The sequence below is a fragment of the Intrasporangium mesophilum genome (assembly GCF_054783095.1).
Genome location: NZ_BAAGRF010000005.1, coordinates 223261 through 279377, shown reverse-complemented (window position 1 = coordinate 279377; position 56117 = coordinate 223261). Strand labels below are relative to the sequence as shown.

At 70.1% G+C, this 56117-nt stretch carries 55 protein-coding genes (2 of these 55 only partly in view); 13 read left to right on the top strand and 42 right to left on the bottom strand.

The features are described from left to right. Together pepN and htpX are read right to left on the bottom strand one after the other, a co-directional pair. Positions 1-122: the beginning of an aminopeptidase N gene (gene pepN / locus ACYVLP_RS07125; protein WP_460626636.1), read on the bottom strand. 2377 nt of this gene lie to the left of the window's left edge; only the first 122 of its 2499 coding nucleotides appear in the window; it begins with the start codon at positions 120-122; the stop codon falls past the left edge of the window. 72 nt (positions 123-194) lie between these two features. Further along, positions 195-1070, bottom strand: a complete 876-nt coding sequence (htpX, locus tag ACYVLP_RS07120; RefSeq protein ID WP_460626635.1) for a zinc metalloprotease HtpX — start codon at positions 1068-1070, stop codon at positions 195-197. A 187-nt stretch (positions 1071-1257) separates the two neighbouring features. Between htpX and ACYVLP_RS07115 the strand changes: the two genes are divergently transcribed. Next, on the top strand, positions 1258-1854 hold the full coding sequence (locus tag ACYVLP_RS07115; protein ID WP_460626634.1) for a hypothetical protein: 597 nt from the start codon (positions 1258-1260) through the stop codon (positions 1852-1854). Between the two features lie 179 nt (positions 1855-2033). Here ACYVLP_RS07115 and ACYVLP_RS07110 read toward each other — a convergent pair whose 3' ends face one another. Genes ACYVLP_RS07110 through ACYVLP_RS07065 form a run of 10 tightly spaced genes read right to left on the bottom strand, consistent with a single transcriptional unit; the run spans position 2034 to position 11367 of the window. Beyond that, positions 2034-3644: an NADH-quinone oxidoreductase subunit N gene (locus ACYVLP_RS07110; protein ID WP_460626633.1), complete on the bottom strand. Its 1611-nt coding sequence runs from the start codon at positions 3642-3644 to the stop codon at positions 2034-2036. Then, the gene (locus tag ACYVLP_RS07105; protein WP_460626632.1) at positions 3641-5143 is read right to left on the bottom strand and encodes a complex I subunit 4 family protein; all 1503 of its coding nucleotides are present in this window, start codon (positions 5141-5143) and stop codon (positions 3641-3643) included. Before ACYVLP_RS07105 ends, ACYVLP_RS07110 begins: the two co-directional genes overlap by 4 nt. Beyond that, entirely contained in the window at positions 5134-7128 is a 1995-nt protein-coding gene (locus tag ACYVLP_RS07100) for an NADH-quinone oxidoreductase subunit 5 family protein (protein ID WP_460626631.1), read from the bottom strand. Before ACYVLP_RS07100 ends, ACYVLP_RS07105 begins: the two co-directional genes overlap by 10 nt. Then, complete coding sequence (gene nuoK, locus ACYVLP_RS07095; RefSeq protein ID WP_460626630.1) at positions 7125-7538, bottom strand: NADH-quinone oxidoreductase subunit NuoK; 414 nt, start codon at positions 7536-7538, stop codon at positions 7125-7127. Before nuoK (ACYVLP_RS07095) ends, ACYVLP_RS07100 begins: the two co-directional genes overlap by 4 nt. Next, on the bottom strand, positions 7535-8143 hold the full coding sequence (locus ACYVLP_RS07090) for an NADH-quinone oxidoreductase subunit J family protein (RefSeq protein WP_460626629.1): 609 nt from the start codon (positions 8141-8143) through the stop codon (positions 7535-7537). The genes nuoK (ACYVLP_RS07095) and ACYVLP_RS07090 overlap by 4 nt, the downstream gene beginning before the upstream one ends. Continuing rightward, positions 8140-8865, bottom strand: coding sequence for a NuoI/complex I 23 kDa subunit family protein (locus ACYVLP_RS07085; RefSeq protein WP_460626628.1), 726 nt, complete (start codon positions 8863-8865; stop codon positions 8140-8142). The genes ACYVLP_RS07090 and ACYVLP_RS07085 overlap by 4 nt, the downstream gene beginning before the upstream one ends. Positions 8866-8883: 18 nt before the next feature. Beyond that, complete coding sequence (locus tag ACYVLP_RS07080) at positions 8884-9855, bottom strand: complex I subunit 1/NuoH family protein (RefSeq protein ID WP_460626627.1); 972 nt, start codon at positions 9853-9855, stop codon at positions 8884-8886. Continuing rightward, on the bottom strand, positions 9852-10376 hold the full coding sequence (locus ACYVLP_RS07075) for an NADH-quinone oxidoreductase subunit C (protein ID WP_460626626.1): 525 nt from the start codon (positions 10374-10376) through the stop codon (positions 9852-9854). The genes ACYVLP_RS07080 and ACYVLP_RS07075 overlap by 4 nt, the downstream gene beginning before the upstream one ends. Then, on the bottom strand, positions 10373-11008 hold the full coding sequence (locus ACYVLP_RS07070) for an NADH-quinone oxidoreductase subunit B (protein ID WP_460626625.1): 636 nt from the start codon (positions 11006-11008) through the stop codon (positions 10373-10375). Before ACYVLP_RS07070 ends, ACYVLP_RS07075 begins: the two co-directional genes overlap by 4 nt. Next, positions 11008-11367, bottom strand: coding sequence for an NADH-quinone oxidoreductase subunit A (locus ACYVLP_RS07065; RefSeq protein WP_452270610.1), 360 nt, complete (start codon positions 11365-11367; stop codon positions 11008-11010). Before ACYVLP_RS07065 ends, ACYVLP_RS07070 begins: the two co-directional genes overlap by 1 nt. 220 nt (positions 11368-11587) lie before the next feature. On the opposite strand from ACYVLP_RS07065, the gene ACYVLP_RS07060 reads away from it, so the two are divergent. The 4 genes from ACYVLP_RS07060 (at position 11588) to ACYVLP_RS07045 (ending at position 17207) form a co-directional block, all read left to right on the top strand. Continuing rightward, positions 11588-13489: a 2-oxoacid:acceptor oxidoreductase subunit alpha gene (locus ACYVLP_RS07060; protein ID WP_460626624.1), complete on the top strand. Its 1902-nt coding sequence runs from the start codon at positions 11588-11590 to the stop codon at positions 13487-13489. Continuing rightward, positions 13486-14580, top strand: coding sequence for a 2-oxoacid:ferredoxin oxidoreductase subunit beta (locus ACYVLP_RS07055; protein WP_460626623.1), 1095 nt, complete (start codon positions 13486-13488; stop codon positions 14578-14580). Before ACYVLP_RS07060 ends, ACYVLP_RS07055 begins: the two co-directional genes overlap by 4 nt. A 140-nt stretch (positions 14581-14720) precedes the next feature. Then, complete coding sequence (gene rarD / locus ACYVLP_RS07050) at positions 14721-15617, top strand: EamA family transporter RarD (protein WP_460626680.1); 897 nt, start codon at positions 14721-14723, stop codon at positions 15615-15617. Between the two features lie 66 nt (positions 15618-15683). After that, positions 15684-17207 (top strand): MFS transporter, encoded by a 1524-nt coding sequence (locus ACYVLP_RS07045; protein WP_460626622.1) that lies wholly within the window; start codon positions 15684-15686, stop codon positions 17205-17207. A gap of 132 nt (positions 17208-17339) precedes the next feature. Here the strand turns inward: ACYVLP_RS07045 and ACYVLP_RS07040 are convergent, their stop codons facing one another. Beyond that, the gene (locus tag ACYVLP_RS07040; protein WP_460626621.1) at positions 17340-19082 is read right to left on the bottom strand and encodes a hypothetical protein; all 1743 of its coding nucleotides are present in this window, start codon (positions 19080-19082) and stop codon (positions 17340-17342) included. A gap of 96 nt (positions 19083-19178) precedes the next feature. On the opposite strand from ACYVLP_RS07040, the gene ACYVLP_RS07035 reads away from it, so the two are divergent. After that, positions 19179-20579, top strand: a complete 1401-nt coding sequence (locus ACYVLP_RS07035) for a class II fumarate hydratase (protein WP_460626620.1) — start codon at positions 19179-19181, stop codon at positions 20577-20579. 23 nt (positions 20580-20602) lie between these two features. Here ACYVLP_RS07035 and ACYVLP_RS07030 read toward each other — a convergent pair whose 3' ends face one another. The 6 genes from ACYVLP_RS07030 to ACYVLP_RS07005 form a co-directional block, all read right to left on the bottom strand. Beyond that, entirely contained in the window at positions 20603-21445 is an 843-nt protein-coding gene (locus ACYVLP_RS07030) for a VOC family protein (protein ID WP_460626619.1), read from the bottom strand. A 60-nt stretch (positions 21446-21505) separates the two neighbouring features. After that, on the bottom strand, positions 21506-21853 hold the full coding sequence (locus ACYVLP_RS07025; RefSeq protein WP_460626618.1) for a hypothetical protein: 348 nt from the start codon (positions 21851-21853) through the stop codon (positions 21506-21508). Between the two features lie 26 nt (positions 21854-21879). Further along, on the bottom strand, positions 21880-22401 hold the full coding sequence (locus tag ACYVLP_RS07020; protein WP_460626617.1) for a hypothetical protein: 522 nt from the start codon (positions 22399-22401) through the stop codon (positions 21880-21882). A gap of 110 nt (positions 22402-22511) precedes the next feature. Further along, positions 22512-23741, bottom strand: a complete 1230-nt coding sequence (locus ACYVLP_RS07015; protein WP_460626616.1) for a hypothetical protein — start codon at positions 23739-23741, stop codon at positions 22512-22514. An 86-nt stretch (positions 23742-23827) separates the two neighbouring features. Next, positions 23828-24508 (bottom strand): ABC transporter ATP-binding protein, encoded by a 681-nt coding sequence (locus ACYVLP_RS07010; protein ID WP_460626615.1) that lies wholly within the window; start codon positions 24506-24508, stop codon positions 23828-23830. Positions 24509-24575: 67 nt separating this feature from the next. Beyond that, the gene (locus tag ACYVLP_RS07005) at positions 24576-24935 is read right to left on the bottom strand and encodes a hypothetical protein (protein ID WP_460626614.1); all 360 of its coding nucleotides are present in this window, start codon (positions 24933-24935) and stop codon (positions 24576-24578) included. Between the two features lie 298 nt (positions 24936-25233). Here ACYVLP_RS07005 and ACYVLP_RS07000 point away from each other — a divergent pair, with 298 nt between their 5' ends. Continuing rightward, a complete protein-coding gene (locus ACYVLP_RS07000) occupies positions 25234-25539 on the top strand; it encodes a hypothetical protein (RefSeq protein WP_460626613.1) in 306 nt (101 codons plus the stop codon). Between the two features lie 24 nt (positions 25540-25563). Here ACYVLP_RS07000 and ACYVLP_RS06995 read toward each other — a convergent pair whose 3' ends face one another. The 19 genes from ACYVLP_RS06995 to ACYVLP_RS06905 form a co-directional block, all read right to left on the bottom strand. Next, on the bottom strand, positions 25564-26907 hold the full coding sequence (locus ACYVLP_RS06995; RefSeq protein WP_460626612.1) for a D-arabinono-1,4-lactone oxidase: 1344 nt from the start codon (positions 26905-26907) through the stop codon (positions 25564-25566). Then, positions 26900-28081, bottom strand: a complete 1182-nt coding sequence (locus ACYVLP_RS06990; RefSeq protein ID WP_460626611.1) for an alanine racemase — start codon at positions 28079-28081, stop codon at positions 26900-26902. Before ACYVLP_RS06990 ends, ACYVLP_RS06995 begins: the two co-directional genes overlap by 8 nt. Positions 28082-28238: 157 nt before the next feature. Next, positions 28239-29249 (bottom strand): polyprenyl synthetase family protein, encoded by a 1011-nt coding sequence (locus ACYVLP_RS06985; protein WP_460626610.1) that lies wholly within the window; start codon positions 29247-29249, stop codon positions 28239-28241. A gap of 31 nt (positions 29250-29280) precedes the next feature. Next, the gene (nuoN, locus tag ACYVLP_RS06980) at positions 29281-30864 is read right to left on the bottom strand and encodes an NADH-quinone oxidoreductase subunit NuoN (protein ID WP_460626679.1); all 1584 of its coding nucleotides are present in this window, start codon (positions 30862-30864) and stop codon (positions 29281-29283) included. Positions 30865-30878: 14 nt separating this feature from the next. Beyond that, positions 30879-32480, bottom strand: a complete 1602-nt coding sequence (locus ACYVLP_RS06975; protein ID WP_460626678.1) for an NADH-quinone oxidoreductase subunit M — start codon at positions 32478-32480, stop codon at positions 30879-30881. An 8-nt stretch (positions 32481-32488) separates the two neighbouring features. Beyond that, positions 32489-34465, bottom strand: a complete 1977-nt coding sequence (gene nuoL, locus ACYVLP_RS06970; RefSeq protein WP_460626609.1) for an NADH-quinone oxidoreductase subunit L — start codon at positions 34463-34465, stop codon at positions 32489-32491. Between the two features lie 16 nt (positions 34466-34481). Next, entirely contained in the window at positions 34482-34781 is a 300-nt protein-coding gene (gene nuoK, locus ACYVLP_RS06965; protein ID WP_460626608.1) for an NADH-quinone oxidoreductase subunit NuoK, read from the bottom strand. Beyond that, entirely contained in the window at positions 34778-35566 is a 789-nt protein-coding gene (locus ACYVLP_RS06960; protein WP_452270628.1) for an NADH-quinone oxidoreductase subunit J, read from the bottom strand. The genes nuoK (ACYVLP_RS06965) and ACYVLP_RS06960 overlap by 4 nt, the downstream gene beginning before the upstream one ends. Next, positions 35563-36369: an NADH-quinone oxidoreductase subunit NuoI gene (gene nuoI / locus ACYVLP_RS06955; RefSeq protein ID WP_460626607.1), complete on the bottom strand. Its 807-nt coding sequence runs from the start codon at positions 36367-36369 to the stop codon at positions 35563-35565. Before nuoI ends, ACYVLP_RS06960 begins: the two co-directional genes overlap by 4 nt. Next, a complete protein-coding gene (nuoH, locus tag ACYVLP_RS06950; RefSeq protein WP_460626606.1) occupies positions 36362-37774 on the bottom strand; it encodes an NADH-quinone oxidoreductase subunit NuoH in 1413 nt (470 codons plus the stop codon). The genes nuoI and nuoH overlap by 8 nt, the downstream gene beginning before the upstream one ends. Further along, on the bottom strand, positions 37771-40215 hold the full coding sequence (locus ACYVLP_RS06945; RefSeq protein ID WP_460626605.1) for an NADH-quinone oxidoreductase subunit G: 2445 nt from the start codon (positions 40213-40215) through the stop codon (positions 37771-37773). Before ACYVLP_RS06945 ends, nuoH begins: the two co-directional genes overlap by 4 nt. Beyond that, the gene (gene nuoF / locus ACYVLP_RS06940) at positions 40212-41543 is read right to left on the bottom strand and encodes an NADH-quinone oxidoreductase subunit NuoF (protein ID WP_460626604.1); all 1332 of its coding nucleotides are present in this window, start codon (positions 41541-41543) and stop codon (positions 40212-40214) included. The genes ACYVLP_RS06945 and nuoF overlap by 4 nt, the downstream gene beginning before the upstream one ends. Continuing rightward, positions 41540-42343 (bottom strand): NADH-quinone oxidoreductase subunit NuoE, encoded by an 804-nt coding sequence (gene nuoE, locus ACYVLP_RS06935; protein ID WP_460626603.1) that lies wholly within the window; start codon positions 42341-42343, stop codon positions 41540-41542. The genes nuoF and nuoE overlap by 4 nt, the downstream gene beginning before the upstream one ends. Continuing rightward, complete coding sequence (locus ACYVLP_RS06930) at positions 42343-43731, bottom strand: NADH-quinone oxidoreductase subunit D (protein WP_460626602.1); 1389 nt, start codon at positions 43729-43731, stop codon at positions 42343-42345. The genes nuoE and ACYVLP_RS06930 overlap by 1 nt, the downstream gene beginning before the upstream one ends. After that, positions 43731-44522 (bottom strand): NADH-quinone oxidoreductase subunit C, encoded by a 792-nt coding sequence (locus ACYVLP_RS06925; protein WP_460626601.1) that lies wholly within the window; start codon positions 44520-44522, stop codon positions 43731-43733. The genes ACYVLP_RS06930 and ACYVLP_RS06925 overlap by 1 nt, the downstream gene beginning before the upstream one ends. Further along, complete coding sequence (locus ACYVLP_RS06920) at positions 44519-45073, bottom strand: NuoB/complex I 20 kDa subunit family protein (protein WP_452270636.1); 555 nt, start codon at positions 45071-45073, stop codon at positions 44519-44521. Before ACYVLP_RS06920 ends, ACYVLP_RS06925 begins: the two co-directional genes overlap by 4 nt. A 17-nt stretch (positions 45074-45090) precedes the next feature. Further along, positions 45091-45450 (bottom strand): NADH-quinone oxidoreductase subunit A, encoded by a 360-nt coding sequence (locus tag ACYVLP_RS06915; protein WP_460626600.1) that lies wholly within the window; start codon positions 45448-45450, stop codon positions 45091-45093. A 124-nt stretch (positions 45451-45574) separates the two neighbouring features. Next, positions 45575-46894: a geranylgeranyl reductase family protein gene (locus ACYVLP_RS06910; protein ID WP_460626599.1), complete on the bottom strand. Its 1320-nt coding sequence runs from the start codon at positions 46892-46894 to the stop codon at positions 45575-45577. A 132-nt stretch (positions 46895-47026) separates the two neighbouring features. After that, complete coding sequence (locus tag ACYVLP_RS06905; protein WP_460626598.1) at positions 47027-47719, bottom strand: demethylmenaquinone methyltransferase; 693 nt, start codon at positions 47717-47719, stop codon at positions 47027-47029. 107 nt (positions 47720-47826) lie between these two features. Here ACYVLP_RS06905 and ACYVLP_RS06900 point away from each other — a divergent pair, with 107 nt between their 5' ends. Beyond that, positions 47827-49122 carry an isochorismate synthase gene (locus tag ACYVLP_RS06900; protein WP_460626597.1) on the top strand — a complete coding sequence of 432 codons (1296 nt, stop codon included), beginning with the start codon at positions 47827-47829 and terminating at the stop codon, positions 49120-49122. A gap of 10 nt (positions 49123-49132) precedes the next feature. Then, a complete protein-coding gene (gene menD / locus ACYVLP_RS06895) occupies positions 49133-50872 on the top strand; it encodes a 2-succinyl-5-enolpyruvyl-6-hydroxy-3-cyclohexene-1-carboxylic-acid synthase (RefSeq protein WP_460626596.1) in 1740 nt (579 codons plus the stop codon). Positions 50873-50882: 10 nt separating this feature from the next. Here the strand turns inward: menD and ACYVLP_RS06890 are convergent, their stop codons facing one another. The 4 genes from ACYVLP_RS06890 to ACYVLP_RS06875 form a co-directional block, all read right to left on the bottom strand. Further along, a complete protein-coding gene (locus tag ACYVLP_RS06890) occupies positions 50883-51644 on the bottom strand; it encodes a 3-keto-5-aminohexanoate cleavage protein (RefSeq protein ID WP_460626595.1) in 762 nt (253 codons plus the stop codon). Beyond that, a complete protein-coding gene (locus ACYVLP_RS06885) occupies positions 51641-52651 on the bottom strand; it encodes an o-succinylbenzoate synthase (RefSeq protein ID WP_460626594.1) in 1011 nt (336 codons plus the stop codon). Before ACYVLP_RS06885 ends, ACYVLP_RS06890 begins: the two co-directional genes overlap by 4 nt. Positions 52652-52721: 70 nt before the next feature. Next, entirely contained in the window at positions 52722-53033 is a 312-nt protein-coding gene (locus tag ACYVLP_RS06880; protein ID WP_460626593.1) for a hypothetical protein, read from the bottom strand. 160 nt (positions 53034-53193) lie between these two features. Next, positions 53194-53673 carry an NUDIX hydrolase gene (locus ACYVLP_RS06875; RefSeq protein WP_460626592.1) on the bottom strand — a complete coding sequence of 160 codons (480 nt, stop codon included), beginning with the start codon at positions 53671-53673 and terminating at the stop codon, positions 53194-53196. A 33-nt stretch (positions 53674-53706) separates the two neighbouring features. Between ACYVLP_RS06875 and ACYVLP_RS06870 the strand changes: the two genes are divergently transcribed. The 4 genes from ACYVLP_RS06870 to ACYVLP_RS06855 all read left to right on the top strand — a co-directional run. Continuing rightward, a complete protein-coding gene (locus ACYVLP_RS06870) occupies positions 53707-54654 on the top strand; it encodes a 1,4-dihydroxy-2-naphthoyl-CoA synthase (protein WP_460626591.1) in 948 nt (315 codons plus the stop codon). Positions 54655-54755: 101 nt separating this feature from the next. Further along, positions 54756-55298, top strand: a complete 543-nt coding sequence (locus ACYVLP_RS06865; protein WP_460626590.1) for a type IV toxin-antitoxin system AbiEi family antitoxin domain-containing protein — start codon at positions 54756-54758, stop codon at positions 55296-55298. 32 nt (positions 55299-55330) lie between these two features. After that, positions 55331-55588, top strand: a complete 258-nt coding sequence (locus tag ACYVLP_RS06860) for a hypothetical protein (RefSeq protein WP_460626589.1) — start codon at positions 55331-55333, stop codon at positions 55586-55588. 47 nt (positions 55589-55635) lie between these two features. Continuing rightward, on the top strand, positions 55636-56117 hold the 5' portion of the coding sequence (locus ACYVLP_RS06855) for a nucleotidyl transferase AbiEii/AbiGii toxin family protein (RefSeq protein WP_460626588.1). 7 nt of this gene lie beyond the right edge of the window; only the first 482 of its 489 coding nucleotides appear in the window; the start codon lies at positions 55636-55638; its stop codon lies beyond the right edge, outside the window.

Genomic DNA, 56117 nt, shown 5'->3' with positions numbered 1-56117 from the left:
CGCACCCTCGAGACCGAGCCGAAGACCTCCGCGCCCTGGTCGAGGTCGAGCTCGACGGCATACGAGGACACAGACACCAGCGAGGATCGCTCGCTGGCTTCGGCAAGGGTGAGACTGCGCATGCAGGCGAGCCTGCCAGATCGGCGGGCGCGGCGTCGCCGTCCTCCCCAGAGTCCCGGACCGCGGCAGGCGGGTCAGTAGTGGACCGGGCCTCCGGCCATGCTCTCCAGGCGGGCGATGCGCTGGTCCATCGGCGGGTGCGTCGACAGGAACCGCGTCACGTCCTTGGCCCGGAACGGGTTGGCGATCATCATGTGGCTCGCGTTGACGATGTCCTGCTGGGGCGGGAGCGGGGCCCGCGCGACGCCCGACTCGAGCTTGCGCAGGGCGGATGCCAGGGCGAGGGGGTCGCCGGTGAGGCGTGCGCCGTCCTCGTCGGCGTCGTACTCGCGGGTGCGGCTGATCGCGAGCTGGATCATCATCGCGGCCATCGGTGCGAGGAAGCTCATGGCCAGCAGGGCGATCGGGTTGGGGCGGTCGTCGTCGGACGAGCCGCCGCCGAACATGCTGGTGAACATCAGCATCTGGCCGATGGAGGTGATGACACCGGCGATGGCGGCGGCCACCGAGCTGGTGAGGATGTCACGGTTGTAGACGTGCATCAGCTCGTGGCCGAGCACGCCGCGCAGCTCCCGCTCGTCGAGCAGCTGCAGGATGCCCTCGGTGCAGCACACCGCGGCGTTCTTCGGGTTGCGACCGGTGGCGAAGGCGTTGGGCGCCTGCGTGGGCGAGATGTAGAGGCGCGGCATGGGCTTGCCGGCGGCTGTCGAGAGCTCGCGGACGATGCGGTACATCACCGGGGCCTGAGCCTCGGAGACCGGGTAGGCGTGCATGGCGCGGATCGCGAGCTTGTCGCTGTTCCAGTAGCCGTAGGCCGTCGTCGCCACGCCGATGAGTGCGAACAGCCAGATGTACCTGCCGTTCCCGATGAGCGCACCGAGCCCGAGCAGGAGGGCCCAGATGCCGCCGAAGAGGGCAGCGGTCTTGAGCCCGTTGAAGTGGTTGTGCATGCCGGGAGAACGCACAGCCCGGATCCAGCGTTCCCCCGCGGCCGGCGGCCGCCCGCGCGCCTGGGGGGAACGTGACGCGTTGCACAGTTCGTGGATTGGTCAACTACTACGAGTAGTAGTAGTTTCGTCTTTGTCAGGGAAACAAGGACCGGGGCAAGCATCCCGGGATCATCAGGGAGACAAAGACATGCGTAAGACCGTCGACAAGCTCATCTCGTGGACCGGCATCATCATGGCCGCAATCCTCCTTACTGCGGGAGGTTTGATGACCTACGCGAGCAACTTCATCGACAACCAGGTCTCGGAGCAGCTGACCCAGCAGGACATCACGATGCCCGCGGCCGCCGCCCTGCAGACCCAGGAGCAGAAGGACGCCCTCCTCCAGTACGCCGGCCAGAAGATGACCACTGGCGACCAGGCCAAGGCCTTCGCGGACCACTACATCCTCGTGCACATGAACGCCGCGTCGAACAACCGGACGTACGAAGAGGTCTCGGGTGAGTACCTGACGATGTCCAAGGACGCGAACGCCGACCAGGCCAAGGTCCAGGAGCTCGGCCAGCTGCGCCAGACGCTGTTCATGGGCAACACGCTGCGCGGCCTGCTCCTCAACGCCTACGCGTTCGGCACCATGGGCACCGTCGCCGGTATCGCCGCGGTCGTCGCCTACGTCGGCGCAGGCATCCTGTTCGTCCTCGGCTTCCTCGGCCTGCGGCACTCGAAGAACGCGACCGACGCGGTCGCCTCGGCCGCCACGTCCGAGCCAGTGCCCGCCCGCAGCTGACGCCCTACCCCCCAGCGCGCCCCGTCGTCCTCCCGGACCGGCGGGGCGCCCGGCTGTCCCTGGCCCCGCTCTCAGTTCCTGCCACCACCCCTGCAACACACCCGGAAATCGTCAACCGGCCATAGTTGCAACTGCGATGGCCAGTCGGTTTCCGGGTGTGTTGCGGTGGCTTGAGGACCTCAGCCGAGGAGCTGGAGGATCAGGTCGGGCTGGACGCAGACCGCGACGAGCACCGCCGCCGACAGGGCAAGACCGAAGACCATCACCGCGCGTCGACCGCCACGGACCTGCGCAGGCCGGCGACCGGTGCCCGCGACGCCCACGACCTCGGCCCCGCCTGCCTCGCCTTCGCCGGCCTCGACCAGCTGGCCGGTGGCGCCCGCCTCGGTCATGACCGGACGGACCCAGCGCAGGTAGACGGCGACACCCAGCACCGCGTTCGCGGCAGCGACGGCCGCCAGCCACACCCAGCCCTCGGCGACGACGGGACGCAGCGCGGCGATCTTGCCGACGAGGCCGAGGATGCCCGGCGGCAGGCCCGCGAGCGAGGTGAGCGCGAGCACGAGAGCGCCGGCGCGCCACGGGCTGCGCCTCCAGAGCCCTTCGTATGCCGTGAGGCTGCGGCCGTCGGCAGGGCGGTCGTTCAGCGTCACGGCCACGACTGCGAAGGCCACCAGGGTGGCCACGACGTAGGTCAGCAGGTAGGTGGCGCTTGCGTTGACCCCGAGGGCCGAGATCGACACGAGCGGCATGACGACCCAGCCGGCCTGGGACACGGTCGACCAGGCCAGCAGGCGCACGACGTCGTCCTGGCGCAGCGCCATGATGTTGCCGAGCGTCATCGACAGAACCGCCAGCAGGGCGATGGCCACGAGGGCAGGGGTGCCGAGCGCCGACACGGCGCGCAGGACCACGAGCAGAGCGGCGAGCGCCGCGATCTTGGAGACGGTCGCCAGGAAGGTGGCCACGGGGGTCGAGGCACCGGCATACGCGGTCGGGGTCCACGCGTGGAACGGCACGAGTGACAGCTTGAAGCCGACGCCCGCGAGGAACATGACGGTGGCGAGCGAGACGACGGCCGCGGAGACCGAGGAGTATGCGACGCCGCCGCCGGCGCCACCGGAGGACAGCACGGCGTCGGGGGTCAGGAAAGGGCTCCCGGTCGCCGCGAACCACAGGGCGACAGCGAGGACGAGCAGCGAGAAGGACACGAGCGAGGTCACGAGCAGCTGAGTTGCTCCAGCGACCGCGCTCCGGCGGCCCGACAGCGCGACGAGGGCGATGACGGGCAGGGTCGCGAGCTCGAGAGCGATGAGCCAGGTGCCGACGTCGCGGCTGGCCGCCACCACGATCGTGCCTGCCAGCGCGGTGAGCAGCAGCACGACCTCGACCGGCTCGCTGGTGCTGTCGGCCGGCCGCCGCCCGAGCACCCGGGGCCAGGCGAGGGTCACACACACGAACGCGGCGGCAGCAGCTGCCAGCTGGAGCGTGCTGCCCAGCGCGTCAGCCTGCCAGAAGCAGGTCTGGGGAAGTCCCTCCACCGCGGGCGGCGCGCCCGCCGGCTGGGCGGCGGCCTGCGTGAGGCACAGCGTCTCGCGGATGCCTCCTCCGCCAGGCGCAAGACCCGGCACGGTGGCCGCCGCGGCTCCGAGGGACGCGATGCCCGCAACGACCCACGGCGCGCGACGCAGACGTGGCGCGACAAGGTCGACGACGAGCACCAGGACCATGCCGGCGATCGGGATGAGGGCCGGCGCCAGGACGACGACATCGAGGGTCAGGTTGCTCACGGCGCCCCCAGACCCGAGATCAGCTCGGCCGCCGCCGCGTTGGAGACGCCGAGCAGCAGCTGGGGCAGCACCCCGAAGACGACCATCGCGACGACGAGCGAGACGACGACGACCCAGCGGGCTCCGCGCGAGTCACGCACCGGCTCCGCCGCAGCCCCGGTGGCGTTCTCGCTGCCCTCCCCCGCCCACACGATACGGGCGACGCGCAGGGCGTATGCCGCCGCGAGCGCGAGCCCGACCGCGCCGACCACGACGCAGGCTCGCATCAGCATCGCGGGCCGGTCCGGTGCCGGGGACCACGCGGCATACAGCGCGAGGAACTCGCCCCAGAAGCTGATCAGGCCAGGCAGCCCGAGGGCCGCAGCGAGACCGAACACGAGCGCCGCGCCGAACCGGGGTGCCTTGTCGCGCAGGGCAGCCCGGGCGACGCGGAGGTCGGATGACCCCCACTGCTCCTTGAGGTCGCCCACGACGAAGAAGAGCAGCGCCGCGACAACCCCGTGGGCGATGTTGCCGAAGAGCGCGGCCTGCAGGCCGGTGTCACTGCCCGAGGCGATGGCGAGCGCGACGAAGCCCATGTGCGCGACCGAGCTGTAGGCGATGAGGCGCTTGAGGTCGCGCTCGACGAGACAGGCAAGACCTCCCCAGATCACGCCGATCACCCCGACGATGGCCAGCAGCGGGCTGATGGCGGCGACGCCCTGCGGGACGGTGCCGACGGCGAGCCGCACGATGCCGTACGTCCCCATCTTGAGCAGGACCGCCGCCAGCAGAACCGAGCCTGCGGTCGGAGCGATGGTGTGGGCGGGTGGGAGCCACGTGTGCACCGGCCACAGCGGCACCTTGATGCCGAGGGCGACCAGCAGCGTCGCGGCGATCGCGATCTCGAGGGGCCGCGACAGCCCCTCGCCGTGCATCCGGGCGAGCGCCACGAGGTCCGACGTCCCCTGGTGGAAGACGAGAAAGAGGATCCCGACGAGCATCAGCGTGGAGCCGAGGACGGTGAACAGCACGAAGCGGCCGGCGGCATCGGCCTTGGTCTCGTCGGGCACGTGGTCGTCGCCGAACCGGCGGATCAGCACCCACATCGGCACGAGCACGACCTCGAACGCGACGAAGAACAGCACGGCGTCGCGGGCCAGGAACGTCGCGAGCGCCCCCGTCTCGACGACGAGGATGCAGCCGAGGAACGTCGACGCAGTGCCGCCCTTGGGGATCGGCCCCGCCAACGCGTGCGCGACCACGGCGACCGCGAGGAGCGCGGTGAGCAGCACGAGAGCGGCCGAGATGCCGTCGACCCCGAAGTGCCACCGGATGCCGAGCGCGCGGATCCAGGGCACGTCGACCTCGGCGCTCGTCGCGACCACGACGACCGCGAGCGCGGCGGTGACCAGCGTGGCCCCGAGCGCGATGTAGCGCTCGATGCGGGTGTCGCCGGGGATCGCGATCAGCGCGATGGCGGCGAGCAGCGGGACGAGCAGCATCACGGTCAGCGCCATGCGGCCACCCCCAGGACAGCGACGACGACGACACCGGTGAGCAGGGCTACGAGAGACAGCGACGGGACCGCGCGATGGCTGCGCTGCCCGGCGCGCCCCGCGGCCCGGGTGACCGCTGCGGCCGCGCGCGGGTAGGCGTCGACGACGTCACGGTCGAGCACGACCACCAGGCGTGCCACCGCGGTCACCGCGCGCCCCACCGCGACGTATGCCGTGTCGACGCCGAAGCCACGGACGGCGGCGTCACGCACCCGGACCGGGACCGGCTCGACCGCGTCTCGGCGGCCGCGGTTGCTGACGGTCCAGACGGCATACGCGGCTCCGACGATGAGCAGGACCGACAGCAGCGCGCTCAGCAGCCCGATGTGGATGCCGCCGCGCAGGCCGGTGAGGAACAGGGTGCCGACCACGCACAGCGCCGCGAGGGCGGCGACGACGAGGGCCGCCGGCAGGGTGATCGGCGTGTGGCCGTGCTCGCGGACCCGCTCGACCTCGGCGTCGTCGGCGGAGACGAGGACGGCGGCCGGCTCGACCTCGGGCGGGACCTCGGGCGCGACACCATCCGTGGCGCCGGCGTCGAGCGTGCCGGCGTCGAGCGTGCCGTTGTTGTCGGCGGCGGCGACCGGGGCGCCGACCGGGGTGCCGACCGGGGTGCCGACCGGGGTGCCGACCGGGGTGTCGAGCAGCAGCCAGGCACGGGTGCAGTAGGCCGCGGTGAGCACGACGGTGACGAACAGGGCGACGACCACGATCCACGCCCGGAGCCCGCCGTCATGGGACACACCTTCGAGGGCAGCGTCGATGACGGTGTCCTTGGTGAAGAAGCCGATGAGCGGCGGCACACCGGCGAGCGAGGCGAGGCCGATCGCGATCGACCAGCGCAGGTTGCGGGCCGGGTGCAGGCGCCCCCGCATCGCGGACAGCGCCGTGGCCCCGACGAGCACGGACAGCCAGCCCGCGGCGAGGAAGAGCAGGGCCTTGAAGAACGCGTGCCCGATGAGGTGTGACACGGCCGGCACCGGACCGACGTCCGCGGGGGCGGCGGCGAGCGCGCTGAGCATGATCGCGATCTGGCTGAGCGTGGAGTACGCAAGCATGCGCTTGAGGTCCGTCTGCGCGAACGCGAGCAGGGCGGCATACACCATCGTCACCGCCGCGAGGATCGCGAGCAGCATCCGCACCCCGTCGTGAGCGGCATAGAGGAGGAAGAGACGCGCGATGACGTAGGTGCCGGCGGCGACCATGGTCGCGGCGTGGATGAGCGCGGACGCGGGCGTCGGGCCTTCCATCGCGTCGGGCAGCCAGTCGTGGAAGGGGAAGAGACCCGACTTGCCGGCCACGCCGATCACGACGCCGACGAGCCCGATGACCAGCGCGGTCTCGTGGCCGGATGCCGTGAGCACGTCGATGAGGTTGGTCGTGCCCGCGCGCACCGCGAGCGCCACGAGCCCGACGACCATGCCGATGTCGGCCACCCGGGTCACGATGAAGGCCTTGTATGCCGCCCGCCTGGCTTCCGGGCGCTCGCTGTCGTGACCGATGAGCAGCCACGAGCACCAGCCCATGATCTCCCAGCCGACCAGGGTCAGCACCAGGTCGGCCGACTGGACGACGAGCAGCATCCCCGCGGCGAAGAGCGACACGGTGGCGGCGAACCGGCCGAAGCGTGCATCGTCACGCAGGTACCACGCGGTGAACACCTGGATGCCGAGGACGACCAGCGCGACGACGAACGCGACGAGGCCGGACTGGCGGTCCGAGAGCAGGTGGAGCGGCACCTTCAGGCCGCCGACCGGCAGCGCACCGATGGTCTCGATGTCGGCGGCCCGCACGGGCGCGATCCACTGCGCCAGGGCAAGGATGGTCACGAGCGCGGACGTCGCGATGGCGACCATCCCGGCGACGGGGCGCCACCGGTGCAGGAACAGCCCGGCCAGGCCCGCGAGCGCAGGCAGGACGATGATGAGACGGACGACCCAGCTCACGACGCCGCCTCCCCCGCCGTCGCGGGAGCGCGCTCGGCGGACGGGTCGGGCTCGGTCGCAGCCCCCGGGCCGACCGGCACGGGGTCGGGGTCGGGCTCGGGGTCGTCGGTGAGGTCCGGAACAGCCGTGAGGTCGATGTGGCCGGCGGTGCGGAACATCACGAGGATGATCGCGAGCGCCACCGTGACCTCAGCCGCGGCGATCGTGATGACGAAGAGCGTGAGCACCGGGCCCGCCGAGAGCGGGGAGCCGGGCCTCGAGCCGGCGGTGACGAGCAGAAGGTTCGCGGAGTTGAGGATCAGCTCGACGCCGACGAGCACGAGGACCGCGTTGCGGCGCGCGACCACCCCGAAGACGCCGATGCCGGCGAGCAGGGCGGCCAGGGCGGCGGGCAGCTGGAGGTGGATCATCGCGCACCCGCCGATCCGGAGGCGCCACCGCTGCCATCGGCCGAAGCGCGTCCGGCGTCCACCGGGGAGCTGAGGCCGCGGCGCGCCGGGGCCGCCTCCCGGTGCAGGACGAGGCGCGAGACCGCGAACGCACCGACGAGCGCGACGACGAGCAGCACCGAGAGCAGCTCGAACGGCCACACCCACGTGCCGAAGATCGCCTGGGCGATCTGGGGTGTGGCCGAGGGGCGCGTGTCGAGGTCGACCGCCGCTCCGGAGAACAGCGGCAGCAGCACCGCTGCGAGCAGCCCCGTCGTCGCGGCACCGAGGAGGGCGCCCACGAGACGCTGCCAGAGCGGCGTGTCGATGTGCCGGTGCGGACCGATCGGCGCGCGGGTCAGCATCAGAGCGAAGAGCACGAGCACGACGATGGCGCCGACATAGACGAGCAGCTGCACGAGCCCGACGAGCTCCTGACCCAGCACGAGGTAGCACCCGGACAGCGCGCCGAGCGACACGAGCAGCCACAGCGCCGAGTGGACGACGTGCTTGGTCGTCACGGCGAGCAGGCCGGAGAGCGCGGTGACCGCCCCGACGGCGACGAAGACGATGTCTCGGGTCGTCACTCGCCGCCCTCCTCGTCGGTGGACACCGTGGGCATCACCTGGGTCGAGTCGCCTTGTGCTGCAGCCGCATCCGCGGCATCGGCCGCGGGAATCCGCTGAGTCGGGGCGACCTCTGCCGGACCGTCGCCCGGCAGGTCCTCGACATTGCGTGTATAGCCGTTGGGACGGGTGCGCGCCGGACGCGGTATGCCGTCGGCGTCCGTCATGCCCGGGCCGCGTGCCGGGCGGGCGGCCACGGATGCCTCGGCCGGGTCGGGGCTGCCGGGGTCGAGCGCGGGCGGGGCCGGGACGGTCGCCATCCAGGCACCAAGACGCTCCTTCTCGTGGAGCAGGTCGCGGATGTCCACCTCGGAGTACTCGAACTCCGGGCTCCAGTGCAGCGCGTCGAACGGGCAGACCTCGATGCAGATGCCGCAGTACATGCACAGCGAGAAGTCGATGGCGAAGCGGTCGAGCACGTTGCGCTGGCGGGCGCGGCCACCGGGCGTCGTCGGCGGCAGCTCCTCCTTGTGGGAGTCGATGTAGATGCACCAGTCCGGGCACTCGCGCGCGCACAGCATGCACGACGTGCAGTTCTCCTCGGTGAGCGCGATCACCCCCCGGGAGCGGGGCGGCAGCTCGGGCGCGACGTCGGGGTACTCCACCGTGTGGCTGCGCCGGGTCATGGTCCTGGCGGTCTGGGCGAGCCCCTTGACCAGGCCCGGAAGGATGCCGTCACTCATCGCGGTCCACTCCCCTGCTCATCCCATCATCACCACGCCGGCTGCGGTGATCGCCAGCTGCAGCAGGGCGATCGGCACCAGCCAGACCCAGGCCAGCCGCTGGAGCTGGTCCTCGCGCATCCGGGGCCAGGACACCCGCATCCAGATGATGACCACGGCCACGAGGAAGCCCTTGAGCAGCGTCCAGACCCAGCCGAGCCAGCTCTCGGCCGGACCGGCCCAGGCGCCCAGCCAGAGGACCGCGAACAGCAGCGACATGACGACGATGCCGGCGTACTCGGCCAGCAGGAAGAAGGCGAAGCGCAGCCCGGTGTACTCGGTGAACGGGCCGAACACGATCTCGGAGTCGGCCAGCGGCATGTCGAACGGCGGACGCTGGAGCTCGGCGAGCGCACAGACGAGGAAGACGACACCGCCCGGCAGCTGCCAGAGCATCCACCACGGCGTCCACGCCTCGGCGATGCCGATGAGCGACAGTGTGCCGGCGGCCAGGGCCACCGACGCGACCGCGAGGACCATCGGCAGCTCGTAGGAGACCAGCTGCGCGCCCGCCCGCATCGCGCCGAGCAGCGAGTACTTGTTCGCCGAGGCCCACCCGGCCATGAGCGTGCCGATGACGCCCACGCCGATCACCGCCAGCACGAGGACCACGCTCGCGTCGACCTTCGCGCCGACCACCGTCGGCGACAGAGGGATGACCGAGAGCGCCACGAGATACGGGATCAGGGCGACGAACGGCGCCACGCGGAACACCCAGCGGTCGGCGCGGGCCGGCGTGACGTCCTCCTTCTGGACGAACTTCACCCCGTCGGCGACGAGCTGCGCCCACCCGTGGAAGCCACCGGCATACATCGGCCCGAGCCGCCCCTGCATGTGGGCCATCACCTTGTGCTCGGTCTGGCCCACGAGCAGCGGGAAGACGAGGAAGGCGACGAGGACGGCGAGCGCACGCAGCACGACCTCGAGCCACGGGGCCAGGTTCAGGGTCATCGCGGACCCCACTCAGGACCGGGCACGCCTGGCGCCTGGACGCGGCGGCGCCCCGGCGCACGCGTCGACTCGTGACCTTCGCCAGGCTCCTTGGCGCCCGGCCACGGCTTGGAGGCGCGGGCCGCGAGCACGAACGACTTGCGCAGCGGAGTGCCCTCGAACCCATCGGGCAGAAGGAGCGGACGCATCCCGAGGCCGCTCCCGTCGTCGAACCCGTCGAACTCGATCCCGAACATCTCGTGGGTCTCCCGCTCGTGCCACGCCGCGCCACGGAAGATCGGCGTCAGCGACGGCACGGCCAGGCCCTCGGGCGCCCTGGTGCGCACCAGGACCGACACCAGTGCGCCCGGCTCTCGCGGATCGAGCAGGTGGCACACGACGTCGAAGCCGGCGTCGGCCTCCCGGTCCGTCTCATCCACGGCGGTGAGCCAGTCGAAGTACGTGAAGCCCTGCTCGCGAAGCTCGAGGACCGTGCTGGACCACTCTCCGAAGGGCACGTCGCGCACGACAGTGTCGATCACGGCGCCTCACCCTGGCCCCGCCCCGGGGGCTCGACGAGCGGGCGACGGACGTCACCCGCGCTGCCGACGCGCGAGCCGGCATACCGCCCCCGGATGCGCTGTGCGGACAGGCGCTCGCTCGCGATCTGCTCCTGGAGGCGGATGATGCCGTGCAACAGCGCCTCGGGGCGCGGCGGGCATCCCGGGACATAGACGTCGACGGGGACGACCTGGTCGACGCCCTTGGTCACCGAGTAGGAGTCCCAGTACGGGCCGCCGGAGTTGGAGCAGGCGCCGAAGGAGATGACGTACTTCGGCTCCGGCATCTGGTCGTACAGGCGGCGGATCGCCGGCGCCATCTTGTCCGTCACGGTGCCGGACACGACCATGAGGTCGGCCTGGCGCGGACCCGGGGCGAACGGGATGACGCCGAGGCGGATGAAGTCGTGTCGCCCCATCGATGCAGCGATGAACTCGATCGCGCAGCAGGCCAGCCCGAAGTTGAAGACCCAGAGGGAGTAGCGACGGCCCCAGTTGAGCACGACCTTGATCGGCCGCGGCGCGTGCGCCCCCACCGCCCCGACCTTGACCGAGCCGAGCCCGTTGGACGGCCCGATGGTCGGCATCGGCAGGCTGACCGGCTGCGAGGCCATCACACCCACCTCAGCAGGCCGCGGCGCGCGGCGTGGGCGAGACCGAGCACGATGATACCGATGAACACACCCATTTCAACGAGGCTGTCGCGGCCGAGGTTCGCGTCACGGATCACGTGCGCCCAGGGAAAGAGGTAGACGGCGTCGACGGCGAAGATCACGTAGAGGAACGAGAAGACGAAGTAGCGGACCTTCGTCTGGGCCCAGTCGACCCCGACGGGATCGACACCGGACTCGTAGGTGGTCAGCTTGGCGGGCAACGGGGCGCGGGGGGCCAGCAGACGGCGCGCCAACATCGCGGCCGTCACGAGCAGCACGCCCGCGCCCAGCACGGCTGCGACGGCCACGTACCCGGACATGGCGGCCAGCCTAGTCAGATGCGAGCCCCGCCGGTGGGTCGGGGCATCAGCCTCTCACTGGGTGGCTGCGGCCGCCCGTGGCCGTGCCGCAGCCGAACCTTGATGTCCATGTGATGGCAACCTCCCCAAAGTTGAATTGAGCACGAACTAGAGTGGGAATTGCCCGCCGCATACGGCCCCGGGCAGTGAATCGTATGGAAGTTCGAGGACGTCGCAGAGCATGAGCACCAAACTGGTCCAAAAGCTCGATCGCGTAGTCATCCGATTCGCCGGGGACTCCGGCGACGGCATGCAGCTGACCGGAGACCGCTTCACATCCCAGACAGCGCTGCTCGGCAACGACTTGTCGACGCTGCCGAACTTCCCGGCGGAGATCCGAGCGCCTCAGGGCACGCTGCCCGGTGTCTCGAGCTTCCAGCTGCACTTCGCCGACCACAACGTCCTCACGCCGGGCGACGCCCCAGACGTGCTCGTCGCGATGAACCCGGCGGCGCTCAAGGCCAACATCGGCGACCTGCCCCGCGGCGCGACGATCATCGTCAACACCGACGAGTTCACCAAGCGCAACCTCTCCAAGGTCGGGTACGCCGAGAGCCCGCTCGACGACGGCTCGCTCGAGTCGTGGCACGTCCACCCCGTCGCGCTGACCTCGATCACGGTCGAGGCACTCGCGTCGTTCGCGGTGCTGACGCGCAAGGAGAAGGAGCGCGCGAAGAACATGTTCGCGCTCGGGCTCCTGTCCTGGCTGTACACCCGCCCGATGGAGGGCACGGAGTCGTTCCTCAAGGCCAAGTTCGCCGAGAAGCCCGACATCCTCGAGGCCAACCTCGCCGCCCTGCGCGCCGGCTACCACTACGGCGAGACCACCGAGGACTTCGCGGTGTCCTACGAGGTGGCGCCGGCCGTGATGGAGCCCGGGACCTACCGCAACGTCACCGGCAACGTCGCGCTCTCGCTGGGCCTGGTCGCCGCGGCGCACCGCGCCGGTCTGCCCCTGTTCCTCGGGTCGTACCCCATCACCCCGGCGTCCGACATCCTGCACACGCTCGCCGGGCTCAAGCGCTACGGCGTCGCGACGATGCAGGCCGAGGACGAGATCGCCGGCGTCGGCGCAGCCCTCGGGGCGAGCTTCGGCGGCGCGCTCGGCGTGACCACGACGTCCGGGCCGGGTCTCGCGCTCAAGGCGGAGACGATCGGGCTGGCCGTGTCGCTCGAGCTTCCGCTCATCGTGTGCGACATCCAGCGTGGCGGTCCCTCGACCGGGCTGCCGACCAAGACCGAACAGGCCGACCTGCTCCAGGCGCTCTTCGGCCGCAACGGCGAGTCGCCGGTGGCCGTCGTGGCCCCCTCGACGCCCGCGGACTGCTTCGCCATCGCCATCGAGGCCGTGCGCATCGCGACGACCTACCGCACGCCGGTCATCGTCCTGTCCGACGGCTACCTCGCGAACGGGTCCGAGCCCTGGCGCCTGCCGCAGACCGCCGAGCTGCCCGAGCTGCGCGTCGAGTTCGCCACCGAGCCGAACGCCGTGGACGAGGCCGGTCAGCCGGTCTTCCACCCGTACCTTCGCGACCCCGAGACGCTCGCCCGCCCGTGGGCCATCCCTGGCACGCCGGGCCTCGAGCACCGCGTGGGTGGTATCGAGAAGGCTGACGTCACGGGCAACATCTCGTACGAACCCGACAACCACGACCACATGACCCGCCTGCGCCGGGCGAAGATCGACGGCATCGCCGACACGATCGCTCCGCTCGAGGTCGAGGACCCGACCGGCGACGCCGAGGTGCTCGTCCTGGGTTGGGGGTCCACCTACGGCCCCATCGCCGCCGCGGTCCGCCTCGCACGCAACACCGGCACGCGCGTGGCCCAGGCCCACCTGCGCCACCTCAACCCGTTCCCGGCCAACACCGGCGAGGTGCTGCGGCGCTACCAGCGGGTCATCGTGCCCGAGATGAACCTCGGCCAGCTCGCGCTGCTGCTGCGGGCCAAGTACCTCGTCGACGTCGAGTCGCACACAGCCGTGCGCGGGCTGCCGTTCCCCGCCACCGAGCTCGCCGACGTCATCACCGCGGCGGTCGCCGCCGTGTCGGGCGGCGCACGTGTGAAGGAGAACGCGAAGTGACCACCGACCTGGGTATGCCGCTCGGCTCGCCGGGTGCCTCGGGCACCTTCGGCGTCCCCCGCCTCGACGACGGGCGGGCGCTGACGAAGAAGGACTTCAGCTCGGACCAGGAGGTCCGCTGGTGCCCCGGCTGCGGCGACTACGCCATCCTCGCCGCGGTGCAGGGCTTCCTGCCCGAGCTGGGCCTGCGGCGCGAGAACATCGTCTTCGTCTCCGGCATCGGCTGCTCGTCCCGCTTCCCGTACTACCTCGACACATACGGCATGCACTCGATCCACGGCCGCGCGCCGGCCATCGCGACCGGCCTGGCCGCCACGCGCGCCGACCTGTCGGTGTGGGTCGTCACCGGCGACGGCGACGCGCTGTCGATCGGCGGCAACCACCTCATCCACGCGCTGCGTCGCAACGTCAACCTCAAGATCCTGCTGTTCAACAACGAGATCTACGGCCTGACCAAGGGGCAGTACTCCCCCACATCGCGCCTCGGGCAGGTGACCAAGTCCACCCCGCTCGGCTCGCTCGACACGCCGTTCAACCCCGTGTCGCTGGCGCTCGGCGCCGAGGCGAGCTTCGTCGCGCGCACGATGGACTCCGACCGGGCCCACCTCACGTCGGTCCTGCGGGCCGCGGCCGAGCACCGCGGGTCGGCGTTCGTCGAGATCTACCAGAACTGCCCGATCTTCAACGACGGCGTCTTCGACCTCCTCAAGGACCACACCGAGGCCGCCGCCCGGATCCTGCACCTGGCCGACGGCCAGGAGGTCGCGGCCGGAGACAACGTCGTGGTCCGGGACGACCAGGGCGTCATGACGGTCGTGCCACGGGCCGAGGCCGAGCCGGCGCGGATCGTCGTGCACGACTCCGGAGCCGCGAACCCCGCGGCGGCGTTCGCCCTGTCGCGGCTCGACTCTGCCGACCTGGCGCACGTGCCGATGGGCATCTTCCGCAACGTGTCCCGCCCGACCTACGACGACGCGCTGCGGGACCAGATCTCCTCGGCCCGCACGAGCGACACGATCACCGACGCCGACATCGACGCCCTGCTCGCCGGGCGCGACACGTGGACCGTCGGGGCCGCGCGCGGAGCGTGACCTCGCCACACGGCGGGGGTGCCCGCCCGGAGATCGCTGCCGCACGCCCCGGCCCTGCCCCCGCCGGAGGATCTTCGTCGAGTGAGCGCTCGGCCGGAGGAGTCACACCGGCCCCACACGGGGAGGTCGGCAAGGGCACGCTGCTCGCCTTCACGGCATACGGGCTCTGGGGCCTGTTCCCGCTCTACTTCGACGCGCTCAAGCCGGCGGGCGCCTGGGAGATCCTGGCCCACCGGATCCTGTGGACCCTGCTGCTGTGCGTGGTCGTCCTGCTCGTCATGCGCGACGGGTCCTGGGTCCGGCCGCTGCTGGGGCGGCCCCGACTGGTCGGCGGGCTGGCGATCGCCGCCGTGCTCATCGCCGGCAACTGGGTGCTCTACGTCGGCGCGGTCACCGCCGGGCACGCGAGCGAGGCCGCTCTCGGCTACTTCCTCAACCCGCTCGTCACCGTCGCACTCGGCGTCCTCGTGCTGGGCGAGCGGCTGCGCCTGCTCCAGTGGGTGGCCGTGGGCATCGGAGTGCTGGCAGCGGCATACCTCGCCGTCGCGGGTGGCTCGGTCCCCTGGGTGGCGCTGGCACTCGCCATGACCTTCGCCCTCTACAGCCTGACCAAGAAGAAGATCGGGGCGAGCCTCGCGGCGCTGCACGGACTGACCGTCGAGACCCTGCTGCTCGCGCCCATCGCCGCCCTGCTGCTCATCGTGATCGGGGCTCAAGGCGGGCTCGAGTTCGGCAAGCACGGCGCGTGGCACACCACGCTCCTGGTGATGTCCGGCGTCGTCACCGCGCTGCCGCTGCTGTGCTTCGCCGCTGCCGCCCGCCGCATCCCGCTCGTGTCGATCGGCCTGATCCAGTTCATCACGCCCGTGCTGCAGCTGCTCTGCGCCGTGCTTCTCCTCGGCGAGCACATGCCCGTCCAGCGCTGGGTCGGCTTCGGGATCGTCTGGGTGGCACTGGTCGTCCTGTCCGTCGACTCGCTGCTCAGCCTGCACGCCGCCCGCCGCCGGATCGTCCCCGCGGACGACTGCCCCCGCTGAGGCTGCCGGGGCGATCGGGCCTTCCAGTGAGGGAGGCCGAGGCCGGTCGCGTGACAGACTGCGAAGGTGACCGCGATCGCCATGCGCTCCCGCACCGGACGGTTCGTGATCGCCGCCGCGGTGCTCGGCTCCGGGATGGCGATGCTCGACGGCACCGTCGTCAACGTCGCCCTCGTGCGCCTCGGCGAGGACCTCCATGCCGGCATGTCCGACCTGCAGTGGATCACCAACGGGTACCTGCTCGCCCTCGCCTCGCTCATCCTGCTGGGCGGTTCGCTCGGCGACCGCTACGGCCGACGCCGGATCTTCGTCATCGGCGTCATCTGGTTCACGGTGGCCTCGGCGGCGTGCGGCCTCGCCCAGTCGTCAGGTCAGCTCATCGTGGCGCGCGTGCTGCAGGGGGTCGGCGGGGCGCTGCTGACGCCGGGCAGCCTCGCGATGATCCAGTCGACCTTCCGCCCAGAGGACCGCGGCAGGGCGATCGGCGCCTGGTCGGGCCTCGGCGGCGTCGCCTCTGCCATCGGCCCCTTCCTCGGCGGCTGGCTCGTGCAGTACGCCAGCTGGCGATGGGCGTTCCTGCTCAACGTCCCCGTCGGGGCCGCCGCGGTGTGGATCGCGCAGGCGACCGTGCCCGAGACGAAGGACGAGGCGGCCGCGCCGGGCTTCGACGTCATCGGTGCCGTGCTCGCCTCGCTCGCCCTGGGGGTCACGACGTTCGCCCTGATCCAGTCCGAGGCCCTCGGCGCCGCGATGACCGTCGTCGTCGCTGTCGTCGGGGTCGCGCTCGCCGTGGCCTTCGTGCTCGTCGAGCGCTCGAGCCGGCACCCCATGGTGCCGCCGTCGCTGTTCACGTCGCGTCAGTTCAGCGCGGCGAACGGCATGACCCTGCTGGTGTATGCCGCTCTCGGCGCGGTCTTCTTCTTCCTCACTCTCCAGCTGCAGATCGTCCTCGGCTACGGGCCGCTGCAGGCGGGCATCGCTTCCCTGCCGGTCACCATCCTCATGCTCTTCCTCGCCGCCAAGGGTGGCGAGCTCGGGGCTCGGATCGGGCCCCGCATCCCGATGACGGTCGGCCCCATCGTGTGCGCGGTCGGCGTCGCGCTGCTCTCGACCGTCCAGGCGGGCTCGTCCTACTGGACCGGCGTGTTCCCCGGCATCACGATCTTCGGCCTCGGGCTCTGCCTGCTCGTCGCACCGCTCACCGCTACCGTGCTCGGCGCCGCTCCCGACCGGTATGCCGGTGTGGCCAGTGGGGTGAACAACGCCGTCGCGCGCGCCGGCTCGCTGCTGGCCGTGGCCGCGCTCCCCGCCGTCGTGGGGCTGGCCGGCACGGACTACACACACCCGCCGGCGTTCTCAGCGGCATACCGGACGGCGATGATGATCTGCACGGGGATGCTCGTGATCGGCGGCGCCATCTCGTGGCTGCTCATCCGCAACCCGCGGGCCGAGCTGATCGCTCCCGACCGGCCGCGGCCGAGGGCCACCGCTCCGGCCGGCTGGTCGTGCGCGGGCTCCGAGGGCTGCCCGGGTGCCAGCCACCACCATCACGACCAGTCGGCGAGCACGAGCACCAGCGACAAGGTCTGACGCGAGGCCGCACCGGGAGAGGACCGACCACTCGACCGGGAGGCTCCCGGTCGAGTGGTCGGCTCGATGTTCCTGACCTATCTCGTTGTCACGTTCAACGGTCCTGTCTGAGCGTGCCCACACGACCTGGCGTCACGGCGTCGGATCGGCCACCTTCGCGCCACGGATGTCGCTGTTGCCGAAGGTGGGATGCGGCTGAGGCAGGCACGATCCGAGCACGTTCGGCGCTCCGGTCGGGCTCGACGTGTACAGCGACGCGCGGTAGGCGTCGATCGCCGGGCAGTCGGCCGCATTCGACGCGTCGTTCCAGACACCCACGGCACCCGCGTTCGTTGCCGCGACATATACGTAGTCGCCGAGGAACTCAGCCGTCAACCCGTTCTGCGAGGTCCCTCGCGGGTCGCCTCCGTTGCTACGGACCAGGGTTGACCAGCCGCCGGGTACGCCGGCCGTGACATCCGCGTGCAGCACCTCACCGACGAGCCCGCGTGGTGACGATGTGTTGTCCCGGTAGGGGGTCGTGAAGGCGTTGGCGACGATGTAGAGATCGGAGCCGTTCGGCGACACGGCCGGTGCGACGTAGAACGGGCGGTCGCCCTCGCGGAGCGGGACCGCCGTCGGCGTGGCCCAGGTGGCACCGCCGTTGCTCGACCTCGTGAGCAGGAGCTGCTCGTTGTTGAGCCCCGCACCACCGTCTGACCAGGTCATGAAGATCTCGTTCGTGGCGCCAGCGCCCGTGGGAGCGCCGTTGGCGATGTCGACGCTCGGCGCGAACGCGAGGTCGGTGCGAGCGCCGGCGATGCCGTCCATGTTCGGCCGGCCGAGCACCGGGTCGAACTTGCCCGGCGAGGTCACGGGGGTGATGAGCGACGGGCCGGTGAAGTGTGCGCCGCCGTCGGTCGACTTGTACATCATCTGGAAGCTCTGGCCGCCACGCGTACCGATGCCGAAGACATAGGTGTTCCCGTGGCTGTCGGTGCGGATCGTGCACCCGTCGGGCTGGGTGTTGATGCCGTTGTCACTCGCCGGGCCGACCTGGTTCGTCGTCCAGGTGCGGCCTCCGTCACTCGAGCGCGACACGTTGAGCGGCGTGGGGAACGCGTGGCCCTTGCTGTTGCTGCGGAACGAAGCCCAGCAGACGTAGACCTGTCCGAAGAACGGGCTGCTCGAGGCGTTGTCCGCCCAGATCTGCTCCTTGTCCGAGAATGTCGTCGACGACTGCTTGGAGATGAGGACCGGGTTGGTCCAGGCACCGGCGTTGTTGGCGGCTGCTGCCGTCAGGTTGTCCGCCGTGGAGACGGCGATGGCCTCGAAGCCCTTGAACGGCGCCGCTCCGGGGAAGGCCGACGTGAGGTTCGCGTAGTAGAGGCGCGAGCCGTTGTTCCACGAGAAACGGCCGTCCGAGCCTTGCCGCGGGCCGAAGGCCACGGCCGGGTCGCCGTCAGAGGTGAGGCCGTTCTCGAAGTAGTGCGGCAGTGTCCCGATCGGTCCGACGTGGGGCTGGCACGCTGCCGGCCCGTTGCAGTCACGTGCCGACCAGCCCTGGTAGGTCGGCTGGGTCCAGGTGCCACCACCGTCGAACGAGAAGTACACGCCGGACACGCCGATGCCGTCGGTGAATGGACAGGTCGTGGGATCGCCTGCGGCACAGGACTCCTCGTCGATCTCGTCGTTGGAGCCGGCGACCACCACATTCGGGTTGTGCGCGTCGATCGCCACTGTGGGCTCGTTCTGCTTGTTCTGCGAGAACGGGCTGGGCGGACTGCCGTTCGAGACGAGCGTGTCACCTGCCGGGGCAGCTACAGCGACGGCGGCTCCGAGCAGAGCTGTGGCAGCGGACACGATGCTCGCTACGAGAAATCGGCGATGTTGCATGACCTCTCCTGACGTTGTCCGATAGAAGATCTGCGTCGGCGCCCGCACCCACCAGCGTGCGCCTGCCGGGGACGGTCGGCAAGAGATGATGTGCCCATGAGCGAGCAACCCCGGACCAGAACAGAGCACGACTCGATGGGTGAGGTGCAGGTGCCGGCCGATGCGCTGTGGGGTGCGCAGACGGCGCGCGCCGTGGACAACTTCCCGATCAGCGGGCAGCCGGTGCCGCCGGGGGTGGTCCATGCGCTGGCCCTGCTCAAGGCGGCTGCGGCCGACGTCAACGCCGAGCTCGGCGTGCTCGACACCGAGCGAGCCAAGGCGATCGCCCGGGCTGCCGGCGAGGTCGCCGACGGTGACTACGACGACCACTTCCCGATCGACGTCTTCCAGACCGGCTCGGGCACGTCGACGAACATGAACGTCAACGAGGTCGTGGCGCGGCTCGCGCACCTGTCGAGCGACCTTGACATCCACCCCAACGACCACGTCAATGCCGGCCAGTCGAGCAACGACACCTTCCCGAGCGCGCTGCGGATCGCGGCCACCGTCGCTGCTGTGACCGAGCTGGTGCCGGCACTCGAACATCTCGCAACGGCCTTGGGCCACAAGGAGATCGAGTTCGCCGACGTGGTGAAGTCCGGCCGCACCCACCTCATGGACGCGGTGCCGGTCACCCTGGGTCAGGAGTTCGGCGGCTACCGGCGTCAGGTCGAGCTCGGCGCGAGCCGGGTCCGGTCAGCGGCGGAGGCCACCTCTGAGCTGCCGCTCGGCGGCACGGCCGCCGGGACCGGCCTCAACGCCGAGCCCGGCTTCGCCGGGAAGGTCATCGCGCGAGTGTCGGCCGTCACCGGCATACCGTTCCGTGAAGCCGCCGACCACTTCGAGGCGCAGTCGTCGCAGGACGCCGTGGTCGAGCTGTCGGGGGCGCTCAAGACGGTCGCGGCCAGCCTCACGAAGATCTGCAACGACCTGCGCTGGATGTCGTCGGGGCCGCGCACGGGCCTCGGCGAGATCCACCTGCCCGACCTGCAACCGGGGTCGAGCATCATGCCGGGCAAGGTGAACCCAGTCATCCCCGAGGCGACGCTCATGGCGTGCGCTCAGGTCATCGGCAACGACGTCACGATCACCACGGCGGGCGCCTCCGGCAACTTCGAGCTGAACGTCATGCTTCCCGTCATCGCCAAGAACGTGCTCGAGTCGGTCGGCCTGCTTGCTTCGACGTCACGGCTGCTCGCCGACCGCTGCGTCAACGGCATCACGGCCGAGGTGGACCACGCCCGCGCCCTCGCCGAGGGCTCGCCGTCGATCGTGACCCCGCTCAACCGTTACATCGGCTACGAGGCGGCCGCCGCGGTGGTGAAGCAGGCTGTCAAGGAGCGCAAGACGATTCGCGAGGTGGTCATCGAGCAGGGCCACGTGGCGGCGGGCCGTCTCACCGAGCAGCAGCTCGACGAGGCCCTCGACGTCCTGTCTATGGCGCGCCCCAACGGCTGAGCGGCATACCTGGAGCGCGGGGCTCAGCCGCGCATGAACTGGCTGGCCGTGAAGACCGCGCCCTGGGGGTCGCGGACCATCGCCGTGCGGGTCCACTCGTTCTCGTCCGTGGCCAGCACCGTGCCGCCCTGCTCGGCGACACGGGCCGCCGCAGCGTCACGGTCGGCGACCGAGAACGTCACGTGCCAGCCCGGCTCCTCGACATCGGTCGGGGGCGCCACCCAGCCGATCGCGTCGGCGAAGCCGGGCGGCGCGTCGACACCGGACTGCCGCTCGTGGATGCCGGGATCCACGGTCGCGGCGAGGTGGTCGCCGTACCCTGGCCGGCGGATCATCGTGGCGAACCCGATGTCGGCGAACTCCCAACCGAACAGCGTGGTGTAGAACGCCCGCACGGCGTCGAGGTCGGCGACGTGCAGGTCGCTGAAGTTCCAGGCTCCCGGCGCGTTGACGACCTGCGCGCCGAGCCGCCGCTTGGCCTGCCACAACCGGATCTCATGTCCCCCGGGGTCGCGACCCACGACCGCCACCCCACCTTCGCCACCGGCAGTCGGAGGCGAGGTGATCGTGCCACCGGCCGCCTCGAACGCGCTGGCTGCGGCCTCGGCGTCGTCGACCGCGACGTAGGTGTTCCACCCGGTGACCGTCGGCGAGGGGGTCTCGGGGTCCCGTGGACCGCCCAGCCCGCCGACGTCCTGCCCGTCGAGGCGGGCGATGAGATAGCGGAGGGGGGCCTCGGGCGGGCTGGCCTCGGTGAACGTCCAGCCGAAGACGGCCTCGTAGAACTGCCGTGCGGCTTCGACGTCGGGCTGCTCGGTGTCCACCCAGGACGTCACGCCGTGCGGGTAGGTGCGTGGCTCAGTCATCGTGCCTCTCCTCGAAGTCGGTCACTCCAACCTACGTACCCCCACCGACAACCCGCCCCGTCAGGTAATCCTCGTCATGCTCCCGTCCGGGTGAAGGCGGAACTCATCCTCGCCGTCGGTCAGGTAACGTTCCGCAGCGGGCCTGGCCAGCGCCCACTCCGTGACCTCGTCGAGCGTGCCCTTGACACTGAGGTAGAAACCGGCCTCGTCGATCCATGTGGCATCCCAACAGTCATCGACCTGGAAGGGGATGATGAACACCTTGCCCGTCTCCGGATCAGGCTCGCCGGGGTTGGCTGGACCGGCGTCTCGATCAAAGGGCTCATGGTGGCCTCCGAGGTCCAGCTCGCCTTGGATGGGATAGAGCAGTCCAATAGTGACGGCCAGCTGATGTGGTCGAGTGGTCACTTTGATACGCCTGCTTCACGGTGGCATCACGTCGCGATCGGGTGCTCGCGCCGGCCCGTGGCGTCGCCGAGCTTCGCATAGCTGAGTGCGGCCGCCAGCGCGGCGGCGACGGTCACAGCCCGGAGAATCCCTTCGGCCTCGGGGTTGTAGACCACGTTGTAGGTAAAGGGGATGACTCCAGGCAGTGTTGCGAGGACGACAACGGCCATCGCAACAAGCCCGCACACGCTCTCGTCGAACATCACGACGCTCAGGGCCCCTACTGAATGCAGCAGGAGCCAGAGCCACCACACGTGCGCGGCCGGCACCCCTGACGGAAGAAGCAACACAGGCAAGACTCCGAACATGGCGCTGCTGGCGGTAACAAACAGCAGCCACGACGAACGCAGCCACGGCGGCCGACGACGACTTGCGTGCAGGGCCCAGGCGCTGGCGTCCGACAGCACGATGCTGCAGACGGCGACGGGAAGGCACAGCGCCAACGCACCCAGCTGCTCAAGTGGCCGGATGTAGTCCGAGGAGCTCGGGTCGATCTCGAACAGGGACACCCTCGACAGCACGGGAACGGCGGCCCATGCCACGGCGAGGTAGGCGAATCGGGCCATCGTCAGCTGGTGCGGTACGGCCAGGAGGCCAACTGGCCCTCTCAGCATTGCCATCACGGCAGGTCGACACCCTTCAGGTTGCAGGCGCGAATGTCGGACGCATTCTTCGCCAGCCAGGTTTCCTGGGCACTCGGCGTGAGCCTCGCGAATGACTCGGCCTTGCCTCGCATGGAATCGGGCACGCCGCCCGGTCCGTAGCTGGGAGCACCGGGATATGCCGGGACGCCTGGGTCCGCGCCGGCGCGCAGACGCCACCAGATCAGCAGAAAGGACGTCACGTCCTGCGCCCGGCTTGAGGTGTCTGCGCCGTGGTACAGGCACCGTCCAAGGACCTCGTCCCCGAAGCTGACTCGGAATGTGTCTTGGTCGATCACCAGGGCTGGGGTGATGTCACCCCGGATTGGTGGAGCAACGAGGTCCGATCCGCTGACCCGAAGACTGTCGTCCGAGACGACACGCCGAGGCCGCAAGGTCACCGGAAGGGCTGACGCCGCGCCCCTGACCTGCTCCACATATGACGGAAGGACTGACTTGTGGGCCTGGTCCGTGCAGACCGTGATCTCTCCCGACCGGCAGACCGGGCTGCCCGCTTCGGGCACGTCGACGTAGGTCTCACCAGCGAGGATGCCGATGGCGAGGATCGCGCTGACGACTAGGCCACAACGCTTGCTCCAGGTCCAACGACCCACGCACGCCAACACGACCATCAACGCGACGCCCGCCCAGAACGCCGCCTCGATGACAACTGTCGCAACGTTCGGCATCACGTAGGTCCATGTTCGTGTCTCGCCAGCGGTAAGGAGGTGCAGCCCAGGAGTGCCTTCGTAGTAGGCCGCTACGAAGTAAGCGGCATACGGTGTTGCTGCGGCCACTGGCAAGGCCACGTACCTGGGCAACATTCGACCCAGCAGTACGCCCATTGCGGCGTGTGCGATGCCGCTTGCCAGGATCGTAACGGGCACCAGGAGCAAGTGCCGGTCCTCCGGACCCGGAGCCCCGCCGCGCCACAGGGTCACTGCGGTCATCGACGAAAGGACAAGGAGGTAGCACCCGATCGAGCTGAGGAGGGTGGCCCGCAACGAGCTGGCATGAAGCTGGGCTGCCGATCGGCCCGAAACGTGGGCCCACTCGTCGACTCCCCACCGGCGCTGCTGCCCGCCGAGCCAGGCTCCGACCGACGCGATGGCGACGGTCGCCAGCACCGAGCTGAGCGCGAAGGCAGACATGGTGTCGTTGAAGGAGCCAAGCCAGCGCTCAGGGCGGCTCGCGACTGGGGCCGTCATCATGACCAGCGTGGCGACCGCACAGGCGGCCATGGTGGCCTTCGGCGCGGCAAGGTATAGGGGACCACGGCCAGCTTCGTCGCGCGTCACTGGCGCACACCCGTGGCCACGACGAGGCGCTTCAGCTCATCGCCCAGATCGTCGCCCAGCGAGGCGATGTCTGTCGCATGCATGACGTGGGAGAGCTCACCACGATCCAGGACCAGCACCTGGTCTGCGACCGAGACGGCCTCGTCGATGATGTGCGTGGCGAGCAGGATCGCCTGGTCACGCAACGAGTCGACGACGGAAAGGAAGTCCTCACGCTGGGCTGGGTCAAGCCCGGCGGTCGGCTCGTCGAGCACGATCAACGATGGCTCCCCCACCAGCGCACCCGCCAACATCACGCGTTGTCGCTCGCCTCCCGACAGGCGCCCAATCCGTCTGCCAAGCAGACCGGCACAGTTCGCAGTCGCGGCAACCCGCTGGACTTCGGCATCCCGGCCCGCTCGTGGGATCCGTTGCAGCCACGCCGCGTACTCGAGGAACGCCCGCACGACCATTCCAGGATGGGCTCCAGGATGCTGGGGCAACCACCCTAGAGCGCCCAGGTGGCCGCGCAAGGATGCCCGATCCACCCAGATATCTCGGCCGAGACGATCTATCCGCCCGACGGCCGGCCGGTCGACGGCGCAGACCAAACGAATCAGTGAGGTCTTGCCGGCACCGTTCCGACCGAGGAGCACCGTCACTCCGCGGTCGAGCGAGAAACTGATGTCCGAGATCACGAGGGTGCCGTCACGCCGCCCCGACAGGCCAACTACGTCCAGCTCACCACGGTTGTCCAACACCCTCTCAGTACTCCGGCGACCACGCGCCACAGGCGTCCGGCAACAGTTGGACGTCACGGCAAACGCGGGACTGGACCTTGATCGACGAGCAGCCAGGGCTCGGAGTCGCGGTGATGTACCCGGCCTTCACCACCGAGGTCGTGCTCGTCGTGTTTGACGTGTAGCGGCCCACCGTCGTGTTGGAGCAGAACCAGTTGTACCAAACCACCTTCCCGGAGTAATAGACAGCGCGGCCGCTCGCCGCCGATTTCAGGAAACCGCTCACATACGCGCCATTGTTGTAGGAGATCTGTCGGTACTGCGTGCCCGAGCCGTCACCTGAGCTGACGCTGACCGCGAATGCGGCCGCAGGCGCCGAAACCATGAGCGTCGCAGTCGCAAGGGTCCGGACGAGTCGTCGGCGAACAGAATCCATGAGCATCCTCCTAGGTTTCGCTGAGCTGATGCGAGGATGCTAGCCAGAAGCGTCCAACTCGGCGAGCGACTCAGACGTGTTTGCGTCGAGATTGCCTTCTTTGCTCAAAATGACGCACACCGGAATGTGATGGCCGCAAGTAGGCCGGTCCACTCGCAATATCTGAGTGCCCACTCGACTCGCGGGTGGTGCGGTCGAGTGGGCATTGGATCAGGGGTGAACCCACGCGCGGGTCTACGCTCGGGCGATGACGCTCGAGGAGGTGGACGCATTGCTCGGGGCGCTCGAGGGCTGCCGCCGACGGAACGTCGACGGGCGCACTGCGTGGTACGTCGGCGGCCTTCTCGTCGCCCGCGAGGACTCGCCCGGCACCCTGCTGGTCCGCGTCGGCGGCGAGGACCGTGAGCGCCTGGTGGAGGCCCACCCGGGGACGTTCGGCGTCCCGCCTCGCTGGGAGGCGCACCTCAAGGTCCAGGCGGACCTGGCCGGCGACGCCGACGCGATCCGCGCAGCCCTGCGCCTCGCGTGGGAGCGCCAGCGCGCCGCCCGCTGACGCTGCCCGGCCTACCGGCTCCGGTCAGCTGCCGAGCACTCGCTCGAGGTACGGGTTACCGAAACGCCGCTCGGGGTCGACCCGATCGCGCACCGCGACGAAGTCGGCGAACCGCGGGTACGCCGCACGGAAGTAGTCGGCGCCCAGCGTGTGCATCTTGCCCCAGTGCGGTCGGCCCTCGTGCGCGGTGGCGATGGCCTGGAACGCGTCGAAGTACCCGCCCTTGGCCTGCCGGTGGTAGCGGTGGATCGCGATGTAGGCACTCTCACGGTCGTATGCCGTGGACAGCCAGACGTCGTCGGGCGCGGCGACGCGGCACTCCACCGGGAACGAGATGCGCTCGTCGTGGGTGTCGACCCACCTCTTCAGCTCGAGGAGCACGTCGGCGAGCGCGTGGCGCGGCACCGCCCATTCGGACTCCATGAAGCGGACGTCGCGGTTCGTGATGAACACCTTGTGCGAGGCGTCGGTGTACTCGCGCGCCGTGAGCGCTCGAGCAGCGACGGCAGCGATCGGCCTGGTCGTCCTCGGCACCCGCGTCGACACGCGGTTGAGCACCTCGTACGCCTTGTTGCTCAGGAGCTCGTCGTCGACGTAGGAGCGCCACGACGCGAGCGGGTTCTTCGGAGTGCCCACGGGGACGCGGTTGTTGCGCTTGGTCAGCGCCCGCTCGGTGTGGGGGTACCAGTAGAACTCGAAGTGGTCGTTGTGCTCGACCTCGTCGTCGAGGTTCGCGAGCACGTCCGCCAGCGCCTCGGGCTTCTCGGCAGCGTGGAGCAGGAAGGCCGGGACGACGCCGAGGGTGATCTCGGTGACGATCCCGAGCGCGCCGAGCCCGAGGCGGGCGGCCTGGAAGAGCTGCGGGTCCTGGGTCGGCGAGCACTCGACCACCGATCCGTCAGCGAGGACGAGACGCACGGCGCGAATGCCCGCGGAGAGCCCGGTGAGGCGCAGGCCGGTGCCGTGGGTGCCGGTGCCGGTCGCTCCCGCAATGCTCTGCCGGTCGATGTCGCCGAGGTTGGGCAGGGCGAACCCGAAGCTCGCGAGCTCCTCGTTGAGGACGTGCAGTGGTGTGCCCGCACGAACGGTGGCCTCACCGCGGGTCGAGTCGATCGACGTCACGCCCGAGAGGGCACCGAGACGCAGCTGCACGCCGTCCGTGACGGCCACGCCGGTGAACGAGTGACCGGCGCCGATCGCCTTGACCCGCAAGCCTCGCGCAGCAGCCTTGCGGAGCTCCTCGCCGACCTCCGACTCGTCGCGCGGCGTGGCTACGCGGGCCAGCTTCGATGTCTCCGTGCCGGCCCAGTTGGACCAGTCGACGCTGCGCACGACCGCGCCCGCGCTGGTGTTCGCGATGTCAGCCAAAGCACTGCCCTTCCCCACGGTAGGTCGCGGCCTTCCCGACGACCTTGTCGCCCCCTTCGCCGCCGACCAGGACGAACTCCATGAAGCGCTCTGCCAGCTCCCCCGCCTTGGCGTGCCGGAACCAGATCCGGTCGCCCAGCCCGAGGTGGTCCGCTGCCGAGCCCTTGAGCGGCGTCTGCACCTCGCCCGTGCCTTCGGTACGGACCAGCTCGAGCCCCTGCTCGGCGACCGGGCTCGGCACTCGAGACCAGCCCGGCGGTCCCGACGCGATGTACCCACCGCCGTATGCCGTGACGTAACCGTCCGCCGGCCGCCGCACCACCGGGGATGCGAAGAACGCCGCAGGCTGGACGTCGAGCCGGTCGTACCCGTCGAAGAGCGTCGGGGCGTAGAGGCCCGACCCGGCCGCGAGCTCCGTCAGCGACGGGTCGAGGCCGGTGACGTGCAGGCTGCCGGTCCCGCCTCCGTTGACGAAGTCGAGGTCTGTGAGCGCCTTTGCGGCAGAGACGATCTCGGCGCGTCGGCGACGAAGCTCCTTGTCGGAGAAGCTCTTCATGCGACGCACCGCGATGGACGAGTCGGGCAGTCCCGCGATCTGCGCGTCGTAGAACATCAGCCCGGCGACGACAAGGCCGCGCTCGTGGGCGCGCCGGATGACCGTCTCGACGTCGGCCGGCGTGCGCAGCGGCGAGCGGCGCACGCCGACGTGCGCCGGGCCGACACGCAGGGACGCATCGATGTCGACGGCGACCCGAAGTCCCTCGTGCCCGGCCACCTCGCGTGCGATGAAGTCGACGTGCTCGACGCTGTCGATCATGACCGCGACCGCGGCGGTGAGTGCGGGATCGGACGCGAGCTGGGTGAGGGCGGGCACGTCCACCGACGGGTAGGCAACGAAGATGTCGCGCGTCCCGGACTCGGCCCACCACACCGCCTCGCGGACGTTGTAGCACATCAGGCCCTGGAACCCGTCGACCGCGAGGGCGCGCTGGATGAGCGGGCGGCTGCGCAGTGACTTGGTGGCGATCCGGATCGGCATCCCGTGAGCGCGGGACACGAGCCGGGCGGCGTTGCGGTCGAAGGCGTCGAGATCGACGACGGCCAGTGGGGCCGGCATACCGGCGGTTGCCGCGGACAGGCGCGCCGCGACGGGTGCGGAGGGGCTGGCACTCATCCCCGCACCTTACCGACCGTCACCATCGCCATCATGGGGGATCCCTGCACCTGTGACTGGTGTGACTGGGGGCTCACTCGACCAGACGGGCCCGGACGGCCCGGCCGGCTGGACGGACGGCCCGGCCGGCTGGACGGCCCGGCCGGCGGGACGGACGTCAGCCGACACGCTCGACGACCGACAGCGCCAACGCCTGCAGGGCTGTCTTCGCGTCACTGGCCGGCAGCGGGTCGAGCAGGGCCTGGGCGTCGTGCGCCACGGCATGCGTCTCCTCGCGGGCCTGTTCCAGTGCCGGATGGACCCGCAGCAGCGCGAGCGCCTCGGCGACACCGTCCTCGTCCTCGGAGAGGTCTGACGACAGCAGTTCCAGGAGCCTGGCGTCGGCGGGGTCGACCGAGGCCTTGGCGCGCAGGACCGCGAGCGTGTCGACGCCCTCGCGCAGGTCGGTGCCCGGCGTCTTGCCGGTGTCATCGGAGTCGGACGCGATGTCGATGAGGTCGTCGGCCAGCTGGAAGGCGATGCCGACCTTCTCGCCGTACTCACGCATGATCTCGACGGTCTCCGGGGTGCCCCCGCTGAACATCGCGCCGTAGCGCCCGGCCGTCGCGATGAGCACGCCCGTCTTGTCCGCGAGCACACCGAGGTAGTAGTCCACCGGGTCGACACCGTCCGGGCGTGGCCGGTCGTCGCGGATCTGGCCGGCACAGAGCCGCACGAACGTCTGCGCCTGGATGAGCACGGCCTCCGCACCGAGCGCGGCGACCAGCTCGGACGCTTTGCCGAAGAGGAGGTCGCCGACGAGGATCGCCGTCGAGTTGTCGTATGCCGCGTTGACCGACTGGACGCCGCGCCTCATCCGCGCATCGTCCATGACGTCGTCGTGGTAGAGCGAGGCCAGGTGGGTCAGCTCGACGCCAGCGGCGGCCCGGACGACGTCGTCGTTGATGCCCTGGCCGAGCTCGGCGGCGAGCAGCGTCAGCAGCGGGCGGAACCGCTTGCCGCCGGCCTCGATCAGGTGGGCCGAGGCACGCGCGATGAACGGGTCGTCGTGGTCGACGACCTCGTGCAGGAGGGCGTCGACCCGGGTCAGCCCGTCCTGGAGCCGCGCCGACAGCTCCGGCGTGGCTCCTGGCACCCCGAGGACCGGTGGCGTCGCGTGCGTGGTCATCGAACCCCTGAACGATGGTTGGTCGGTCGCGTCACCGGACGAACTGCGAGGCGCGGTCGGCCAGGTCGAGCAGCGAGGCGGGCAGGATACCGAGCACGAGGGTCACGAGCGTCCCGATGGCGATCGAGAAGGTCGTCGTCACCGACGGCGTGACCACCTCGACCGTGTCGTCGGGTGCCTCGCTGAAGAACATCAGCACGATGACCCGCGCGTAGACGAAGACCGTGATCGCGCTGCACAGCACACCGACGACCGCGAGCACCGTGCCCGTGGCACCACTGTCGACCGCCGCCGAGAAGACCGCGAACTTCGAGACGAACCCCGACGTCAGCGGGATGCCGGCGAAGGCGAGCATGAGGAACGCGAACGCTGCACCGACCACCGGGTAGCGGCGGCCCAGCCCCGCCCACTGCGACAGGTGCGTCGCCTCGGCGCCGTTCTGCCGCACGAGCGACACGATCGCGAAGGCCGCGATCGTCGCGAAGCCGTAGGCCACGAGGTAGAACAGCACCGCGCTGACGGCCGTCGAGTCGAAGGCGAGGACGCCGACGAGGATGAACCCGGCGTGGGCGATCGAGGAGTACGCGAGGAGGCGCTTCATGTCGGTCTGGGTCACCGAGAGCACCGACCCGATGACCATCGTCAGGAGCGCGACGATCACCAGGGCGTTGCTCCACTCCCAGCGCGCGGTGTCGAGGCCGACGTAGGCAAGGCGCAGGATCGCGCCGAACGCCGCGGCCTTGGTGCAGGCGGCCATGAAGCCGGTCACGGTCGTCGGGGCGCCCTGGTAGACATCGGGCGTCCACGCGTGGAACGGCACCGCACCGACCTTGAAGAGCAGGCCCACGAAGACGAGGAACGCGCCTGGCAGCAGAAGGCCGTTCATCGCGATCGGGCCCGTGGCCACGGCGGTGCTGAGGTCGCTGAAGTAGACCGACCCGGCATACCCGTAGAGCAGTGCCGTGCCGAACAGGAAGAACGCCGAGCTGAAGGCTCCGAGCAGGAAGTACTTCAGCGAGGCCTCCTGCGACAGCAGGCGGCGACGTCGGGCCAGGCCCGTGAGGATGTAGAGCGGCAGCGAGAGCACCTCGAGCGCGACGAACATGCCGATGAGGTCGTTCGTCGTCGGGAAGAGCATCATCCCGAAGATCGCGAAGAGGGCCAGCGGGAAGACCTCGGAGGTCAGCGCCCCGGCCCGGGTCGCGGCCGTCTCGTAGGGCGAGCCGGGGGTCGACGCGCCGCTGGGAGTGAACGCGTCGGCACCGATGCCGCCGAGGCGCTCGGACATCGTCAGCACGCCGAGGATGCCCATGAGGACGATCGCGCCCTGCATGAACAGCGCCGGGCCGTCGATCGCGAGGGCGAACAGCTGGTGGCCGCTGGCGGCGTCGCGGACGCCCATCGTCAGCCCCTGGTGCGACGCGGCAGGCACGATCGCGACCGCGGCGGCGAGCAGACCGACCACGGCGATGACGACCTGGATGCGGTGGCGGCTCTCGCGGGCGACGAACGCCTCGACGATGACACCGACCAGGGCCGCCCCGAACACGATGAGCAGCGGCGCGATCGCGACGTAGTCGATCTCTGCAGGCTCGAAGGCGGCGGGCAGCACCATGGGCGCGGCGGCGGTCACTTCTGGCTCCCTTCGGCCACAGTGCCGGTCGTGTTGAGGTCCGGGTTGGCCTGCTTGACGTACGACAGGGTCTTGTCGACGGCGGGGTTGATGACGTTCAGCGCGAGGTTCGGGTAGAACCCGAGCACGAGGAACGCCGCGAGCAACGGTGCGGCGACGATCTTCTCGCGGCTCGTCAGGTCACGGACGAGGCGAAGGCCACGGCGACCGCCTTCGTCGAGGCCGGCATACTCCCGCTCTCCGACGATGCCCTCGGGCTTCGGCCCCGTCATGACGTTCTTGTACATGAGCAGGATGTAGAGCGCGGCCAGGATGATGCCGGTGGTCGCGATCACCGCGGCCCAGGGCAGAGGACCGAAGCTGCCGACGAGCACGGTGAACTCCGACACGAAGCTCGCCAGGCCCGGCAGGCCAAGGCCCGAGAGGCCGGCCACGAGGAAGATCCCGGCCAGGCCCGGGGTGACCCGCTGCCATCCCCCGAAGTCGGGTATTCGTTTGCTGCCACGCCGGCGCACGAGCATCGCGGCGAAGAGGAACAGTGCCGCTGTCGAGAAGCCGTGGTTGACCATGTAGAGCGTCGAGCCGGAGTTGCCGACGTTGGTGAACGCGAAGATCCCGAGCACGATGAAGCCGAAGTGGCTGACCGAGGTGTACGACACCAGGCGCATCATGTCGGTCTGCCCGATCGCGAGCAGCGCGCCGTAGATCACCGAGATCACCGCGAGGACGACCACGGTCGGGGTCGCCCACCGGCTCGCGTCCGGGAAGAGCTGCAGGCAGAACCGGATCATCCCGAAGGTGCCGATCTTGTCGAGCACGCCGACGAGCAGCGTCGCCGTGGCGGGCGTCGCCTCGGTCGCCGCGTCAGGCAGCCAGGTGTGCACCGGCACCATCGGCGCCTTGACCGCGAAGGCGAAGAAGAACCCGACGAAGAGCAGCCGCTCGACGGTGGGGTCGATGCTCAGGCCGGTCAGCTGCGAGATGAGGAAGCCGTTGTCGCCGCCCGGGCCCTGGAAGTAGAGCCCGATGACCGCGACGAGCATGATCAGCCCGCCTGCGAGCGAGAACAGCAGGAACTTCATCGCGGCGTACTGCCTGCGCGGCCCGCCGAAGCGGCCGATGAGGAAGTAGACCGGGATGAGCATGGCCTCGAAGAAGACGTAGAACAGGAACACGTCGGTCGCGGCGAAGACACCCACCATGAACGTCTCGAGGACGAGCAGCAGGGCGAAGTAGGTCTTGGCCTTGCGGGCGCCACCGGGCCCGGCCTCCTCCGGCACGTCGTGCCACGCGGCGAGCAGGCAGACGGGCGTCAGGACGAGCGCCATGAGGATGAGCACGAGCGCGATGCCGTCGACGCCGAGCGCGTAGCTGACCCCGAACTGCGGGATCCACGAGCGCTGCTCGCCCAGCTGGAACTGCGCCGAGCTGGTGCGGTCGAACTGGGTGGCCGCGGCGATCCCCAGCACGAGGGTGACGATCGACGTGCCGAGCGCGATGCGCTTGGCCGTCTCCGCACTGCCCGGCACGAAGGCGACGACGAGCGCGCCGACGAAGGGGACCAGCAGCAGGATCGTCAGCCACGGGACACTGGACATGGTCGTCATCAGGAGATCACCCACAGAGCACCGAGGATGGCGACGACGCCCGCGAGCATCGTCAGGGCATAGGAGCGCGCGAAGCCGTTCTGCAGCTTGCGCAGGCGAGAGCTGGTCCCGCCGACCAGGGCCGCGAGGCCACCGGCAGCACCATCGATCCCCTTGCCGTCGACGTAGACGAGCGAGCGGGTGAGGTGGATGCCAGGCCGCATGAGCAGCGCCTCGTTGACCTGGTCCTGGTAGAGGTCCTTGCGCGCCGCCCGCGTCGTGAGGTTGCCGGCCGGGGCCGTGACCGGGACGTCGTCACGCCAGTAGCGCATCCACGCCAGCGTGCCTCCGGCGGCCACGAGGAGCAGGGTCACGACCATCAGCACGGGGACCGGGACGACGGAGTGAGCCCCTTCCGGCTCGGCGCCGACGACCGGCTCGAGCCAGGACGTGATCCACCCGGTCGGGCCGAGGATGAGGCCGAGGAAGGCTGAGCCGAAGGCCAGCACGATCATCGGGACCGTCATGATCCGCGGCGACTCGTGCGGGTGGACGTCGTCGGTCCAGCGCTTCTTGCCATGGAAGGTCATGAAGAACAGGCGCGACATGTAGAACGCGGTGATGCCCGCGCCGACGAGCGCGATGGTGCCGAAGACCCACGGCCGCCAGCCCTCGCCGACGAACGCGGACTCGATGATCGCGTCCTTGGACCAGAAGCCGGAGAAGGGCGGCACGCCGATGATGGCCAGCCAGCCGAGGCCGAACGTCACCCAGGTGATCTTCATGACGAGGTTGAGCGCGCCGAAGCGCCGCATGTCGACCTGGTCGTTCATGCCATGCATGACCGACCCGGCGCCGAGGAACATGCCGGCCTTGAAGAAGCCGTGCGTGAGCAGCTGGAAGATCGCGAAGGCGTACCCGACCGGGCCAAGGCCCGCGGCGAGCATCATGTAGCCGATCTGGCTCATCGTCGAGGCCGCGAGCGCCTTCTTGATGTCGTCCTTCGCACAGCCGACGATCGCCCCGAAGAGCAGCGTGATCGCGCCGACGAAGGCGACGGCGAGCTGGGCGTTGGGCGCAGCCTCGAAGATCGGCGCCGAGCGCACGACGAGGTAGACACCTGCCGTGACCATGGTCGCGGCGTGGATCAGCGCCGACACGGGTGTCGGGCCGGCCATGGCGTCGCCGAGCCAGCTCTGCAGCGGGAACTGGGCCGACTTGCCGCAGGCGCCGAGCAGCAGGAGCAGGCCGATCGCCGTCATGAAGCCCTGGTTGGCCTGGCTCCCGGAGGCGCCGAGGACCGTCGTGAAGTCGACCGCACCGAAGTGGAAGAACATGACCATGATCGCGACGGACAGGCCGAAGTCACCGACCCGGTTGACCACGAACGCCTTGTTGGCGGCCGTCGCGTAGGCCGGGTTGTAGTTCCAGAACCCGATGAGCAGGTAGGACGCGAGACCGACGCCCTCCCAGCCGACGTAGAGCAGCAGGTAGGAGTTCGCGAGGACGAGCAGCAGCATCGACGCGACGAAGAGGTTGAGGTAGGCGAAGAAACGCCGCTTGTCGGGGTCGTGCTCCATGTACCCGAGGGAGTACGAGTGGATCAGCGACCCGACGAAGGTGATGAGCAGCACGAACGCCATCGACAGCTGGTCGACGAGCAGCCCGGCGCTGACGTGGAACGAGCCGGCGGTCACCCAGTCGTAGAGGTTCACCTCCTGCGCGCGGTCCTCGGCGCCCAGCCCCAGCATCTGGATGAACATGACGAAGCCGACGACGAACGCGGCCCACGACAGCATGACGGCCAGGCGCGGGCCGAACTTGTCGGTGCGGCGTCCGCCGAACAGCAGGAGCGCGGCTCCGAACGCCGGCAGCACGATGAGCAGCCAGGCGTATGCCGTCACGCCGGTCGCGGCGTGTGCCTCACCTTCGTGCGTGGCGAGCCCGGCGGCATACGTGCTTGCCGAGCTCGCGACGGAAGTGACGAGAGTTCCCATGGGTGGCCGGCGCTCCTTACAGCTTCAGCAGGTTGGCGTCGTCGACCGAGGCCGACCGGCGGGCACGGAAGATCGCCATGATGATGGCGAGCCCGACGACGACCTCCGCCGCCGCGACGACCATGACGAACAGGGCCATGACCTGTCCGTCGAGCGCGCCGTGCACGCGGGAGAAGGTCACGAGTGCGAGGTTCGTCGCGTTGAGCATGAGCTCGACACCCATGAACACGATGATCGCGTTGCGGCGGGTCAGCACCGTGGCGGTGCCGATCGTGAACAGGATCACCGACAGGTAGATGTAGTTGATCGGGCTCACTTGGCTCCTCCCTCCTCGATCTCGCGCTCCATGTGTCGCTCGACGTCCTTGAAGCCGTCCGCCGTGGCCACCTGGTCCCGGGCGACGAGGACACGCGACACGGACAGGTCGCTCGGGGTGCCGTCGGGCAGCAGGGCGGGGGTGTCGACGGCGTTGTGCCGGGCGTACACGCCGGGGGCGGGCAGACCGGCGACGTTCTCGTTGTCGCGCACACGCTTGGCGGCCCACTCGGCCTGCGTGAGCTTCGCGGTGAGGCGCTCCCGGTGAGCGAGCACCATCGCGCCGAGCGCCGCGGTGATCAGCAGCGCGGAGGTGACCTCGAAGATCCAGACGTACTGGCCGAAGATCAGCTCGGCGATGCTCGTGATGTTGCCCGGGTCGGCGTTGGTCGCGATGACCTTGTTCATGCCGGTCTGGACCGTCTCCTCGCTGAACTCGACCGAGCCGAGCGTGAAGAAGAGCACGCCCGCGAGGCCGAGAGCGAGCAGGAAGGAGGCCCAGCGCTGACCGGTGATGGTCTCGATGATCGAGTCGGAGGAGTCGACACCGATGAGCATGAGGACGAAGAGGAACAGCATCATCACGGCGCCGGTGTAGACGAACACCTGGACGATGCCGAGGAAGTCCGCCTTCTGCATGATGTAGAAGACGCCGAGGATGCACATGACGAGCGCCATCCCGAGCGCGGCGTGCACGGCCTTGCGGGCGAACAGCAGCCCGAGCGCCGCGATGACCGCGATCGGCCCGAGCACCCAGAAGCCGACGGCTTCGGCGACGGAGGTCATGGGTTGGCTCCTTCCCTGGTCGCGGCCGCGGTCGGGTTGGTCGCATGCACGAGGTCGTGGTCGCCCGGGCCGGCGGCGCCGGCGTTGCCCGGCCGGTCGGATGCCGCCGCGTCGAGGTCGTCGTCCTCGTCGTCGGCGGAGCGCTCGTCGACGTAGGCGCGCTGGGCGTCCGAGGCGCCGGTGACCTTGCCGAGGTAGTAGTCGCGCTCCTCCATGCCGTCGGCCATCGGGAACGGCGGCGGGAGCATCCCGCCCTGCAACGGGGCGAGCAGCTGCTCCTTGGTGAAGATCAGCTTGCCGCGGTCGTTGTCGGCGAGCTCGTAGAAGTTGGTCATCGTCAGCGCCCGGGTGGGACAGGCCTCGATGCACAGGCCGCAGAAGATGCAGCGCAGGTAGTTGATCTGGTAGACGCGGCCGTAGCGCTCACCGGGGCTGAAGCGTCCGGAGCCGCCTGGGGTGTCGTCGTTGTCGGCACCCTCGACGAGGATCGCGTCGGCCGGGCAGGCCCAGGCGCACAGCTCGCAGCCGACGCACTTCTCGAGGCCGTCGGGGTGACGGTTGAGCTGGTGCCGGCCGTGGAAGCGGGGCGCGGTGGGGCGGGGCTTCTCGGGGTACTCCTCGGTCGCGACCTTGCGGAACATCGTCGAGAACGACACCCCGAAGCCGGCGACGGGGGCGAAGAGCTCACCGAGGAAGCCCTTCTCGCGGTCCTTGGCGCCGGACTGGCCGCGCTGCTCGCGCGGCGCGCCGACCTCGCCGGAGGCGTTGCGCGTGAGGTCCTTGCCGACGTTGTCGTCAGCCATGGGTCTCCTCCTTGACGGACGTGCTGGACGGGCCCGAGACCGCGCTCGCCGTGGACAGCACCGGTTCGGCGCCGAGGCGCGCGTTGGGCTCGACGAGTCGCTGGCCGGGCAGCGGCGGCACCGGGTAGCCGCCTTCGAACGGGTCGATCTCCTCGGGCGGCAGCTCCTCCTCCGCCTCGGCGCGAGCGGCCCGGCGGTCGTCCCAGACCCAGGCCGCAGCGAGCGCCACGACGGCGACGACGCTGACGATGACCACCGTCGCGACCGACAGCTCGCGACCCGCGATGGTCAGCTTGCCGCTGCCGAGGAAGTTCAGCTGGGCGCCGCGGATGAACGCGACCGCCACGACCCACGCGAGCGTGATCGGGATGAGGAACTTCCAGCCGAACCGCATGAACTGGTCGTACCGGACGCGGGGCAGCGAGCCGCGCAGCCAGACGAACACGAACATGAACATCCAGAGCTTGATGGTGAACCAGAGGATGCCCCACCAGCCCTGGTTGAACATGCCGTCGTTGATCGCGGCGATGAACGGCGGGGCCTGCCAGCCACCGAGGAACAGGGTGGTGGCGAGCGCGGAGACGGTGAACATGTTGACGTACTCGCCGAGGAAGAACATCGCGAACCGCATCGAGGAGTACTCGGTGTGGAAGCCACCGGTCAGCTCGCCCTCGCCCTCGGCGAGGTCGAAAGGCAGACGGTTGGTCTCGCCGACCATGGTGATGAGGTAGACGGCGAAGCTGAAGAACGCCGGCAGGATGTACCAGAGCGAGCTCTGGGCCGCGACGATCTGCGAGGTCGACATCGAGCCGCTGTAGAGGAAGATCGCGACGAGCGACAGTCCCATGGCGATCTCGTAGGAGATGACCTGGGCGGTCGAGCGAAGACCACCGAGCAGCGGGTAGGTCGAGCCCGAGCTCCACCCGGCCAGGATGATGCCGTAGACGCCGACGGACGCGACGGCGAGCACGAGCAGCACGGCGACGGGCACGTCGGTGACCTGCAGCGGCGTGTGGTGGCCGAACATCCAGACCATGCCGCCGACCGGGATGATCGCGAAGGAGACGAACGCCATGGTGGCCGCGATGAGCGGGGCGAGCGTGTAGATCACCTTCTCGGCGTTCGCCGGGGTGATGTCCTCCTTGAGCATCGACTTCATGCCGTCGGCCAGGGTCTGGAGCAGACCGAACGGGCCGTTGCGGTTGGGGCCGGGACGCTGCTGCATCCGGCCGATGACGCGACGCTCGAACCAGATCACGAGCAGGGTCGACAGGAGCAGGTAGACGAAGATGGCGACGGCCTTGATCAGGGCCACCCACCAGGGCGTGTCGCTGAAGTCGACCGCGGGGTTCTCGTTCATCGGGACCGCCGCAGCCATCCCGTATGCCGTCAGCCCGAGGCTCATGCGGCACCACCCTTCGCGACGGCGACGTAGCCACCGGCATCGGTGCCCAGGCCCGTGCGCACGGAACAGTCCTTCGAGTTGGTCGGGAGCCAGACGACGCCGTCGACCATGCCCTCGGTCACCAGCGCCGGCAGCGTGACGCTGCCCGTCGGTCCGGTCACCGTGACGGGGTCGCCGTCGGCGACGCCGAGGCGGCCGGCCGAGCCCTCGGACAGGCGGGCGACCGACCTCGGGGCGGTGCCGGCGAGGAACGGCTCGCCGTCCTGCATCCGGCCGGCGTCGAGCAGTGTGGCCCACGTCGAGAGCGCGAAGTCGCCCCAGCCTGCTGGCGTCCCGGCGCCGTGCTGCCCGGCCGGAGCCCAGGTGGCACGCGCGCCGCCCCACGGGCCGAGCGCCTCGAACTGGTCGTGGATCTCACGCTGGGTGCGCGTCTCGAGGAAGTGGCCCATCTCGCTGGCGATCATGTCCAGCGCCCGGTGGTCGCTGACGGCGTTGCTCGCCAGCGCCTCCTCGAACGGACGGGCGCGGCCCTCCCAGTTGACGTACGAGCCCGACTTCTCGGCCTGCGGTGCAACCGGCAGGACGACGTCGGCGACCGCGGTGACGGCCGACTCGCGCAGCTCGAGCGAGACGACGAAAGCACGCGCGAGGGCGTCGCCGACGTGCGGGTCACCGAGGTCGGCGGGGTCGACGCCACCGACCACGAGGGCGTCGAGGTCGCCGGCCGCGGCCCCGGCGAGGATCCCGGCAGTGTCGCGAGGGGTCGCGTCGGGAAGTCGGTCGACCTCCCAGACCGCGGCGACCTCGGCACGAGCCGTCGCGTCACCGGCCGGGCGCCCGCCTGGCAGGAGGGCACCGAGTGCTCCCGCCTCGAGCGCGCCACGCTCGCCGGCCCGACGCGGTACCCAGGCCAGGCGCGCGCCGGTCGCGGCGGCGAGGTCGGCGGCGGCGCGGAGCGCGCCCACCGATGTTGCGAGCCGCTCGCCCACGAGGATCACGGCTCCAGCGACGAGAGCGTCCTTGGCCTTCGCGCCCGCCGGGCTCGATCCCAGGTCACGAAGGACCGACGCCTCCTGGCCGGGGACGGCCGGCACCAACGTGCCACCCATCTTGGTCAGGCCGCGCGTCGGGTGGGAGGACACGGCATACACCGCGGTCTTGTGCTTGCGGAACGCCTTGCGCAGGCGCAGGAAGACGATCGGGCTCTCGTCCTCGGGCTCGAAGCCGACCAGCAGCACCGCAGGCGCCTTCTCGAGGTCGGCGTAGGTGACCGCGCCGCCCTCGGGACCGGTGGCCACGACGTGCTCGGACAGGAACGCGACCTCCTCGGCCGAGTGCGGACGGGCGCGGAAGTCGATGTCGTTGGTGCCGAGCACGACGCGGGCGAACTTGCCGTACGCGTAAGCGTCCTCGGCCGACACGCGACCGCCGACGAGCACGCCGGCGGCCTTGGAGCGGGCCAGGCCGGCAGCCGCGGCCGCGAGCGCCTCGGGCCAGCCGACGACGCGCAGCTCGCCGTCCTCACCGCGGACCATGGGGAACTCGATGCGGTCCGGCAGCGTGGCGTAGGTGAACGCCCAGCGGCCCTTGTCGCAGTTCCACTCCTCGTTGACCGCCGCGTCGTCCAGCGCCATCCGGCGCAGCACGACACCGCGGCGGTGGTCGGTCCGGATCGCGCAGCCGGAGGCGCAGTGCTCGCAGACCGACGGCGTCGACACGAGGTCGAACGGGCGCGAGCGGAAGCGGTATGCCGCGCCGGTCAGGGCGCCCACCGGGCAGATCTGCACCGTGTTGCCGGAGAAGTACGACTCGAACGGCTGGTCCTCGTAGATGCCGATCTGCTGGAGCGCGCCGCGCTCGACCAGCGCGATGAACGGGTCGCCGGCGACCTGGTCGGAGAAGCGGGTGCACCGCGCGCACAGCACGCAGCGCTCGCGGTCGAGCAGGACCTGCGAGCTGATGTTGATCGGCTTCGGGTAGGTGCGCTTGACGTCCTCGAACCGCGACACCGGCCGGCCGGCGCTCATCGCCTGGTTCTGCAGAGGGCACTCGCCACCCTTGTCGCAGACCGGGCAGTCGAGCGGGTGGTTGATGAGCAGCAGCTCCATCACACCCTGCTGCGCCTTGTCGGCGACGGGCGAGGTGTTCTGCGTGTTGACGACCATGCCCTCGGAGACCGACATCGTGCACGACGCCTGCGGCTTGGGCATCGGGCGGGCGACGCCCTCGCGGTCCGGCAGCGCGACGTCGACCAGGCACTGGCGGCACGCGCCGACCGGGTCGAGCAGCGGGTGGTCGCAGAAGCGCGGGATCTCGATGCCGATCGTCTCGGCGGCGCGGATCACGAGCGTGCCCTTCGGCACGCTCACCGGCACCCCGTCGATGGTCAGGCTGACGAGGTCCGGCGCGGTGGGCGCCTTCGTCTCGGTCGTGGCGGTCATGCGGACACCATCCCGCTGGGCTCCTTGGTCTCGACGGCGAACAGGACCGACTTCTCCGGCGGGAAGAGCACGTGCGCCGGAGTGTGCATGCCGGCCTCGAACTCCTCGCGGAAGTACTGCACGGCCGAGGTGATCGGGCTCGTCGCGGCATCGCCCAGTGCGCAGAAGCTGCGACCGAGGATGTTGTCGCAGATGTCGACGAGCTTGTCGATGTCGTCCTGGGTGCCCTGGCCGTTCTCGATGCGGTTCATGATCTGCCGCAGCCACCACGTGCCCTCGCGGCACGGGGTGCACTTGCCACACGACTCGTGGGCGTAGAAGTCGGTCCAGCGCGCCACGGCACGAACCACCGACACCGTCTCGTCGAACACCTGAAGGGCGCGTGTGCCGAGCATCGAGCCCGCGGCGGCCACCGAGTCGAAGTCGAGCGGTACGTCGAGGTGCTGGTCGGTGAAGATCGGCGTCGAGGACCCGCCGGGCGTCCAGAACTTCAGCTTGCGGCCGTTGCGCATGCCGCCGGCGAGGTCGATGAGCTCGCGCATCGTGATCCCGAGCGGCGCCTCGAACTGGCCGGGGTTGGTGACGTGGCCGGACAGGCTGAAGATGCCGAAGCCGGTGGACTTCTCCGTGCCCATGCCCTTGAACCAGTCGGCGCCGTCGAGGATGATCCCCGGCACCGAGGCGATGGACTCGACGTTGTTGACCGAGGTGGGTCGGGCGTAGAGCCCGGCCGCGCCGGGGAACGGCGGCTTGAGGCGGGGCTGCCCGCGCCGGCCCTCGAGCGAGTCGAGCAGCGCGGTCTCCTCGCCACAGATGTACGCGCCCGCGCCGGCGTGCACGGTGATGTCGACCTTGACGCCCTTGCCACCGACGTTGTCACCGAGATAGCCCGCCGCGCGAGCCTCCTCGACGGCGCGAAGCAGCCGGCGGTAGACGTGGACGACCTCGCCGCGCAGGTAGATGAACGCGTGCTCGCAGCCGATCGCGTAGGAGCTGATGATGACGCCCTCGATGAGCGAGTGCGGGTTGGCCATCATCAGCGGGATGTCCTTGCAGGTGCCCGGCTCGGACTCGTCGGCGTTGACCACGAGGTAGCGGGGCCCGCCGTCGGGCGGCGACATGAACGACCACTTCATGCCGGTCGGGAAGCCGGCGCCACCGCGGCCGCGGATGTTGGAGTCCTTGACGGCATCGATGATCGCCTGCGGCTCCATGGACAGGGCCTTGCTCAGTGCCCGGTAGCCGCCGTGGCGCCGGTAGGTGGCCAGTGTCCACGACTGCGGGTCGTCCCAGAACTTCGTCAGGATCGGAGTCAGCGTGTCGGTCACTTCGAGCCGTCCTTCCGGTCCGTGCTGTCGGCGCTGGCGCGCCCTGCGCCACTGCCCGAGCCATTGCCCGAGCCATTGCCCGAGCCGTCGGGGGCGGTCCAGCCGCGCTCCTGCGCGATCCTGAGGCCGAGCAGGGAGGCCGGCCCGGCGCCCACGCCCTCGTCGCCGCGGCCGTCGTGGAAGCCCGCAAGCACTCGCGAGACCTCCTTGAACGTGCAGACCTTGGCGGCGCCGCGCGTCGGTGTGACGTCCTTGCCGGCGCGAAGGTCCTCGACGAGCCCGATGGCGCTCTCCGGCGTCTGGTTGTCGAAGAACTCCCAGTTGGCCATGACGACCGGGGCGTAGTCGCAGGCGGCGTTGCACTCGACCCGCTCGAGGGTCACCTTGCCGTCCCCGGTGGTCTCGTCGTGGCCGATCCCGAGGTGCTCGGACAGCCGGTCGAAGATGAGGTCGCCGCCCATGATCGCGCAGAGCGTGTTGGTGCAGACGCCGACGGTGTACTCACCGTTGGGGTGGCGCTTGTACTGCGTGTAGAAGGTCGCCACCCCGCTGACCTCGGCCTCGGTCAGGTCGAGCACCTCGGCGCAGAAGGCCACTCCGCGGCCGGTCACGTAGCCGTCGACCGACTGCACGAGGTGCAGCAGCGGCAGGAGCGCGGAGCGCTTCTGGGGGTACCGGGCGATGACCTCGGCGGCGTCCGCGTGCAGGCGCTCGAGGACGTCGGCGGCATACGGGGCCTTGGACTCGGCGCTGACGCGGAAGAAGCCGGATGCGGCGGCAGTGTGTTCGGGGCTCGCCATCAGCGGTCCACACCTCCCATGACGGGGTCGATCGAGGCCACCGCGACGATGACGTCGGCGAGCTGCCCGCCTTCGCACACGGCAGCCACAGCCTGCAGGTTGTTGAAGCTCGGGTCGCGGAAGTGCGCGCGGTAGGGGCGCGTGCCGCCGTCGGAGACGAGGTGGCAGCCGAGCTCGCCCTTGGGGGACTCGACGGCCTGGTACGCCTGGCCCGGCGGGACCCGGAAACCCTCGGTGACGAGCTTGAAGTGGTGGATCAGCGACTCCATCGAGGTGCCCATGATCTCGCGGATGTGGTCGAGGCTGTTGCCCAGGCCGTCGCCACCGAGCGCCAGCTGCGCCGGCCACGCGATCTTCTTGTCCTCGACCATGACCGGCCCCTCGGAGGCCTGGAGGCGGTCGATGCACTGCTCGACGATTTTGAGCGACTCGTACATCTCGTCGATGCGCACGCGCAGCCGGCCGTAGGCGTCCGCGCTCGTGCGGGTGATGACATCGAAGTCGTAGGTCTCGTAGCCGCAGTACGGGTCGAGCTTGCGCAGGTCGTGCGGCAGTCCCGCCGAGCGGAGCATCGGCCCGGTGATGCCGAGGGCCATGCAGCCGGTCAGGTCGAGCACGCCGACGTCGACCGTGCGCCCCTTGAGGATCGGGTTCTCGTTGAGCAGCGCCTCGAGCTCGCCGAGCCCGCGGCGCACCTGCGGCACCATCTCGCGCAGCGCGTCGATCGCGCCGGGCGGCAGGTCCTGGGCCACGCCGCCGGGACGGATGTACGCGTTGTTCATCCGCAGGCCGGTGACCATCTCGAAGATGCGCAGCACCCGCTCGCGCTCGCGGAACGCCACGGTCATGACCGTCGTCGCGCCCATCTCCATGCCGCCGGTGCCGAGGCACACGGTGTGGGAGTTGATCCGCGACAGCTCCATCATCAGGACGCGGATGACGTTGGCCCGCTCGGGGACCTGGTCGGTGATCCCGAGGAGCTTCTCCATCGCGAGGCAGTAGGCGGCTTCCTGGTACATCGACGTGAGGTAGTCCATGCGCGTGCAGAACGTGACGCCCTGCACCCAGGAGCGGTACTCCATGTTCTTCTCGATGCCGGTGTGGAGGTAGCCGATGCCGGCGCGTGCCTCCGTGACCGTCTCGCCGTCGATCTCGAGGATGAGGCGGAGCACGCCGTGGGTCGACGGGTGCTGCGGCCCCATGTTGACGACGATGCGCTCCTCGTTGAGCGAGGTCGCCTCGTCGACGAGGTCGTTCCAGTCGCCGCCGGCGGCGTTGAAGACGCGAGCGCCCTCGGCCGCCTCCTCGTCGGCGACGGACGTGGCGTAGACGTCGTTGGCTCCCTCGTCGGGGATGTCCGTCTGGGTGAACTCGGTGTGCGTGCTCATCAGTTGTACGACCTCCGCTGGTCCGGCGGCGGGACGGTGGCGCCCTTGTACTCGACCGGGATGCCGCCGAGGGGGTAGTCCTTGCGCTGGGGGTGGCCCGGCCAGTCGTCGGGCATGAGGATGCGGGTCAGGGCCGGGTGCCCGTCGAACTCGATGCCGAACATGTCCCACGTCTCGCGCTCGTGCCAGTCGTTGGCCGGGTAGACGGACACGACCGACGGGATGTGGCGGTCGTCGTCGGGGCACGACACCTCGAGCCGGACGCGCCGGCCGCCGTGGGTGATCGACAGCAGGTGGTAGACGGCGTGGAGCTCCTCGCCCGTCCGGTCGGGGTAGTGCACGCCGGACACGCCGACGCAGATCTCGAAACGCAGCGACGGGTCGTCGCGCAGCACCCGGACGACGGCCAGCAGGTGCTCGCGGCGCACGTTGATGGTCATCTCGCCGCGGTCGACGACGACGCTCGAGACGGCCTCGGCGTAGGACGCCGTGCCGCCGACCAGGCCGCGTTCGAGGTTGTCGGCGATCTCGTCGAAGTAGCCGCCGTAGGGCCGCTCGGCAGCGCCGGCGATGATGATCGGGCGCCTCAGACCGCCGTAGCCGGAGGTGTCGCCGCCCTGGGTGGTCCCGAACATCCCGGTGCGCATCCCGACGACGCGCGGGCCGGTCGGGTTGGCGCCCTCTGTCTGGGCGAGCTCGATCTCGCCGGGCGTGATTCCGGAGGTCTGGTCCTTGGTGGTGTCGGCGTTCACGACGTTCGTGTCGTCCTTGGTGGCGTCACCGTCGCTCATGCGAGCAGGCCCTTCATCTGGTGGGTGGGCGTCGCCGTGAGGGCGGCCTCCTCCGCGGCCCGCGCCGCCTCCTCGCGGTTGACGCCGAGGGGCGAGGTCTGGATCTGGTGGTGGAGCTCGATGATCGCGTTGAGCAGCATCTGCGGGCGGGGCGGACAGCCGGGCAGGTAGATGTCGACCGGGATGATGTGGTCGACGCCCTGGACGATCGCGTAGTTGTTGAACATGCCGCCGGAGCTGGCGCACACGCCCATCGAGATGACCCACTTGGGGTTCGGCATCTGGTCGTAGACCTGGCGCACGACCGGGGCCATCTTCTGGCTGACGCGGCCGGCGACGATCATGAGGTCGGCCTGCCGGGGCGTCGCCGAGAAGCGCTCCATGCCGAAGCGGGCGATGTCGTAGTCCGGCGTGCCGACGGCCATCATCTCGATCGCACAGCAGGCGAGACCGAACGTGGCCGGCCAGATCGAGGCCTTGCGCATGTAGCCCGCGAGCGACTCGACAGTCGAGAGCAGGAACCCGGCTGGGAGCTTCTCCTCGAGACCCATTGCTTACTCCTTACCTTTCAGTCCCACTCGAGCCCGCCGCGCCGCCACACATAGGCGTAGGCGACGAAGACGGTGAGGATGAACAGGACCATCTCGACCAGCGCGAAGAGGCCGAGCTTGTTGAAGGCCACCGCGAACGGATAGAGGAAGACCGACTCGATGTCGAAGATGATGAAGAGCATCGCCGTCAGGTAGTACTTGATCGGCACGCGCCCCCCGCCCGCGGGGTGCGGGCTCGGCTGGATGCCGCACTCGTAGGCCTCGAGCTTGGCGCGGTTGTAGCGCTTCGGGCCGACGACGAGCGAGGTGAAGACCGACAGCGCGGCGAACGCGAAGCCGAGCCCCAGCATGAACAGGATCGGGACGTAGGAGTTCATCCGATGTCACGTGCCTTTCGGTCCGGCGTGTCATGACTTATGCGCGGCGCACCCATCCTAGGGGCGTCGACGACGATTGTGCTCGGCGTCACAATGCCCGCCGGGCGGCATACGGGAGCGGGTCTCATGCGTTCGGCGCCATCCGGGAGAGGGTGTTGATGATGCGGTCGCTCGCGCCCTTGCCACCCGGGTCGGCCAGGTTGGCCATGATCTTGAGCAGGAAGCGCATGAGAGTCGTGCGAGGCAGGCCGTACTTGGTCGCGAGGCGCATCACCTCGGGGTTGCCGATCGCGTGGGCGAACCACCGGCCGAGCGTGAAGTAGCCCCCGAGCTCGTCCTTCATCACCGTCGGGTATGCCGCCAGCACCCGCTCGCGCTCGGCGTCACTCGGGCGCGCGAGCGCCTGCGAGACGAGCTCGGCACCCACCCGCGCCGCCTCGAGGGCGTAGTCGATGCCCTCGCCGTTGAAGGGGTTGACCATGCCGCCGGAGTCGCCGACGAGCAGCAGGCCGTCGGCGTAGAGCGGCGACCGGTTGAAGCCCATCGGCAGCGCGGCGCCGCGGATCGGGCCGGCGGACTCGTCGTGCTCGAGCTGCCAGTCGGCGTCGATGTCCTCGACCCACCGGCGCATGACGTCCTTGTAGTCGGTCTTCTGGAAGGCCGAGGTCGTGTCGAGCGTGCCGAGGCCGACGTTGGTGCGGCCGTCCTCGAGCGGGAAGAGCCAGCCGTAGCCGGGCATGAGGATGCGGTTGCCGGAGTCGTCGCGGGTCCACAGCTCGAGGTGCGACTCGAGGTAGTCGTCGCGGCGCGGGGTCGTGTAGTAGGCCCGCACGGCGACGCCCATGACGCGGTCCTCGCGCTTGGTCCGGCCCACGGCGGTGGCCAGCCGCGAGGAGACGCCGTCGCTCGCGATGACGATGGGGGCGCGGTAGGTGACGGCCTCGCCGACGGCTCGGCCGTTGTCGTCGAGGCGCTTGGCGGTGACGCCCGTGACCCGGCCCGCGGCGTCGCGGACGGGCGCGGTGACGCTGGTGCGCTCGTGGAGCACGGCGCCCTTGCGCTCGGCGTGGCGGGCGAGCGTCTCGTCGAGCTGGGCCCGGGTGCGGACCATGCCGTAGGACGGGAAGGTGTCGGTCTCGGGCCAGTCCAGCAGGAGGGTGTGGCCGCCGCCCTTGATCCGCAGGCCGCGAGTGCGCTGCCAGCCCGTCGTGTCGACGCCGAGCGAGATGAGCTCCTTGGTCGCGCGCGGGGTCAGGCCGTCGCCGCAGATCTTGTCGCGCGGGAACGCGGACTTCTCCAGCAGCACGACGTCGCGACCATGGTCGGCAAGGTATGCCGCGGTAGCACTGCCACCCGGACCGGCGCCGACGACGATGACGTCGGCCCGCTCGACCGGTGCCCCGATGCCCGCGGAGGGGCTCGGTGCGAGGCTCGAAGTGCTCATCTCTCCCTGGTGCTTCCGAGGTGCTTGTGAAGAACTTCACGAACTATCTGGGGAGTCTATTCCCGTGTTTTCCGGCTTGTCAGATAAGGCATGCCTAAGTCCCGACCTCAAGGTCGAGCGAGCGCTGCGGGGTCAGCGCTTGACGGCGCTGTGGAGCGCGACGATGCCACCCGAGAGGTTCGTCCAGCGCACCGCGGTCCAGCCCGCCTGCTCGATGGTGCGGGCCAGCTCACCCTGCGGCGGCCAGGCCCGGATCGACTCCGCGAGGTAGACGTAGGACTCCGGGTTCGACGACGTACGCCGCGCGATCGGCGGCAGGGCCCGCATGACGTAGTTCGAGTAGACCGTGCGGAAGACCTTGTTGACCGGCTGGCTGAACTCACAGACCAGCAGGCGGCCGCCCGGCTTGGTCACGCGGAGGAACTCCCTGAGGGCCTGCTCGGTGTCGGCGACGTTGCGCAGCCCGAAGCTCATCGTCACCACGTCGAAGCTCGCGTCGGCGAAGGGCAGGTGCATCGCGTCGGCTGCCGTGAAGGCCATGTCCGGGCGGCGCCGGTGTCCGACGCGGAGCATCCCGAGCGAGAAGTCTGCCGGCACGACCTCGATCTCGCGGTCGGCCCAGGGCTCGCTCGAGGTGCCCGTCCCGGCCGCGATGTCGAGGATCCGCTCCCCCGGCCTGGCATCGACGGCCTTGACCACAGCGCGGCGCCACAGGCGGTCCTGACCCAGCGAGAGCACGTCGTTGGTCACGTCGTACTTGTCGGCAACGGTGTCGAACATCGACGCCACGTCGACCGGCTTCTTGTCCAGCTGGGCTCGGGTCATGAGGTCATCCTCGCAAAGCCACCTGCCGCCGCGCACGGGGCCGTCACCCACCTCGTCGAGCGGGCGTGGTCACATGCACCGGTGGGGCGGCCGTAGAGTGGCAACCGATGTCAACGCTTCCCGCCCCTGAAGCGCCGTCTCCGTCCGCCGGCCCGACGGTCGTCGTCCGTTCGGTCCCGCTGGCCAGCACGGACCCCCTGCTCTCCTTCCTGCCCGCGGACCAGCGACACGACGAGCTCGTCTCGTGGGTCCGCCGCGGCGAGGGGGTCGTGGGCTGGGGAGCGGCGCTGACCTTCGAGGCTCACGGGGCCGGGCGCTTCCGTGACGCCGAGTCGTGGTGGCGCGAGGTCGTGCGGCACGCGGTGGTCCGGGACGAGCTCGAGCTGCCGGGCACGGGTCTGGTCTGCTTCGGGTCCTTCCCGTTCGCGGACGACTCCAGCGAGTCCGCGCGCCTCGTCGTGCCCTCGACCATCATCGGCCGGCGCGGCGGCAGGACCTGGCTGACGACCGTCTCTCTCGACCCACAGCTGACGTTCATCGAAACACCCACGGCTGCAAGCGATCCCATGCCCCCAAGGGGGGTCGCCTTCGCCGACGGCGAGATCTCACCGGCCGCCTACGCTCACGCGGTCGCCGAAGCGGTGACCCGGATCAGCGCGGGCGAGCTCGACAAGGTGGTCCTCGCGCGCGACCTCGTCGCGACGGCAGACGACCCCATCGACCCACGCTGGCTGCTTCGTCGTCTCGCCGAACGCTACGAGAACACCTGGGTCTTCGCGGTGAGCGGGCTCGTCGGCGCGACGCCCGAGCTTCTCGTCCGGCGGGACCAGGGCCTCATCACCTCGCGGGTGCTGGCCGGCACGATCCGGCGCACCGGCGACGACGCCAAGGACCTCGCGCTCGCCGCGTCGCTCGCGCGCTCCTCGAAGGACCTCGAGGAGCACGAGTATGCCGTCCGCTCCGTCGCGGACGCCCTCGCCCCGCACTGCTCGTCGATGAACGTGCCGGAGGCGCCGTTCGTCCTGCACCTGCCCAACGTCATGCACCTCGCGACGGACGTCGCAGCGGTGAGCGCCGACGAGGCGTCCTCCTTGACGCTTGCGGCCTCGCTGCACCCGTCGGCCGCGGTCGGCGGCACGCCGACGGCTCGGGCCGTCGAGGTGATCGGGGAGCTCGAGCGCATGGACCGGGGCAGGTATGCCGGCCCGGTCGGGTGGATGGACGCCCACGGCGACGGCGCCTGGGGAATCGCGCTGCGCAGCGGGGCTCTGGCCCCGGACGACCCGTCACAGATCAGGCTGTATGCCGGGTGTGGCATCGTCGCGGGGTCCGACCCCGAGTCGGAGGTGGCGGAGTCCAACGCCAAGCTCATCCCGATGCGTGACGCTCTCGCGAGCGACTGAACCCGGCGACATGACCTCCGCTCGCACCGCCCCCCTTCTCGCACTCCGGGTGCTGCAGGAGCTGTGGCTCGGTGGGGTGCGCGACGTCGTGATCGCCCCGGGATCGCGCTCGGCGCCGCTCGCCCTGTCGCTCGACGCCGCCGACGAGTGCGGCGACCTGCGCCTGCACGTGCGGGTCGACGAGCGGTCCGCGGGGTTCCTCGCTCTCGGGCTCGCCGTCGGGTCGCGGCGGCCGGTGGCCGTGGTGACGACCTCCGGCACGGCCGTCGGCAACCTGCTGCCGGCCGTGATGGAGGCGCACCACACCGGCCGCCGGCTCGTGGTCGTGAGCGCTGACCGGCCCGACCGGCTGCGGGGCACGGGCGCCAACCAGACCACGCACCAGGCCGGGATCTTCGGCAGGTTCGCGCCGTGTCACGACCTGAGGGCAGCGACGCCTGACGCCGACCTCGTTTCCGCTGTCGCACAGGCGTGCTCGCTGCGAGGGCCCAGCCAGCTCAATGTCCAGCTCGACGGTGACCTGCTCCCTGACGACCCCGACCGCGACACCTGGTGGCAGCGCCCCGCTCCTGAACACGACGACTTCGCCGGGGCAGGGACGGACAGTGGGAACGGGGCTGACCGACGCCACCGTGCCGCCGCGAACGTCGAGCCGTCCGTCGACGTGTCGACCGGCGGCTCGGTCCTTCCGCTCGGGCCGCGCACGGTCGTCGTGGCCGGTGACGACGCCGGGCCGGCCGCCCGGCTGCTTGCGGAGTCCGCGAACTGGCCCATGCTGGCCGAGCCGACGAGCGGGGCCCGCATCGGCAGCCAGGCGATCCGCACCGGTCGGCTGCTCCTGACGACCGACCTGCGCGGCGACATCGAGCGCGTCGTCGTGATCGGCCACCCGACGCTGTCCCGGCCCGTGACCAGCCTCATCAGCGACTCCTCGCTCGAGGTGATCTCGGTGCGCGGCCGCAGCGGTGTCGCGACCGACCCCGGCCGGGTCGCCGCTGTCGTCGACGAGGTCCCGAGGGTCGGGTCCGCGGACGACCCGGCGTGGTTCGCGGCATGGCGGGAGGCGGACGACCGGCTGGGGCGCCTCATCGACCACGACCTGGCCGCGTCCCAGGACGGCGCCGACGACCTCTCGCCGCTGCTCGTCGCTGCCGCCGTTGCAAGGGCGGTGGGCTCCCACACCACCCTCGTCGTCGGGTCGTCGAACCCGGTCCGCGACCTCGACGTGATGGCGGCCCCGTGGCCGCCCCTGGAGCACCGGTTCGTGGTGGGCAACCGGGGTCTCGCCGGCATCGACGGCATGGTGTCGACCGCGGTCGGGATCGCGCTCGGCCGGTCCTCCGCGTCACGCACGATCGCCTTCATGGGCGACGTCACCTTCCTGCACGACACGAACGGCCTGCTCGTCGGACCCCGCGAGCCCCGGCCGGACCTGACGATCGTCGTGCTCAGCGACGACGGCGGCGCCATCTTCAGCACCCTCGAACAGGGCGACCGCCGCTACGCCAGTGCGTTCGAGCGGGTCTTCGGCACCCCGCACGGCACCGATCTCGAGGCGGTGTGCGCCGCCCACCACACGGCATACGAGCGGGTCGCCGACCTCGCCCGTCTCGAAGCTGCGCTGGCGGAGAACCCTAGCGGCACAAGGGTTCTGGAGGTTCCGGTGTCGCGGAGCGACCGGCGGGACGAGGCAGCGCGGCTGCGCGCCCTGGCCCAGCGGGCCCTGCCGCGCCAGGACGCGGGCCGATAGGGCGGTAGCGTCAGAGCGGGTCCGGCACGGGCCACTGCGAGGGGGTGCCGGGCTCGGACTTCAGCGCAGCTTCGACCAGCTCTGTGTTGTCGCGCGCCTCGCGGCCGTCGGGGTGGAACCTGGTGTCCTCCAGGCCGATCCGCACGTCGTAGCCGGCCGCTTGAGCCCACCGCAGCACGGGCCACGCCCACTGCTGCTCGCCGTGGACGAGCACCGGGGCGGGTGACATGCCCAGCGCCGCGAGGATCCGCTCGGCGGCCCAGTGCCCGTCCGAGCCCGGTGTGCGGCCCGGGATGACCTCGACAAGCACCCGCTCGACCTGCCAGGGCCAGTTCGTCGAGACGAACCGGGTCGCGGCCTTCGGCGTCCAGATCCCGGCCTCTACACCGGATCCGTTGTCCCGCAAGGCGGCTGCCACCTCGATGGCGCCGTCCTCGTGCCAGTTCACGCTCGCACAGTCCGGGCCGCCAAGGTCGGGCGACGGCCACTCCGAGATGTGGGCGAGCTTGCGCCTGGTGCTGTCGGCAATGCCGTCGCGAGTGGTGACGCTGACCCGCAGGCCCGGGGTCGCGGCCCGGATCGCCGTGACCGCATCGACGACCTGCCGGGTCTCGAGGGTCTCGCGGCCATGCTCGTCTCGAGGGTGGACGTGGACCATGTAGGCCCCGGCGTCCACAGCCGCGGCTGCCGCGGCAGCGAGCTCAGCTGCTGTGATGGGCACCCGCGGGTGGGTGCCTGGCGCGCGGTCGCCGTTGAGGCAGGCGGTGATCACCGTGCGCTCCGGCCACCGTCGACCAGCGCGAGGCAACGGACCAGCCGCGCGCGCCACCAGGCCTGCCGGTCGGCTGGGGCTGCCAGCGCCTCGAGCAGCGCCGAGTCGGGCCGCGGACGCGCTGCGGGCGAGAGCGTGCCGCTCACCGGCCGCAAGGCCGGCGCCGCGACGTCTCGGTCGAAGAGCCCGACAGTGCCCAGTCCGCAGGCATGGTCGAGAGTCGGCATCGCCGCCGCGAGGGCTACTCCGGCAGCGATGCCCACGCTGGTGTCGAGGGCCGAGGACACGACCGCCGGCAGCCCGCAGTCGGCAACGATGTCGAGCGCACGAGAGACGCCACCCGAGGGCGCTGCCTTGACCACGACGATGTCGGCGGCCGCCAGGCGCGCCACGCGCCGTGGGTCGTCGGCCTTTCGGATGGACTCGTCCGCGGCGATCCGCACGCCGATGCCGTTACGCGCCAATGCCTTTCGCAGCTCGGCCAGCTCTTCCACGGTCGCACACGGCTGCTCCGCATACTCCAGGTCGTATGCCGCGAGCTTGCCCAGCGCTTCCATGGCCGCGGCTGCATCCCAGGCGCCGTTTGCGTCGACGCGGATGCGCGCGGACGGGCCCATCGCGTCGCGGACGGCCGCCACCCGGTCGAGGTCGTCGGAGAGCGACTGCCCGGCCTCGGCGACCTTGACCTTCGCCGTCGTGCAGCCGTCGAACCGGGCCAGCACGTCGGGCACCTGGTCAGGACCGACCGCGGGGACCGTGGCGTTCACGGGGACCGCGGCGCGAACGGGAGCCGGCCACCCGGCATACGCGGCCTCGATGCCGGAGCCCAGCCACCGCGCAGCCTCCTCGTCGGGGTACTCGACGAACGGCGCAAACTCCCCCCAGCCACGCGGCCCTTCGAAGACGACCGCCTCGCGCACGGTGACCCCGCGGAACCGCACTCGCATCGGGAGCGCGACGACGTGCGCGTGCTCGAGCAGCTCTCCGGCGTCGGGCAGCGGGGTCATGAACCCATCATGACCGACGGCCCGCGGCGGGACCGACGGGCCCGCGCGGGCCGGGCATGGATCAGCAGGGTCAGTGGCCGGACGGGAACGCCTCGTGGCGGTCGCGGGACGGGTCCGGCTCGTCCGAGGGCGGGGTGGACGCGGTCGGGTGAGACTGGTCCGGCGTCCCGTGGTCGACGTAGTGGTCGCGGTAGTAGCCATGGTCGCCATAGCGCCCGTACCGGCCGCGGTTGCCAGGGCCGCACGCATACCAGGCCCGACGGCGTGCGCCGCCGACGATCCACACGAAGGGGATGAGCCAGAACAGGCCGTGCCCCGACGCTCCCAGAGCGATCGCGATGAGCGCGATGCCTGCGACGATGAAGATGCGTGGCACGAACACGATGGCCTCCTTGGACGATTCCGGGGTTCCCGGTACGTCTTCACGCTACGCCGCGGACCTGTCGACACCCGTGGAGGTCTGTCAGCCCTTGCCCCTGACAGATGTCACGGGTCCCAAGGCCGGACGTGCGTGCCCCTGGAGGCGCGCGCTGAGGGGTCCGTCAGGAGCCCAGCCGCACGTCGCGAGGGTTCTCGACGGCGCAGGCGATGCGATCGGTATGGACCTGCGACATCTGCGGGAGGGCGTCCAGCGGGAACCACCGGGCTTCGGTGGACTCGTCGTCGCCGGGGCGCGGCTCGCCGGAGACCCAGCGGCATCGGAAGGTGTGGTCGACGTACTGCCCCAGGTCACCGTTGGGGTGCCTGATCACGCCGGTCGCCCGCACCCAGACGAGCCGCTCGATCTCCGCGACGACGCTGGCCTCCTCGAGCACCTCGCGGACGGCGGCGAGATGAGGGTGCTCCCCGGGGTCGACGATGCCGGTGACCGACGTCCACTCGCCGTTGTCGGACCGCTTCACGAGCAGCGCCTCTGGGCCTTCCGGACCGTCGCGCAGCACGACCGCGGTCACTCCCGGCATCCACAACAGCTCACGGCCGACCATGGTGCGCAGATGGGCCACGTAGGCGGGGATCGGCATGGCCTCGACCCTAGCCCGCGTAGGCTGCGCGCCGTGACGACCCAGCAGGTATCCGAGATCTTCGACCCCGCCGAGTGGACCGCTGTCGACGGCTTCGACTTCACCGACATCACGTACCACCGTCGCCGCGCAGTCGCGGGGCGACCGCACGCCGAGTCGGGAGTTGTGCGTATCGCGTTCGACCGCCCTGAGGTGCTCAACGCGTTCCGTCCGCACACGGTCGACGAGCTCTACCGGGCGCTGGACCATGCGCGGATGACGCCGGACGTCGGGGTCGTGCTCATCACCGGCAACGGCCCATCCCCCAGGGACGGCGCCTGGGCGTTCTGTTCCGGCGGCGACCAGCGCATCCGGGGCCGCTCTGGCTACCAGTATGCGAGCGGCGAGACCGCCGAGACGGTCGACGACGTCCGTACCAAGGCGCACGGCGGCCGCCTGCACATCCTCGAGGTCCAGCGGCTCATCCGCACCATGCCGAAGGTGGTCGTCGCTGTCGTGCCCGGGTGGGCGGCGGGCGGCGGCCACTCGCTCCATGTCGTCTGCGACCTGACCATCGCCTCCCGCGAGCACGCCCGGTTCAAGCAGACGGACGCCGACGTGGGGTCGTTCGATGCGGGCTACGGCAGCGCTTACCTGGCTCGCATGGTCGGTCAGAAGCGCGCTCGGGAGATCTTCTTCCTCGGCCGCGCGTACTCCGCCGAGGACATGCAGCGGATGGGCGCGGTCAACATCGTCGCCGACCATGCCGACCTCGAGAAGGAGGCGCTGCAGGTCGCGACGGAGATCATGGGCAAGAGCCCGCAGGCCCAGCGCATGCTGAAGTTCGCCTTCAACCTCGTCGACGACGGCCTCATGGGGCAGCAGGTGTTCGCGGGCGAGGCGACGCGTCTGGCGTACATGACCGACGAGGCGATCGAGGGGCGTGACCAGTTCCTCGAGAAGCGCGACCCGGACTGGTCCCCGTACCCCTGGTACTACTGACCGATCCAATCGCAGCCCGGACGCCAGCGCGGACGCCAGCCCAGCCGTATGCCGATCCGAATCGTGTGTCACAACACTACCGGTTTCGGTATAGTTGTGACATGGTTGCCAAGACGAAGTACAGGGCCGTCGTGCGCGAGATCGCGCTCGATCAGTACGGCTATGTCACGACGAAGCAGGCGGCCGAGGCAGGGGTCCCTGCCGTCGAGCTACCCAAACTTGCCGCTCGCGGCGGTCTGAAGAACGTCGCCTATGGGATCTATCGAGTGCCGGATGCGCCTGCCAGCGTATTCGATCAGTTCGCTGAGGCACTGCTGCGTGCGGGCGAGGGGTCGTACCTCCATGGAGACTCGGTGCTGGCGTTGTTCGGGCTTGCCGACGTGAACCCTCGACGGATCAGAGTCGCGGTTCGGAAGCGCACCCGGCCGAAGTTGCCGCCCTACATCGAGTTGACGCTCGTCAAGGGCGATGTCGTCACAACGCTGTACGAAGGTCTCGAGTCGCAACGGGTTGCTGACGCGATCCTCGAGTGCCGTGGGCGGGTCGAGAGGAGCCGCCTGATGGAGGCTGCTGAGGAAGCGCGAAAGGAGGGCCTAATGACGGCCAAGGAGTGGCGACAGGTCAGCAAGGAACTCCGGTCCTGAGCTACGACGATGTGCCGACCAGCGTCCGCTCGTTGGAGCAGCGCTTTGGCAATCTCGAGGGCAACGAAGAGCTCGCCATCCGGCGACGCGTCGGCATGGCGCTCGTGGTTGTCGGCCAGATGCTCCCTGAAGGTGCGATCAAAGGCGGCAGCGCGATGGTGCTGCGCTATGGCCGAGGGACGCGGTTCACCAGGATCTCGATGCAGCGCGGGTCCAGCCGCTGGCCAAGTTCCGCAGCGATTTTGAGGACTCGCTGGCTGTTGGTTGGGCTGGCTTCACGGGGAGGCTGATCGAGAAGGCAGCACCGCGCCCGAGCGGCGTACCGACGGCGTACGTCATGCAGCCCTTCGACGTGAAGCTCGACTATCGGGGCCGGCCGTGGTGCACGGTGAAGTTCGAGCTTGGCCACAACGAGATCGGCGACGCCGACGAGCCCGAGTACCACCTCGCCGACGGTCTCGCCCAGCTCTTCACCGAGGTAGGTCTTGAGGCGCCGAAGCCGGTGCGAGTGATGCGCGCTGATCATCAGGTCGCTCAGAAACTGCATGCGGTGTCGGAGCACGGCAGCGAGCGAGTGCGCGACCTCGTCGACCTCCAGTTGCTCGACAACGGCGAGGACCTTGACCTGGGTCAGGTCAACGCGACCTGCATGCGGCTATTCGAGTACCGGCGCCAACTGGCATGGCCGCCAACCATCGTGGCCGGTGCCGGCTGGGCCACGCTGTACGAGGCGGCGGTTGAAGACCTTGAGGTGCTGCCCGACGTTGAGGGAGCTGTCGACTGGGTCAATGAGTTCGTCCGGCGCATTGCCACGAGTTA

Bases quoted from the DNA above. Each gene is read 5' to 3' on its own strand.
- ACYVLP_RS07105 (WP_460626632.1), bottom strand. From the start codon at position 5,143: ATGGCGCTGACCGTGATGCTGCTCGTCCCGCTGCTCGCCGCCATCGCG.
- ACYVLP_RS07085 (WP_460626628.1), bottom strand. From the start codon at position 8,865: ATGAGTGACGGCATCCTTCCGGGCCTGGTCAAGGGGCTCGCCCAGACC.
- ACYVLP_RS07040 (WP_460626621.1), bottom strand. From the start codon at position 19,082: ATGCAACATCGCCGATTTCTCGTAGCGAGCATCGTGTCCGCTGCCACA.
- ACYVLP_RS06910 (WP_460626599.1), bottom strand. From the start codon at position 46,894: ATGAGCACTTCGAGCCTCGCACCGAGCCCCTCCGCGGGCATCGGGGCA.
- ACYVLP_RS07065 (WP_452270610.1), bottom strand. From the start codon at position 11,367: ATGTCCGGGTACGTGGCCGTCGCAGCCGTGCTGGGCGCGGGCGTGCTG.
- nuoE (WP_460626603.1), bottom strand. From the start codon at position 42,343: ATGGCGAGCCCCGAACACACTGCCGCCGCATCCGGCTTCTTCCGCGTC.
- ACYVLP_RS07030 (WP_460626619.1), bottom strand. From the start codon at position 21,445: ATGACTGAGCCACGCACCTACCCGCACGGCGTGACGTCCTGGGTGGAC.
- ACYVLP_RS07070 (WP_460626625.1), bottom strand. From the start codon at position 11,008: ATGGCCTCGCAGCCGGTCAGCCTGCCGATGCCGACCATCGGGCCGTCC.
- nuoN (WP_460626679.1), bottom strand. From the start codon at position 30,864: ATGGTGCTGCCCGCCGCCTTCGAGCCTGCAGAGATCGACTACGTCGCG.
- ACYVLP_RS07015 (WP_460626616.1), bottom strand. From the start codon at position 23,741: ATGACGGCCCCAGTCGCGAGCCGCCCTGAGCGCTGGCTTGGCTCCTTC.
- ACYVLP_RS06930 (WP_460626602.1), bottom strand. From the start codon at position 43,731: ATGAGCACGCACACCGAGTTCACCCAGACGGACATCCCCGACGAGGGA.
- ACYVLP_RS06920 (WP_452270636.1), bottom strand. From the start codon at position 45,073: ATGGGTCTCGAGGAGAAGCTCCCAGCCGGGTTCCTGCTCTCGACTGTC.
- ACYVLP_RS07060 (WP_460626624.1), top strand. From the start codon at position 11,588: ATGAGCACCAAACTGGTCCAAAAGCTCGATCGCGTAGTCATCCGATTC.
- ACYVLP_RS06960 (WP_452270628.1), bottom strand. From the start codon at position 35,566: ATGACCTCCGTCGCCGAAGCCGTCGGCTTCTGGGTGCTCGGGCCGATC.
- menD (WP_460626596.1), top strand. From the start codon at position 49,133: ATGACCTCCGCTCGCACCGCCCCCCTTCTCGCACTCCGGGTGCTGCAG.
- ACYVLP_RS06975 (WP_460626678.1), bottom strand. From the start codon at position 32,480: ATGTCCAGTGTCCCGTGGCTGACGATCCTGCTGCTGGTCCCCTTCGTC.
- ACYVLP_RS06865 (WP_460626590.1), top strand. From the start codon at position 54,756: ATGGTTGCCAAGACGAAGTACAGGGCCGTCGTGCGCGAGATCGCGCTC.
- nuoL (WP_460626609.1), bottom strand. From the start codon at position 34,465: ATGGGAACTCTCGTCACTTCCGTCGCGAGCTCGGCAAGCACGTATGCC.
- nuoH (WP_460626606.1), bottom strand. From the start codon at position 37,774: ATGAGCCTCGGGCTGACGGCATACGGGATGGCTGCGGCGGTCCCGATG.
- ACYVLP_RS06915 (WP_460626600.1), bottom strand. From the start codon at position 45,450: ATGAACTCCTACGTCCCGATCCTGTTCATGCTGGGGCTCGGCTTCGCG.
- ACYVLP_RS07080 (WP_460626627.1), bottom strand. From the start codon at position 9,855: ATGACCCTGAACCTGGCCCCGTGGCTCGAGGTCGTGCTGCGTGCGCTC.
- nuoI (WP_460626607.1), bottom strand. From the start codon at position 36,369: ATGGCTGACGACAACGTCGGCAAGGACCTCACGCGCAACGCCTCCGGC.
- ACYVLP_RS07115 (WP_460626634.1), top strand. From the start codon at position 1,258: ATGCGTAAGACCGTCGACAAGCTCATCTCGTGGACCGGCATCATCATG.
- nuoK (WP_460626630.1), bottom strand. From the start codon at position 7,538: ATGATCCACCTCCAGCTGCCCGCCGCCCTGGCCGCCCTGCTCGCCGGC.
- ACYVLP_RS06900 (WP_460626597.1), top strand. From the start codon at position 47,827: ATGTCAACGCTTCCCGCCCCTGAAGCGCCGTCTCCGTCCGCCGGCCCG.
- ACYVLP_RS06885 (WP_460626594.1), bottom strand. From the start codon at position 52,651: ATGACCCCGCTGCCCGACGCCGGAGAGCTGCTCGAGCACGCGCACGTC.
- ACYVLP_RS06985 (WP_460626610.1), bottom strand. From the start codon at position 29,249: ATGACCACGCACGCGACGCCACCGGTCCTCGGGGTGCCAGGAGCCACG.
- ACYVLP_RS06990 (WP_460626611.1), bottom strand. From the start codon at position 28,081: ATGAGTGCCAGCCCCTCCGCACCCGTCGCGGCGCGCCTGTCCGCGGCA.
- ACYVLP_RS06905 (WP_460626598.1), bottom strand. From the start codon at position 47,719: ATGACCCGAGCCCAGCTGGACAAGAAGCCGGTCGACGTGGCGTCGATG.
- ACYVLP_RS07000 (WP_460626613.1), top strand. From the start codon at position 25,234: ATGACGCTCGAGGAGGTGGACGCATTGCTCGGGGCGCTCGAGGGCTGC.
- ACYVLP_RS06945 (WP_460626605.1), bottom strand. From the start codon at position 40,215: ATGACCGCCACGACCGAGACGAAGGCGCCCACCGCGCCGGACCTCGTC.
- ACYVLP_RS07005 (WP_460626614.1), bottom strand. From the start codon at position 24,935: ATGGTTTCGGCGCCTGCGGCCGCATTCGCGGTCAGCGTCAGCTCAGGT.
- ACYVLP_RS06925 (WP_460626601.1), bottom strand. From the start codon at position 44,522: ATGAGCGACGGTGACGCCACCAAGGACGACACGAACGTCGTGAACGCC.
- ACYVLP_RS07035 (WP_460626620.1), top strand. From the start codon at position 19,179: ATGAGCGAGCAACCCCGGACCAGAACAGAGCACGACTCGATGGGTGAG.
- ACYVLP_RS06875 (WP_460626592.1), bottom strand. From the start codon at position 53,673: ATGCCGATCCCCGCCTACGTGGCCCATCTGCGCACCATGGTCGGCCGT.
- htpX (WP_460626635.1), bottom strand. From the start codon at position 1,070: ATGCACAACCACTTCAACGGGCTCAAGACCGCTGCCCTCTTCGGCGGC.